The organism is uncultured Kordia sp. (assembly GCF_947489565.1).
In the GTDB taxonomy this organism is placed as follows: domain Bacteria; phylum Bacteroidota; class Bacteroidia; order Flavobacteriales; family Flavobacteriaceae; genus Kordia.
In genome coordinates this window covers 1-57,671 of record NZ_CANLEA010000029.1, presented here as the reverse complement: position 1 = coordinate 57,671, position 57,671 = coordinate 1, and the positions used below count along the sequence as shown (strand labels likewise).

At 35.7% G+C, this 57,671-nt stretch carries 42 protein-coding genes and 1 pseudogene (1 of these 43 running past the window's edge); 28 read left to right on the top strand and 15 right to left on the bottom strand.

Annotated features, from left to right (window positions below):
- From Q0845_RS25565 to Q0845_RS25550, 4 genes are all read left to right on the top strand, one after another.
- Positions 1 to 326: the final stretch of a leucine--tRNA ligase gene (locus Q0845_RS25565; RefSeq protein ID WP_298520180.1), read on the top strand. The gene continues 2,773 nt to the left of window position 1, outside the view; only the last 326 of its 3,099 coding nucleotides appear in the window; the start codon falls outside the window, past its left edge; the stop codon is at positions 324 to 326.
- A 75-nt stretch (positions 327 to 401) separates the two neighbouring features.
- Entirely contained in the window at positions 402 to 986 is a 585-nt protein-coding gene (locus Q0845_RS25560; protein WP_298520178.1) for a hypothetical protein, read from the top strand.
- Positions 987 to 1,167: 181 nt separating this feature from the next.
- Positions 1,168 to 1,875, top strand: coding sequence for a zinc metallopeptidase (locus Q0845_RS25555; RefSeq protein ID WP_298520175.1), 708 nt, complete (start codon positions 1,168 to 1,170; stop codon positions 1,873 to 1,875).
- Between the two features lie 18 nt (positions 1,876 to 1,893).
- Positions 1,894 to 2,277, top strand: a complete 384-nt coding sequence (locus Q0845_RS25550; protein WP_298520172.1) for a hypothetical protein — start codon at positions 1,894 to 1,896, stop codon at positions 2,275 to 2,277.
- 9 nt (positions 2,278 to 2,286) lie between these two features.
- On the opposite strand, the gene Q0845_RS25545 is transcribed toward Q0845_RS25550, so the two are convergent.
- Both Q0845_RS25545 and Q0845_RS25540 read right to left on the bottom strand, forming a co-directional pair.
- Complete coding sequence (locus tag Q0845_RS25545; RefSeq protein WP_298520169.1) at positions 2,287 to 2,757, bottom strand: Lrp/AsnC ligand binding domain-containing protein; 471 nt, start codon at positions 2,755 to 2,757, stop codon at positions 2,287 to 2,289.
- A 310-nt stretch (positions 2,758 to 3,067) separates the two neighbouring features.
- Positions 3,068 to 4,432, bottom strand: coding sequence for a saccharopine dehydrogenase C-terminal domain-containing protein (locus tag Q0845_RS25540; protein WP_298520167.1), 1,365 nt, complete (start codon positions 4,430 to 4,432; stop codon positions 3,068 to 3,070).
- A 90-nt stretch (positions 4,433 to 4,522) separates the two neighbouring features.
- On the opposite strand from Q0845_RS25540, the gene Q0845_RS25535 reads away from it, so the two are divergent.
- Both Q0845_RS25535 and pckA read left to right on the top strand, forming a co-directional pair.
- Positions 4,523 to 4,921, top strand: a complete 399-nt coding sequence (locus tag Q0845_RS25535) for a DUF423 domain-containing protein (protein ID WP_298520164.1) — start codon at positions 4,523 to 4,525, stop codon at positions 4,919 to 4,921.
- 69 nt (positions 4,922 to 4,990) lie between these two features.
- Positions 4,991 to 6,607, top strand: coding sequence for a phosphoenolpyruvate carboxykinase (ATP) (pckA, locus tag Q0845_RS25530; protein WP_298520162.1), 1,617 nt, complete (start codon positions 4,991 to 4,993; stop codon positions 6,605 to 6,607).
- Between the two features lie 126 nt (positions 6,608 to 6,733).
- Here the strand turns inward: pckA and Q0845_RS25525 are convergent, their stop codons facing one another.
- Complete coding sequence (locus Q0845_RS25525) at positions 6,734 to 7,480, bottom strand: uroporphyrinogen-III synthase (protein ID WP_298520159.1); 747 nt, start codon at positions 7,478 to 7,480, stop codon at positions 6,734 to 6,736.
- 21 nt (positions 7,481 to 7,501) lie between these two features.
- On the bottom strand, positions 7,502 to 8,161 hold the full coding sequence (locus Q0845_RS27910; RefSeq protein ID WP_367180691.1) for a DUF4271 domain-containing protein: 660 nt from the start codon (positions 8,159 to 8,161) through the stop codon (positions 7,502 to 7,504).
- A gap of 273 nt (positions 8,162 to 8,434) precedes the next feature.
- Here Q0845_RS27910 and Q0845_RS25520 point away from each other — a divergent pair, with 273 nt between their 5' ends.
- Genes Q0845_RS25520 through Q0845_RS25510 form a run of 3 tightly spaced genes read left to right on the top strand, consistent with a single transcriptional unit; the run spans position 8,435 to position 10,966 of the window.
- Positions 8,435 to 9,172 carry a polyprenol monophosphomannose synthase gene (locus tag Q0845_RS25520; protein ID WP_298520156.1) on the top strand — a complete coding sequence of 246 codons (738 nt, stop codon included), beginning with the start codon at positions 8,435 to 8,437 and terminating at the stop codon, positions 9,170 to 9,172.
- Complete coding sequence (locus tag Q0845_RS25515; protein ID WP_298520153.1) at positions 9,165 to 10,499, top strand: dihydroorotase; 1,335 nt, start codon at positions 9,165 to 9,167, stop codon at positions 10,497 to 10,499. The genes Q0845_RS25520 and Q0845_RS25515 overlap by 8 nt, the downstream gene beginning before the upstream one ends.
- Entirely contained in the window at positions 10,496 to 10,966 is a 471-nt protein-coding gene (locus Q0845_RS25510; RefSeq protein WP_298520150.1) for a DUF4296 domain-containing protein, read from the top strand. The genes Q0845_RS25515 and Q0845_RS25510 overlap by 4 nt, the downstream gene beginning before the upstream one ends.
- Before the next feature lie 8 nt (positions 10,967 to 10,974).
- Here Q0845_RS25510 and Q0845_RS25505 read toward each other — a convergent pair whose 3' ends face one another.
- Together Q0845_RS25505 and Q0845_RS25500 are read right to left on the bottom strand one after the other, a co-directional pair.
- Entirely contained in the window at positions 10,975 to 11,445 is a 471-nt protein-coding gene (locus tag Q0845_RS25505; RefSeq protein ID WP_298520147.1) for a hypothetical protein, read from the bottom strand.
- A gap of 88 nt (positions 11,446 to 11,533) precedes the next feature.
- Positions 11,534 to 12,547 carry an NAD-dependent epimerase/dehydratase family protein gene (locus Q0845_RS25500; protein WP_298520145.1) on the bottom strand — a complete coding sequence of 338 codons (1,014 nt, stop codon included), beginning with the start codon at positions 12,545 to 12,547 and terminating at the stop codon, positions 11,534 to 11,536.
- Between the two features lie 64 nt (positions 12,548 to 12,611).
- On the opposite strand from Q0845_RS25500, the gene tyrS reads away from it, so the two are divergent.
- Positions 12,612 to 13,910, top strand: a complete 1,299-nt coding sequence (gene tyrS, locus Q0845_RS25495; protein WP_298520142.1) for a tyrosine--tRNA ligase — start codon at positions 12,612 to 12,614, stop codon at positions 13,908 to 13,910.
- A 515-nt stretch (positions 13,911 to 14,425) separates the two neighbouring features.
- Here the strand turns inward: tyrS and Q0845_RS25490 are convergent.
- The 5 genes from Q0845_RS25490 to Q0845_RS25470 all read right to left on the bottom strand — a co-directional run bounded on the left by Q0845_RS25490 (position 14,426) and on the right by Q0845_RS25470 (position 23,255).
- The gene (locus Q0845_RS25490) at positions 14,426 to 16,042 is read right to left on the bottom strand and encodes a glutamate synthase-related protein (protein WP_298520139.1); all 1,617 of its coding nucleotides are present in this window, start codon (positions 16,040 to 16,042) and stop codon (positions 14,426 to 14,428) included.
- A gap of 85 nt (positions 16,043 to 16,127) precedes the next feature.
- Positions 16,128 to 17,105 (bottom strand): acyl transferase, encoded by a 978-nt coding sequence (locus tag Q0845_RS25485; RefSeq protein WP_298520136.1) that lies wholly within the window; start codon positions 17,103 to 17,105, stop codon positions 16,128 to 16,130.
- A 93-nt stretch (positions 17,106 to 17,198) separates the two neighbouring features.
- Positions 17,199 to 19,016: a T9SS type A sorting domain-containing protein gene (locus Q0845_RS25480; RefSeq protein ID WP_298520133.1), complete on the bottom strand. Its 1,818-nt coding sequence runs from the start codon at positions 19,014 to 19,016 to the stop codon at positions 17,199 to 17,201.
- A gap of 184 nt (positions 19,017 to 19,200) precedes the next feature.
- Positions 19,201 to 20,382: a multidrug transporter gene (locus tag Q0845_RS25475; protein WP_298520130.1), complete on the bottom strand. Its 1,182-nt coding sequence runs from the start codon at positions 20,380 to 20,382 to the stop codon at positions 19,201 to 19,203.
- A 35-nt stretch (positions 20,383 to 20,417) separates the two neighbouring features.
- A complete protein-coding gene (locus Q0845_RS25470; RefSeq protein ID WP_298520128.1) occupies positions 20,418 to 23,255 on the bottom strand; it encodes a TonB-dependent receptor in 2,838 nt (945 codons plus the stop codon).
- A gap of 222 nt (positions 23,256 to 23,477) precedes the next feature.
- Here Q0845_RS25470 and Q0845_RS25465 point away from each other — a divergent pair, with 222 nt between their 5' ends.
- Positions 23,478 to 24,161, top strand: coding sequence for a response regulator transcription factor (locus Q0845_RS25465; RefSeq protein WP_298520125.1), 684 nt, complete (start codon positions 23,478 to 23,480; stop codon positions 24,159 to 24,161).
- A 101-nt stretch (positions 24,162 to 24,262) separates the two neighbouring features.
- On the top strand, positions 24,263 to 25,309 hold the full coding sequence (locus Q0845_RS25460) for an ATP-binding protein (RefSeq protein ID WP_298520121.1): 1,047 nt from the start codon (positions 24,263 to 24,265) through the stop codon (positions 25,307 to 25,309).
- On the opposite strand, the gene Q0845_RS25455 is transcribed toward Q0845_RS25460, so the two are convergent.
- Positions 25,283 to 26,344, bottom strand: a complete 1,062-nt coding sequence (locus Q0845_RS25455; RefSeq protein WP_298520118.1) for a glycosyltransferase — start codon at positions 26,342 to 26,344, stop codon at positions 25,283 to 25,285. The two genes, Q0845_RS25460 and Q0845_RS25455, sit on opposite strands and share 27 nt — an antisense overlap.
- 71 nt (positions 26,345 to 26,415) lie before the next feature.
- Between Q0845_RS25455 and trmB the strand changes: the two genes are divergently transcribed.
- From trmB to Q0845_RS25440, 3 genes are read left to right on the top strand one after another with little or no spacing between them, the layout of a single operon-like run.
- Complete coding sequence (trmB, locus tag Q0845_RS25450) at positions 26,416 to 27,090, top strand: tRNA (guanosine(46)-N7)-methyltransferase TrmB (protein WP_298520115.1); 675 nt, start codon at positions 26,416 to 26,418, stop codon at positions 27,088 to 27,090.
- The gene (locus Q0845_RS25445) at positions 27,090 to 27,740 is read left to right on the top strand and encodes a LysE family transporter (protein WP_298520112.1); all 651 of its coding nucleotides are present in this window, start codon (positions 27,090 to 27,092) and stop codon (positions 27,738 to 27,740) included. The genes trmB and Q0845_RS25445 overlap by 1 nt, the downstream gene beginning before the upstream one ends.
- Positions 27,737 to 28,072: an MGMT family protein gene (locus tag Q0845_RS25440; RefSeq protein ID WP_298520110.1), complete on the top strand. Its 336-nt coding sequence runs from the start codon at positions 27,737 to 27,739 to the stop codon at positions 28,070 to 28,072. Before Q0845_RS25445 ends, Q0845_RS25440 begins: the two co-directional genes overlap by 4 nt.
- 474 nt (positions 28,073 to 28,546) lie before the next feature.
- Here Q0845_RS25440 and Q0845_RS25435 read toward each other — a convergent pair whose 3' ends face one another.
- On the bottom strand, positions 28,547 to 32,329 hold the full coding sequence (locus Q0845_RS25435; protein WP_298520107.1) for a leucine-rich repeat domain-containing protein: 3,783 nt from the start codon (positions 32,327 to 32,329) through the stop codon (positions 28,547 to 28,549).
- A 230-nt stretch (positions 32,330 to 32,559) separates the two neighbouring features.
- Between Q0845_RS25435 and Q0845_RS25430 the strand changes: the two genes are divergently transcribed.
- The 6 genes from Q0845_RS25430 to Q0845_RS25405 all read left to right on the top strand — a co-directional run bounded on the left by Q0845_RS25430 (position 32,560) and on the right by Q0845_RS25405 (position 36,012).
- Entirely contained in the window at positions 32,560 to 33,687 is a 1,128-nt protein-coding gene (locus Q0845_RS25430; protein ID WP_298520104.1) for an Mrp/NBP35 family ATP-binding protein, read from the top strand.
- 19 nt (positions 33,688 to 33,706) lie between these two features.
- Positions 33,707 to 33,946 carry a NifU family protein gene (locus Q0845_RS25425; protein ID WP_298520102.1) on the top strand — a complete coding sequence of 80 codons (240 nt, stop codon included), beginning with the start codon at positions 33,707 to 33,709 and terminating at the stop codon, positions 33,944 to 33,946.
- Positions 33,947 to 34,013: 67 nt separating this feature from the next.
- On the top strand, positions 34,014 to 35,069 hold the full coding sequence (locus Q0845_RS25420; RefSeq protein WP_298520099.1) for an NAD(P)/FAD-dependent oxidoreductase: 1,056 nt from the start codon (positions 34,014 to 34,016) through the stop codon (positions 35,067 to 35,069).
- An 8-nt stretch (positions 35,070 to 35,077) separates the two neighbouring features.
- The gene (locus tag Q0845_RS25415) at positions 35,078 to 35,323 is read left to right on the top strand and encodes a hypothetical protein (RefSeq protein ID WP_298520097.1); all 246 of its coding nucleotides are present in this window, start codon (positions 35,078 to 35,080) and stop codon (positions 35,321 to 35,323) included.
- A 60-nt stretch (positions 35,324 to 35,383) separates the two neighbouring features.
- The gene (locus Q0845_RS25410) at positions 35,384 to 35,719 is read left to right on the top strand and encodes a 2Fe-2S iron-sulfur cluster-binding protein (RefSeq protein WP_298520094.1); all 336 of its coding nucleotides are present in this window, start codon (positions 35,384 to 35,386) and stop codon (positions 35,717 to 35,719) included.
- Between the two features lie 122 nt (positions 35,720 to 35,841).
- The gene (locus Q0845_RS25405; protein WP_298520091.1) at positions 35,842 to 36,012 is read left to right on the top strand and encodes a hypothetical protein; all 171 of its coding nucleotides are present in this window, start codon (positions 35,842 to 35,844) and stop codon (positions 36,010 to 36,012) included.
- Between the two features lie 299 nt (positions 36,013 to 36,311).
- Here the strand turns inward: Q0845_RS25405 and Q0845_RS25400 are convergent, their stop codons facing one another.
- Positions 36,312 to 36,719, bottom strand: coding sequence for a hypothetical protein (locus Q0845_RS25400; RefSeq protein ID WP_298520088.1), 408 nt, complete (start codon positions 36,717 to 36,719; stop codon positions 36,312 to 36,314).
- Between the two features lie 276 nt (positions 36,720 to 36,995).
- Between Q0845_RS25400 and Q0845_RS25395 the strand changes: the two genes are divergently transcribed.
- A complete protein-coding gene (locus Q0845_RS25395; RefSeq protein ID WP_298520085.1) occupies positions 36,996 to 39,371 on the top strand; it encodes a GAF domain-containing protein in 2,376 nt (791 codons plus the stop codon).
- Positions 39,372 to 39,384: 13 nt separating this feature from the next.
- Here Q0845_RS25395 and Q0845_RS25390 read toward each other — a convergent pair whose 3' ends face one another.
- The gene (locus Q0845_RS25390; protein ID WP_298520082.1) at positions 39,385 to 40,629 is read right to left on the bottom strand and encodes a Pycsar system effector family protein; all 1,245 of its coding nucleotides are present in this window, start codon (positions 40,627 to 40,629) and stop codon (positions 39,385 to 39,387) included.
- 189 nt (positions 40,630 to 40,818) lie between these two features.
- Between Q0845_RS25390 and Q0845_RS25385 the strand changes: the two genes are divergently transcribed.
- The 6 genes and pseudogenes from Q0845_RS25385 to Q0845_RS25360 all read left to right on the top strand — a co-directional run.
- Entirely contained in the window at positions 40,819 to 41,313 is a 495-nt protein-coding gene (locus tag Q0845_RS25385) for a peroxiredoxin (protein ID WP_298520078.1), read from the top strand.
- Positions 41,310 to 41,567 (top strand): glutaredoxin family protein, encoded by a 258-nt coding sequence (locus Q0845_RS25380; RefSeq protein WP_298520074.1) that lies wholly within the window; start codon positions 41,310 to 41,312, stop codon positions 41,565 to 41,567. The genes Q0845_RS25385 and Q0845_RS25380 overlap by 4 nt, the downstream gene beginning before the upstream one ends.
- Positions 41,564 to 41,818: a peptide methionine sulfoxide reductase gene (locus Q0845_RS25375; RefSeq protein ID WP_298520069.1), complete on the top strand. Its 255-nt coding sequence runs from the start codon at positions 41,564 to 41,566 to the stop codon at positions 41,816 to 41,818. Before Q0845_RS25380 ends, Q0845_RS25375 begins: the two co-directional genes overlap by 4 nt.
- A 47-nt stretch (positions 41,819 to 41,865) precedes the next feature.
- Entirely contained in the window at positions 41,866 to 45,552 is a 3,687-nt protein-coding gene (locus Q0845_RS25370; protein WP_298520065.1) for a metallophosphoesterase, read from the top strand.
- A gap of 50 nt (positions 45,553 to 45,602) precedes the next feature.
- Complete coding sequence (locus tag Q0845_RS25365) at positions 45,603 to 46,292, top strand: DUF6090 family protein (RefSeq protein WP_298520063.1); 690 nt, start codon at positions 45,603 to 45,605, stop codon at positions 46,290 to 46,292.
- A gap of 1,113 nt (positions 46,293 to 47,405) precedes the next feature.
- Positions 47,406 to 57,671, top strand: a pseudogene (locus Q0845_RS25360) (hypothetical protein); the annotation flags it as partial.

Below are 57,671 nucleotides of genomic sequence, written 5' to 3'. Positions count from 1 at the left end.
AAATCTTAGAACCGTTAACGATTTTAGTTTCTCCGTATGCACCGCATATTGCAGAAGAATTATGGGAACGTTTAGGTAATGAAGGTTCTATATCAACAGCCAAATTCCCAATTTTTGAACCAAAGCATTTGGTAGAAAGTTCAAAGGAATATCCAGTGTCGTTCAATGGAAAAATGCGCTTTAAAAAAGAATTATCACTAGATTTATCTAAAGAAGAAATCGAGAAAATTATTCTGGAAGACGAACGTACGCAAGCACAATTAAACGGAAGAACTCCTAAAAAAGTAATTGTAGTTCCAGGAAAAATTATTAATATAGTAGGATAAAAATGCTAAAGTTTGGTATGATAATAGTTAATACGAAATCGTGTAACTTCATACCGCAACAAAAAACGTATAAAAATGAAAAAATTTCTCTTTATAATAGCGCTTGTTTGCATGACTACAACGGTTATGGCGCAAAAAAAAGAAGTAAAAGAACGTGATGGGAAAAGCTCTGAAGACAAAGAGTTTCCAACAGAATATGCGTTTCCAAAAGAATATGTAGGAACGTATGCTGGAAATTTATCCATTGCTGATGCTTCTGGTGTCATACAAAATGTTCCAATGGAATTGGTTATCAAACCAACAGAAGATCCAAAAAAGTATTCTTATACAATGGCATACATTGTTTCCAACAAAAAAGACGAAAGAAAGTATACCTTAGTTGTGGTGGATCCTGAAAAAGGATTATACGATTTAGATGAAAACAACGGAATAGTGTTGAGAGCCAATTATATGCGACAAACTTTATTTAGTACGTTTGAGTTGAATAACAGAATATTGCACAGTCGTGTGGAGTTTAACAATGACGGACGTGTATTTTTCTCTATCTCAGTAACGGAAAAAGCAGGTGCACGAAATACAGGCGATGAAAAATTAGCAGTGACTAGTTATCATACAACCATCATTCAAAAAGCTGCATTGCGTAAGGTAGTTCGCGATTAAATAAGAAATTGACATAAATTCATACAAAAAGAAACCTCGCTATTTGGCGAGGTTTTTGTATTTTTAATCGTAAAGTTTAATAAATGAGCATTGAAATGTATAGTTCTAAAATAGAATAATTACTTTCAGAACAAGAACACATAGCAATGGTGTTTGAGTTAAATAATTTAAATTAAAAAATATGTTTTCAAGTGGATATATGCTTCTGGCAGGAGCAATAATGTTGGCAAGTATGTTTGTGAGTAATAAACTCAAAAGCAAATTTGCGCACTATTCAAAACTACATTTACGCAATGGAATGAGCGGTGTCGAAATTGCAGAAAAAATGTTAGCCGATCACGGAATTAGAGATGTAAAAGTGGTTGCAGGACGCGGAATGTTGACCGATCATTACAATCCAACAACTAAAACCGTAAGTCTTAGTGAAGGAGTATATCACCAACGAAACGCAGCGGCAGCGGCAGTAGCAGCACACGAAGTAGGTCATGCTATTCAACATGCTAAAGCCTACAAATGGCTGCAAATGCGCTCTAAAATGGTGCCTTTGGTAAGTATAGCGTCTAAGTTTTCGCAATGGGTTATTTATGGAGGAATTGCCATGATGGCAAGTCAGCAAGCAGCCGGAGATTCACCCATAGGAAGAAATATTCTAATTGTTGGATTGATCATGTTTGCCGCAGGAACAGCGTTTAGTTTTGTAACATTGCCTGTAGAATATGATGCAAGTAACAGAGCATTGCGTTGGCTAAAAGATAAAAATATGGTAACGCAGGAAGAATATGCAGGTTCGCAAGATGCGCTCAAATGGGCAGCAAGAACCTATGTTGTTGCAGCTTTAGGTTCGTTGGCAACTTTGCTATACTTTGCGAAATATCTAAACAGAAGATAGTTTCAAATGTACTTTAAAATGAAAAGTAAGGCCTTAGATCACATTGTTTTGGGAATTATTGCCTTGATGATGGTGAGTTGTGGGAATAAGCTTCAGTCAGATTTAAGTTTTGAAAAACAAGGTAAGAAAATAACAATGGTGTTAGAAAATGATGCTACTTCTTTAGTTGTTGGAAAACCAACCAAAGCACGTTTTGATACAGAAAATATCAACAATAAGAAACTTTCGATTGTTGGAGCAGGAATAAGATCGAATCAAATAGATAAAGACGAATTTCGTTTTACAATAACGCCCATTGAAAAAATGCTTGTTGATGGAAAAATGAAAATTCACATAGCTGAGTTGCTGGATAATGGTGAAAAGTTTTCACACACATTTTTAGTTTCTGTAAAATTAAAGTGAACGCTATGATTACACTTTAATCTGTCGATCAATTTGTTGATTTAAAGAAATAAAAGTTTCTGTTCGTGAAACACCTTTAATGGCTTGAATTTTATGATTCAAAATGTGCATCAAGTGTTCGTTATCTTTGCATAAAATCTTGATTAATAACGACCAGTCGCCAGTGGTGTAGTGACTTTCCATTACTTCAGGAATTTGATCTAAAGCTTTTACTGCGTCCGGATTTCGCATGGCTTTGTCTAAATACACGCCAATAAACGCCATGGTTTTGTAGCCTAATACTTTTGGATTAATGACAAATTTAGAACCCACAATTAATTTTGCATCTTCCAGTTTTCGAAGCCGTTGATGTACAGCTGCGCCAGAAATACCGATGCTTCGCGCAATGCTCAAAATAGGTGTTCGTGCATCTTTCATTAAAGCACGAAGAATCTTTTTGTCAATTCCGTCAATTTCTATTTGTTCATTAATCACTTTCATATATGAGCTATTTATCAAATGAAAGTCTAAAATACAGGTTTTTGTTTTAAATCTAAACTAGAAAATGATCTTTCAAGAAAAATTGATATTTTTCAAACAAATTTGCTTTACAATTGAAGTTTTATAAAAATATCATGTTCGTCAACATAAGTAGCTCTCAATCAAATCTCGCTTCATCTAACGAATGTGTTTCGATAGCAGCAAAAATCCACAAAAGTGAACCAACAAAACTTAAGCTTTGAAAAAAAAACAGTCAGTAAATACTTGACCAGCAACTAACAATTAGCAGCTGGTAACCAAGATTCAACAACTAAACTACATGATGGTCATACCCAAAATAAGGTACTTCTTCTTCCTTAAATCGCACACCGTAATCTTCCAATTCCTTTAAAATTGGTCCGTATACTTCTTTGGTAATTGGCAATTGTACACCAGGTGTCGTGATTTCTTCGTTTAAAATTTTCAAAGCAGCAATAGCAACAGGCAATCCAACGGTTTTTGCCATGGCTGTATAGGTTTGATCTTCTCCTAAAATCACCATTTTAGAGTCAATTTGATGTTTTTCGCCACCTAACTCATATCCAAACTTATGATACATTACAATCATGTCTTTGTCTTCTGGAGCCAATGTCCAACTGTCCATCAATATCTTTTGAAGAATTTGTGCAGGCGTGGCATTGTCTAAACCTACTTTTTTATGCGGATTAAAAATATCTAATTCCAACAATTTTTCCCAAAGTGTATCATCTTGATCGATCTTTAAATTGTGGCGCATTTTCAACTCTACAGAATCTGTTGGACTGTAAGGTAAAAATGAATTTACAAAATCGCGATAGCTCATTTCGGCAGAATTTTCAATGGTATAACTATCGTCCGTCATTCCTAAAATGATAAACATTTGCCATGCTCTAGAAAATCCAACTCTTCTGATAGTTCCACGATACAAGGTCAAAATATCGTCCAAACCGTACACGCTTCTATACTTTAAAGAATCGCGATTGGCATAGGCTTCAAACTTTCCATAACCTTCTACGCTTAAAAATTCCGTTCTGCGGAAGAGTCTATTATAAGGTATATACTTATAAGTTCCTTCTTGAATAAACTTTGCAGTTCCGCCTTGTCCGGCCAATACTACATTTCTTGGATTCCATGTAAACTTATAGTTCCACAGGTTTGTGTCACTTTCAGGAGCAACCAATCCGCCTGTAAAAGATTCAAACAAAATCATTTTTCCGCCATTATCGCGAATACGATCAATGACTTCCATGGCACTCATGTGATCAATTCCTGGATCAACACCAATTTCATTCATAAACACTAAGCCTTTTTCTTTCACGGCTTCATCAAGTGCTTGCATTTCTTTACTGATATAGGAAGCTGTCACCATGTTTTTTCCATAGTGAACACAGTCTTTTGCTACTTCAATATGAAAACGCGCAGGAAGCATCGAAATCACAATAGCAGCTTCTTGAATGGCAGCTTTGCGACTTTCGGCATTAAAAACGTCTAACAAAATGGCAGAGGCATTCTCATGGTCTCCAACCAATTTTTGAGCATTTTTAATGTTGATGTCTCCAACAGTAATATGTAAATTTTCAGTATGACTTTTATCTAAAAAATATTTAATAAGGTACGAAGCAGATTTTCCTGCACCAATAATTAAAATGTTTCGCATAGTTGGGTTTTGTTGCGTAATTTTGTAAAATGACAAATATAACACGAATGTAGCAAAATGTTACATTTATAAAAATAACTTCGCGATTTTATGAGAAAAAAAATATTAATTACGGGAGCAGTTCTTGGATGTTTGGCTGTTATTTTAGGTGCTTTTGCGGCACATGGACTCAAAAAAGTGCTCAATGCCGATCAAATTCATTCTTTTGAAACAGGTGTGCGATACCAAATGTATCATGCTTTTTTATTATTATTTGTTGGAATCTCTACATTTATCTCACCTAAAATGCAACGTTTGATCTATGTGTTTGTATTGTGGGGAATTATACTTTTTTCAGGTTCTATTTATCTTTTGGCTACTAAAGACGTGACTTCCGTGGATATTTCATCGGTTGGATTCATTACACCAATTGGTGGAGCTTTGTTAATTGCAGGCTGGATTGTTCTTATCATTAATTTTTTCAAACTTAAAACAGAGAAAATCAGTTAAAAAAGGATAATCTATAAAAATATTTATACTTTTGCCCTTTACAAAAAAACACAACAAGAGTTATAAGTTATGACGAATAACACCTCCTCAACGAAAACGATTTCGTTAAATCAATACGGAATCAAGGATGCGAAAGCACACTACCAACTTTCCTCAGACCAATTGCATGATGAAACAATCCTTAAAGGACAAGGTACTGAAACTTCTTTTGGAGCTATCTCAGTAAATACAGGAGAGTTTACAGGAAGATCCCCTAAAGACAGATTTATAGTGAAAGACAGCATCACAGAAGATAAAGTTTGGTGGGGAGACATCAATATTCCTTTTGAGCCAGCTGCTTTTGATAAATTGTACGATAAAGTGGTTGCATATTTATCTGAAAAGGAAGTATACGTACGTGATGCATATGCTTGTGCAGATGAAAATTACAAGCTAAATATTCGTGTCGTAAATGAGTATCCTTGGAGCAATATGTTTGCACACAATATGTTTTTGCGTCCAACAGAAGAAGAATTAAACGGATTTGAAGAAGAATGGCTTATTGTAAATGCGCCAGGCTTTATGGCTAATCCTGAAGTCGACGGAACGCGCCAACACAATTTTGCAATCTTAAACTTTGAAAAGAAAATTGCACTTATTGGTGGGACAGGATATACAGGAGAAATCAAAAAAGGAATTTTTTCTGCATTAAACTTTATTCTTCCAGTATTTAAAAACACTTTGCCAATGCACTGTAGTGCCAATGTTGGGAAAGATGGTGATACTGCTATTTTCTTCGGATTGTCAGGAACAGGAAAAACAACTTTATCAGCAGATCCTGAACGTCAGTTAATTGGTGATGATGAACACGGTTGGACAAACGAAAACACAGTCTTCAATTTTGAAGGCGGTTGTTATGCGAAAGTGATCGATTTAAGCGCAGAAAAAGAACCAGATATTTATCGCGCAATCAAAAAAGGAGCAATTCTTGAAAACGTTATTATTGATGACAACGGAAATGTAGATTTTAATGATACTTCCATCACGCAAAATACACGTGTGAGTTATCCTATTCACCACATAAACAATATAAAAGTACCATCTATTGGGAAAAATCCTAAAAATATATTTTTCTTAACGGCAGATGCTTTTGGAGTATTGCCTCCTATCTCAAAGCTTACACCTAGTCAGGCAGCATATCACTTTATTTCTGGATATACGGCTAAAGTTGCTGGAACTGAAGCTGGAGTTACGGAGCCTGTACCAAGTTTTTCTGCATGTTTTGGAGCGCCATTTATGCCATTGCACCCAACAGCGTATGCTGAAATGTTAAGTGAAAAAATGAAAGAAGCAGGTGTAAATGTATGGCTTGTGAATACAGGATGGTCTGGTGGTCAATATGGTGTAGGAAAAAGAATGGCTTTAAAATATACCAGAGCAATGATTGCCGCTGTTTTAGATGGCGCTTTAGGAAACTATACGTATGAAGATTATCATATACATTCTGTTTTTGGAGTAGCACAACCAAGAAGATGTCCTGGTGTGCCAGATTCTATATTGAGCCCGAGAACAACCTGGAATGATGATCAAAAGTATTATGAAACAGCATTTAAACTCTCAAATGCATTTAGAGAAAACTTTAAAAAGTTTGAATCGTATGCTAGTGAAGAAATAAGAAGAGGTGGACCACAACGATATGGATTCTAAAGAAAAAATTAAGAATCTCTTCTCTTGAGGAGATTCTCAGTTTACAATACTATAACCAACCCAAAAACAAAAAAGCGTATATCTGTAATGGATATACGCTTTTTTAATTGTTATAATATAAAGTAATTATTTCTTATTCACTTCGTCAATGTATTTTGCTAATGCCATAGTCATTGATGGCGTTTCTGGTGTTGGCGCTTTAATATCTACTCGCAAACCTGCTTCTGTAGTTGCTTTGATAGTTGAATTACCAAATACAGCAATACGTGTGTCATTTTGTTCAAAATCTGGGAAATTTGCCAATAAAGACTTAATTCCTGATGGACTAAAGAACACTAAAATGTCATAATACACATCACGTAAGTCAGATAAGTCGCTTACTACAGTTTTATAAAAAATTCCACGCTCCCAAGTAATGTTTAATGAATTTAAAGTTTCTGGTACTGCGCGTTTCAAAGCATCTGAAGATGGTAACAAAAATGATTCATCCTTGTACTTTTTAATTAGCGGAGACAACTCTTGGAACGTACGTTTACCTACATAAATTTTACGCTTTCTGTATACCACATACTTCTGTAAATAGTAAGCTACGGCTTCTGACTGACAAAAATATTTCATAGTGTCAGGTACTTTGAAGCGCATTTCTTCTGCTACTCTAAAAAAGTGATCAACAGCATTTCTACTGGTTAAAATGATAGCTGTGAACTTTGTCAAATCTATCTTTTGGTGACGTACATCTCTTGCACTAACACCTTCAACGTGTATGAACGGTCTAAAATCAATTTTCACCTTTTGCTTATCAATAAGCCTCGAGTATGGTGAGTTCTCAATTTTTGGTTCCGGTTGAGAAACTAAAATGGTTTTTACTTTCATAAACCTGTGTTTTATGTCGCGTTATTCAATTAATAATTTATAGATAACTAAATAAGGGGCAATTTCAAGTGCGCAAAGATACAAAATAAAATAAAACAACTTGCTGATAATCAATTTTTGATAATTCTTTAGTAGAAGAAATAATACAATGAGGTTATAGGAAAAAAATATAAAAATTACTGAGAAAAATATAATCTTATTCTTATAATCGTAGTAAACAAGCACTAAGTTGATAGGAATTAAGAACAAGCCAAATAGGTTTCGAGCGTTAATTTTGTGAAAATTATAGGCATTAATATATCCTTCAATATCTAAAATAACAGCCATGATTTTTTCAAAAATGTATCTAATCATGATGAAAAACACCATAAATGAGATGATTTTGATAAATAAATAAGGCGCATCAATAAGATACGGACGAAAGAAGGTAACCGCAATATATCCGAAGATAGAAAACGAAATAACTTGTACACAAAAAAGCAACGAAGTAAACCCGTTAATGAGGTTTTCTTGCTTAGATTCTACCTGATTTTGATATTTGTTAGAGAACAGAAAAGCTAAAAAGAAAGCGAACTTTTTTCGAAATAAAAAGCGTGTCACTACCAGCAAGCACAATGTGGTTACAAACAACAATGTGAGCCAATCTTTAGAAATGATACTTCTTTCAACGGTAGATAACATTCGGTAAAATTAGTAAGTATGTTAAATAATACATAAAAATTTAGGACAAAATACTATAGACAGGCAAAGAACTTATAATTTGTGTACTTTTGTTATGCCAAATAAGCTTTAAAATGATTGATGTAAAATTTGAATTATAGTTTCTTTAGATGAAATAGAAAATATAAGCACAGCCTTAGTTACGGTTCTGTTTTATATTGAAAATATAAAGGAAATAGAAACAAATTTATCGGTTATTTTAAAGTTTATTTGGTATTACCCTAATTTTAGAAAATGTCAGACGCAATTGTAGTCATACCAACGTATAACGAAATTGATAATATAGAAGCTATTATTGAAGCAGTTTTTGCTCAAGATAAAGCCTTCCATGTTTTGATTGTTGATGACAATTCTCCTGATGGAACTCACAAAAAAGTTCTAGAACTTCAAGAAAAATACCCAACACAATTATTCTTAGAAGTACGAGAAGCCAAAACAGGTTTAGGAACTGCCTATATTCACGGTTTTCGATGGGCTTTGGAACGCGAATATGAATATGTCTTTGAAATGGATGCTGACTTTTCACACAATCCAGCAGATTTAGTTCGTTTGCTAGCAGCATGTCAAAACGAAGGTGCTGATGTGGCTATTGGTTCGCGCTATGTAAAAGGTGTAAATGTTGTCAATTGGCCAATGAATCGTGTGTTGATGTCCTATTTTGCATCAAAATATGTGCGCTTCATTACAGGAATTCGCATTCATGACACTACAGCAGGATTCATCTGTTATCGTAGAAAAGTACTTGAAACAATTGGTTTGGATAATATTCGTTTTGTAGGCTATGCATTTCAAATTGAATTAAAATTCAAAGCGTGGAAATTAGGTTTCAATATCAAAGAAGTTTCGGTTATTTTTACCGACCGAACCAAAGGTGAATCTAAAATGGACAGTTCTATATTTTCGGAAGCAGTTTTCGGAATTATAAAAATGAAAGTTAGAAGTATGTTTACTAAAACAAAACGCAATGCATAAAATACTACTAAAAAACGCACAAATAATAAGTGAAGTCGAAGTAAAAACGGCTGATATTTTAATTGAAGGAGAACGAATTGCAAAAATTGGAACGAATCTTTCCGAAGAAGCGGATGAAGTGATTGATATTGCAGGAAAGCATATTTTTCCGGGTGTGATCGACGATCAAGTGCATTTTAGAGAACCAGGATTAACACACAAAGCCAATATTGGAACGGAATCGAGAGCGGCCATTGCAGGAGGAATTACTTCGTTTGTGGAAATGCCAAACACAAAACCGCAAACCACTACGATTGAAAAGCTTCAAGAAAAGTTAGACATTGCCAAAGAAACATCTTTCGCTAACTATTCGTTTATGTTTGGTGGTACAAATGACAATTTAGACGAAATCTTAAAAGTTGATACGACACAAGTTGCGGGACTAAAATTATTTTTAGGTTCTTCTACAGGAAATATGTTGGTAGACGATGCAGCAGTTTTAGAAAAAATATTTTCAAGCACCGATATGGTAATTTCTGTGCATTGTGAAGATGAAGGAACTATTAGAAAGAATTTAGCTGAATACAAAGAGAAATACGGAGACAATATTCCAATTGAATATCACCCAATCATAAGAAGTGAAGAAGCATGTTATTTATCGTCTTCAAGAGCCATTGAATTGGCTAAGAAAACAGGAGCACGTTTGCATGTATTTCACTTATCAACAGGAAAGGAAACGAACTTATTCGACAATTCCATTCCGTTAGAAGAAAAGAAAATTACTGCCGAAGTATGTATTCATCATTTATGGTTTTCAGATGAAAATTATAAAGAAAAAGGAACGCATATCAAGTGGAATCCTGCGGTAAAAACGGCGAATGACAGAGATCAATTATGGGAAGCTTTATTGGACGATCGTATTGATGTGATTGCTACCGATCACGCACCACATACCTTAGAAGAAAAAGACAATCCATACACAAGTGCTCCATCTGGCGGACCGTTAGTGCAACACGCATTAAACGCCATGATTCAGGCGCATAAACAAGGGAAAATCTCGTTGGAGAAAATTGTACAAAAAATGTGTCACAATCCAGCGCGTCTGTTTCAAGTGAAAGACAGAGGATTTATCAAAGAAGGATATTATGCAGATTTGGTAGTAGTTGATTTAGAGAAATCTTACACGGTTTCTAGAGACAACGTATTGTATAAATGTGGTTGGTCGCCATTTGAAGGTGTCACGCTAGATAGCACCATTACACATACGTTTTTAAATGGTAGTTTGGCGTATCATGAAGGGAAATTTGCGGAGAAACGCTACGGAAAACAATTAGAATTTAACAGATGAAAAAATATATAGCTTGCTTATTAATTGTAGTATTAACAATTGTTTCTTGTAAAGAAGAGACGATTCCAAAACCAGATAATTTGTTGTCAAAAGATAAAATGGCAGCAATTTTATATGATGTGACTTTGGTGAATTCTATCAAAGGAGTTAACAAAAAAAAGCTGGAAGAAGGCTATATGCATTTGGATACGTACTTATACAAAAAGCATGATACCGATAGCTTGCAGTTTTTAACGAGTAACAATTATTATGCGGCCAATCCAGATAAATATAGCGAGATTTATGGAATGGTTCAAGCAAGGTTAACGAAAGAACGAAAAAAGATTGGAGAAGAATTAGAAGCCGAACAAAAACGAAGAGATTCCGTTCAAAAATCTAAAAAATTGGCACGAACCAATAAAAAGAAAGATTCTATAGCAAAGTCAAAACCGAAGCCAAAATTTAATGAAGTAGAAAGTGACGGATAAAAGTCAAACTATTTTAAATATTTGATGTCTAAATAGCCTTTGGCAAAATCTACGCGGATGGTGTCTCCATCTTTTAAGTCGTATATAGAAGGAAGATTTTTTTCTTTTCGGATCGTTTCAATTGAAGACAATTCTTTTTGTCTAATAATAATAAATCCATCATTACTTAGTAAGTGGAGTCTTTTGTCTCTTTTGACTTTATAATCTTGTTGTATATTTTCAGATAAATAGAAGGTATTGGTATATAGCACAGTTCTTTCAATAAAACCATCTAATAAAAAAGCAAGAAATAATGCAGGGAAGATTGAAAAAATAACTTCTACGCGAACATTCTTTTTTGTGCATTTCTCAATAATCAATGCTCTAATTAGTATTAAAACATATATAATTCCTGCACCTATAAAAAAGAACGTCCAATAATTATATTCAAAATTCACAGTGTCTTTAATTAAATATTGATTTCTTATATGAGGAGTCATGATGTAGAAATCGAAATAAATAATGACTGCAAATATTATAATCGAAGGAATTGCAGGTTTAATATATGTGAATATTTCTCGAAGCACTTTATTTATTTTCTTTATAACGCTTACTCACACGCGCAATAGTTTCTTCCATCGGTGTAAAGGTAAAATTCAATGTTTCTTTAATTTTACTATTATCATAAGTAGTTTTCGATTGAATCGATTTTGCCGTCAGTCGCGTCAACCTACGATATTTTCCTGTAAAAAACTGTCGCCACCAATCCATACGCCAAGCAATTCCCAATAAAAAGGAACTCGCTTCTTTTTTGGGAGCTTGTACTTGCAATGCTTTGGCTGTTGTTTTGGAAAACTTTTCCACAGTCCAATTTTCTGCAACCAGAATAAAACGTTGGTTTTTAATATCGCTCTTCATCAGTTGAATCATCACAGAAACGACATCAAGCACATCCACATAGCTTAAAATTCCTTTGGTGTAATATTTTAGTCCTTTGTCAATTTTTCTAAACAACGAACCGCTTCCGCCACCGCGCCAAAATCCAGCACCTAAAATAATCGCAGGATTTACAATCACCATATCCAAACCTTCTTGCGAACCGCGCCAAACTTCCATTTCAGAACCGTATTTGGAAATAGCATACACGCTATTATCGGCTTCTGCATTCCAATGAGTTTCTTCGGTGATAGGAATTGTAGGATCTGTATTTTCGCCAATAGCTGCAATAGAACTTACAAAACAGAATTTTTTCACGCCATATGCAATGGACAAATTCACCATATTGGCAGTTCCTTCAATATTGACTTTACGGAGATTTTCAAACAATTTCGGATCAAAGGTAATCAGTGCCGCAACATGATAGACATGCGTGACCTCTGGAAATACTTTTTCCAAAGAAGGAACATCAATAACATCGGCTTTATGCCATTCAATCTTATCATAAAAATAAGAAACATCTTCAAAATAATATCCAAATACCGTTTTGACAGTTTCCAGTTTTTCAGACGTTCTATAAATGGCTCGAATACGTGATTCTGTTTGGGTCAAATGTGCCAATAAATGTGCACCAACCAATCCAGTTCCTCCAGTGACTAATATCATGCTACTAAAATAAACTTTTTTCTTTTCACTTTTATATCTTTGCGGAGCTTTAAAAGAATATACAATGAATAGCAATTTAGTAGAAGAATTACGTTGGAGAGGAATGATACACGATATCATGCCAGGAACAGAAGAACAATTGAATAAGGAAATGACGACTGCGTATATTGGATTTGACCCAACATCAGATTCATTACACATTGGAAGTTTAGTGCCTATTATTTTGTTAATGCATTTGTATAAGTCTGGACACAAGCCAATTGCTTTGGTTGGTGGCGCTACTGGAATGATTGGGGATCCATCAGGAAAGTCGGATGAGCGTAATTTATTGACAGAAGATATTTTGAATCATAATGTGGCTGGAATCAAACGTGTATTGTCTCGTTTTTTAGATTTTAATTCTGAAGAAAATAATGCACCAATTTTAGTGAATAATTACGATTGGATGAAAGATTTCTCTTTTATCGATTTTGCGCGTGATGTTGGAAAGCGAATTACTGTAAACTACATGATGGCAAAAGATTCTGTGAAAAAACGTGTATCGAGTGAAGGTGCAGGTATGTCGTTTACAGAGTTTACATACCAATTGATTCAAGGATACGATTTTTACCATTTGCACAAAGAACACAATTGCTTATTACAAATGGGTGGATCGGATCAATGGGGAAATATTACCACAGGGACAGAATTAGTGCGTAGAATGAACGACGAAGCTTCTAAAGCTTATGCGATGACCTGTCCGCTAATCACCAAAGCAGATGGTTCTAAGTTTGGAAAAACGGCTGGTGGAAATATTTGGCTAGATGCTGATAAAACTTCTGTGTACCGTTTTTACCAATTCTGGCTGAATGCTTCGGATGCAGATGCAGAAAAATACATTAAAATCTTTACGTTTTTAGATAAAGAAACGGTTGATGCATTGATTGCAGAACATACAGAAACACCACATTTACGAGTTTTACAAAAGCGTTTAGCTGAAGAAGTAACAACGTTGGTACATAGTAAAGAAGATTTAGAAAACGTAAAAAAGGCTACAAATATTCTGTTTGGAAAATCGACAGCAGAAGATTTTAAGCAATTGGATGAGCAAACTTTATTGGATGTTTTTGAAGGTGTACCACAAGCGGAAATTGAGCGTGCTGATATTGAAGCTGGTATGGATATGATTGCAGCTTTGTCTGCTAAAACTAAGTTTTTAGCTTCTAACGGAGATGCACGAAGAGCCTTAAAAGAAAATTCTGTGGCAGTCAATAAAACGAAAGTAAAAGAAGATTATAAAATCACTACGGCAGATTTAATCAATGATAAGTTCGTAACCATTCAACGTGGAAAGAAAAAGAATTTCTTGCTAATTGTAAAGTAGATTTTTAGACACGCACTGCTTTTAGAAGGTTAGATGCGCTTTCGCTGTTAGATATTAGATCGCTTCGCTACTAGATTTTAGACCTATTGATACGTCATTGCGAGAAGTATAGCGACGTGGCAATCTGTTTCTTTGGTAATAGCTCATCTTTGTTTTTACTTTAAAGGTATCTTATACAAGTTAGAATGTTCTCTAACAAACAAATTCATCTGTTTCAAATCTTCAATCAAAAAGTTCGACTTCGTCTTTTAGATTATTGATTCGTCTTGTGTTGTCTTTAATTTTAGATATTGCAGATGTCACTTCGAGTGATTTTTTGTAATGAAATGAAGAAAAATTGTATCGAGAAGTGCTTTATCAAAGATTTTTAAAATAAATAGCCCTAAATATGTGTAGTAGGATCATATTTAGGGCTTTGATTTTATTAAATAATAAACTAATAAGACGTTAAACTTACTAGTTTGTTCGTTTTACTATCATAAGCCTTACAGTTCAATCGTATAAAAACCATGATATTATGGATTCACGCCAGCATATGGTATTCCTGTAAGTCTGTGCATTTCTAAATTTAGTGTGCTTAAATCTGAAAAATTGAACTTCTTAATATCGTCATGTCCACAAGATCTTGCTACCACTTTTAAAAGATCGTTAGAAGCTGTAAAAAAGTTATGTAATTGTTTCGCAGATTGATCTATCATAAGACGCGCACGTAAGTTTTCTTTCTGTGTCGCAATTCCAACAGGACAATTATTGCTTCCGCAAGCGCGCATACCTAAACATCCAATAGCTTGCAAAGCGGCATTTGACACTGCAATAGCATCTGCACCAAGCATCATCGCTTTGGCAAAATCTTCAGCAACTCGCAGACCGCCTGTAATCACTAAAGTGACATCTTTTGCACTAATAGTATCTAAATGTTTTCTAGCTCTGGCCAATGCAGGAATAGTTGGAACATTGATATTGTTTCGTAAAATATTTGGCGCTGAACCTGTTCCGCCACCGCGACCATCTAAAATGATATAATCTACACCAACGGCCAGTGCAAAGTCTATGTCTTCTTCAATTCTACTTGCGGCAATTTTAAAACCTATCGGAATGCCGTCTGTTTGTTTGCGTACTTCTTCGGCAAAAGCTTTAAAATCATTTACCGTAAATAAATCTGGAAATGCAGCCGGTGAAATGGCAGCTTCTCCTTCTTTTAATCCACGGACTTCTGCAATTTCTTTGGTGACTTTACTTCCGGGCAAATGTCCACCTGTTCCTGTTTTGGCTCCTTGTCCGCCTTTAAAGTGAAATGCTTGTGCTTTTTTTACTTTCTCCCAAGAGAATCCAAATTTTCCAGAAGCTAGTTCATAAAAATAGCGTGAATTGTTCGCTTGTTCTTCTGGAAGCATTCCGCCTTCACCAGAACAAATTCCTGTTCCGCTCAATTCGGCACCTTTCGATAATGCTACTTTTGCTTCTCTTGATAAGGCTCCAAAACTCATATCAGATACAAAAACTGGCATTTCTAAATGCAATGGTTTTTTCGCTCTTGCGCCAATAATAACTTGTGTTTGTACGTCTTCATGGTCTAATAGAGGACGTTTGGAAAGTTGCGCAGGTAAAAATTGAATGTCTTCCCATTTAGGCAAGGTATTTCTATCAACACCCATAGAGGAAGATGGTCCGTGATGACCGTAGTTTTTAAGTCCGTTTTTAGCCAATTCTTTAATAAAACCTGTATATGGTTCTGTAGCTTCAGGATGCGTATCTGCGTAGGTTCCAAGGTATTCGTCTCGTTGAAACGGTTGCGGATGTTCGATTTGAAATGCTTCTATTTCAGCTTTGTCAACCGAAACAGTATCACCATCAATATGTGTGGTAAACTTGTGTAGTTTTTCTTCGTCGTTGTACTCGCTTACGCCAGTATCATATCGATAATCCCAACCATGCAATCCGCAGATGAGGTTGTTTCCTTGTATAAAACCATCAGCCATTAGGGCGCCACGATGCAAACATCTTCCGTAAAGGATAGAGATGTTTTCTTCGTATTTTATAATGACTAAATCAGTATTTAAGGCTAATGCGTGCGCAGGTTCTTTTTCTTTCAGTGCTGAAACCTTGGCAATTTCAATAAGAGTTTTTGACATACTTTTTAGTGGTTGATAGTTAGGTTGTTGGATACTATCAAGATAGGGATATTTTGCTAAATATAGGTATGACTATTTTTTGAGATTAAAATACCATCAAATTGCAACCTCTGATGTCTGAATGATCAAAACGACCGAGAATTTCAAAAGTTCCATCAGGATGTATTTTTCCTAAATCTTGCGTAGCAATAAAGGCACATGAGTTGATATTTGCCAAATCAATCACGTTGATTCCGCCAGATTTTCCATTAGGTTGAATGGTTAAAGCATCTTCAGGATCGCGTGTGTAGAGTTTCATCCATGGCGGCATTTCAAAAATACCATTTCCTTTAGAGTAGCCTTGCGAGAGCAATTCGGTCATGCCATATTCGGAGTGAATTTTTTCAACACCAAAACCTTCACAAAGTTGTTGATGCAATTCTGCACGAATCATTTCTTTTCTACGACCTTTCATGCCGCCAGTTTCCATAATGATGGTGTTTTTGAGTTGAAACTGAGTGGTTTCAATCAAATCTAATAAAGCAAAAGAAACACCAATTAACAATACTTTTTTTCCTTGCTGATCAAGTTGGATGAGTTGTTCAGTCAATGCTTTTAAATCATGTAAATAAAATCCGCTTTCAGGCTGTTTACTGCGTTTTATAAGATCGTTTGCCATGTAGATTAACGAGGAGCCTTTTCGTTCTAAATAATTCGGCAATAAGGCTAAAATGACATAATCTTCAATATTTCCATAGAAGTATTCAAATCCTTTGCGGTAACTTTCTTCGTAAATAGACAAGTCTGTTACAAGATGTTTGCTAGGTGTGCTTCCTGTTGTGCCCGAACTTGTAAATGTTTCTTGAATTGGATGTGTATTGGAAACAATTTCGTGTGATTTAAAAAATTGTATAGGAAGAAACGGAATGTCTTCAATTTTTGTAATATCACTTGGATGCACGTATAGCAAATCGCAAAACGATCGGTAGGTACGATTATTTTCAAATTGATGCTGAAATGTTTGAAACGTCAACGCTTCAAAAGTAGCTTCGTCTTTTATATTGAAAATAGGATTGGAATTCATTTTTTGTGCAAACTAGGCTGCAAAAGTATAAAATTAAAAAAAAGCATCTTGAAAACTCAAGATGCTTTTTTGTATGTTATGTGTTTGGTAAAATTACTTGATCACTAATTTCTTAGTTGTCGATTTACCGTTATTTGTAATTTTAACTACATATACTCCTGATTGTAAATCAGCAATATTTAATGTATTTGTAATTGTAGTATTGATTACTTGCTTTCCAAGGATGCTATATACTTGTACATCTTTTGTATTATTTGATGCAGAAGCAATTGTAATCGTGTTTCCAGTAGCAGGATTTGGATACATGCTGAATTCAGTAGTTCCAAATTCTTCAGTACTTAACGTAGTGTCAATATCACTAGCATATCTTGGTAATACTTGGTATGTTCCGTTGAACTCACCACCTAAACCAATAATATCAGCTGGTACTGCTGGAATTGTAGTTCCAATTAAATCTTCATCACCAAAAGAAACTCTACATACAGTTGTATCTGTACCACCAGAAGTAGTTACTGTGTAGTTTGTATTGTCTGCAAACATTCCCACATCAGAAAACTCAACATTTAATACTCTGATCAATCTACTTTCGTATGACTCTCCGTTTGTAGCTAATTCGTTAGCAGTTACAAATAGAGGATTGATTGTATTTCCAGTAGAAGATGCTCCAGGTACGTTAGCACTTGGTACAAATTGAAGTACACCACCAAATTGAGATAATTGACCTTGCAATCCGATAATTCCGTCTCCAATATTTAATGGAGCACTTAATGTTCCTGCAGTATCATCAATTAAGATTCCTGCATCAGCATCTTGAATATACTTTTGATTTCTAGTGTTTTCAGTAACAATGTAAGAGATTAAAGCTTCACCATTTAATTCGTAAAATCCTCCTAAAGTTCCAGCACGTAACTCAGTGATGTTATTTACTTGTGTAATGTTTGATACAGAAAATGCTACTGTTTTTGTGTCAATTACGATATTGTTTTCCAACAATTCAACAGTTACACCGTATATTCCACCATCCATCGTAGTAATACTGTAAGGACTAGAAACATCTGCATCAGTAGGATTCGCATCAACTGTTATATTTACTTGGTTTCCAGCAACCATTAAATCAATATTTTGTGTTGTAAAAGTAATATCAACATTAGATGTTCCTGGATCGAAAAGTGCATTATTAGCTGGTGTTACAATACTTAAAGAAGGTACTGTAGAGTTGTTCATGATTTCGTTCCAGCTTTCAGCAACACGAACTCCATCTATAAGGAACGTAGGAATGTTACTTGATTGACGGATAGCAATTGCGCTAATAGTTCTACCAGTAGCTCCAGTATTTGTAGTTTCTGGCATTGCTGGTTCTGTAGCAGTTACTGCTGATAAAACGTGTAAGTTAGATACTCCCGTAGAAACCTCATAAGAGAACACTAAAAGGTATGTAGTGTTCAAAGCGTATGAAGTTGTTCCGTATACTAAGGTAGAGCTATCTGTTTCAATACCGAATTGTACACCACCACTTCCATCATCTCTTGCTCCAACTCTTGTAGTAAAACCACCAGCAATATTAAAGTGTAGAAAATAGTTTCCACTACCTACAGCACTTAAGTTTACGAGCGCACTTCCATATACTGTTCCAGATGAAATACCTGTAAAAGATCTGTTCACATCTTGAGAAGTTCCAGAAACTGATGCATGTCCACCGATTCCTGATGAAGGATATCCTGTCATTGTCAAACTTGGCGTTGCCACATATTGTACTGGGTCTGCAGAACCTGAGTGCTGAGCCCATGCACCTCCACTAGCTGCAGTCAAGTCTCCATTTGTCATTCCATAATCGAAATTCTCTTCTAAAACTTGTCCAAAAGACAAAGAAGAGATTAGTAATGCAACTAATAAAAAGTAATTTTTCATCATACGTTATATTTTAACTATTTATAATAATATATGGTGCAAATATACAAAAGAACATGAATTACAGAAGCTAACTTACGTATTTGTACCTTGTTTTAACCATTTGATAACAAAACTATTAATGTATGTATATAAAAAAAGCGCCTTTGTTTGAAGGCGCTTTTTTACGTGTATGTTTTTTTTGAAATTAGTTTCCTACAGTCCAACCAGCTCCCCAAGTAGCATAGTCAGTTCCAGTTCCGTTTCCGTCACCTGCGATTAAATCAGCTTCTGTAAACATAACTCCCGTATCATTTTTAACTTTTGTAGTAATGTCAGTAAAAGTGATATCTGTTACTTGAGTATCTCCACTAGTTACTCCAGCTCCCGTTGGGCTATCAGTATCATTTCCGTCTAAGTCAAATCCTTCTCCGTATCCTTCTAATACTACGTTGTTGAACATCGCTCTTGTTCCAGCTCTTAAGCGTACTGCTTCACTACTGTTTGCAGAACCTAAACCGATAATTGTAAGGTTGTTTACAGTTGGAGCAGAGAAAAAGATTGGGCTAGAGTTGTTTCCGATATCTGTGTTGAAACCATCAGCTTCGATTCCTTTATCATGATCAGCTCCGTGCTTTACATATGCATTTGTGATTGTTCCAGTATATCCTTCTGTCCAGTCGATAGAATCATCTTGTGCGCCTACTACAGAAATGTAATCAGCATTTACAGTTCCACCAAAGAACTCAAATCCGTCGTCTTTTCCTTCAAATACTTGAACGTATTCAACTGTTGTTCCGTTTCCAACTCCGTAGAAAGAGATTCCGTTGTTTTCTGATTGTCCATCTGCTGATCCACCAGAATATTGTACACGTACATAACGTAATACTCCAGAGTTGTCAGCAGTGTCCGTTCCACCGTAAGGTAAACTAGCAATTTCAGAAGTTGCTGTAGCATTTCCAGCAACAGAATTGATAGGAGCACTTCCTAAGATAATTAATCCTCCCCAATCTCCAGCGCCAGGTGCAGAAGCATCAGAAGTAAAAACAATTGGATCACTTGAAGTACCAATAGCTTCAATTGCTGCTCCTTGAGAAATAGCAACATATACATCAGATCCTGCAGCCAAAGCTTCAATTGTCATACCAGCTGGTACACGTAATGTAGTACCTGTAGCCATGATTAATGATCCGTTTATTTTGTAAGTGTTATTAGCATCTAAATCTAAGTCTTCTGTGTAAGTTCCAGATAATAATATGGTTCCTGGTGTGGTAGGATTTGTAGTTCCTCCGTTGTTTGTAATGTTGATGTCAGCTGTGTCATCTGAAGCACAAGAAGTAGTGCTTAAAAGACCTACAAGTGCTAATCCAAGTACTAAGTAATTTTTCATTTTTTGTTAATTTTTTTTAGTTGTGTTGTTATTGTTTAGAATTTATATTTTAATTGTAATCCTATGTTTCTTCCTCTGTCAAACCCTGAAACACCTTTTCCATTTGTTGAAGTTACTAGAACGTCTCCACCAGTTGTTTCACGAACGAATTTGATATCTGGATTTAATATGTTTTTGATGCTGAAGTTTACTTCAAACTTGTCAGTGATTTTATTTTTTAAGATGAAATCTAATGTTGGAACACCTTTTTCAATAATGTTTCCTAATTGTCCAGAACCTAAAGCGTCAATTCTGTCTGAGAAATAAGAGAATACTAAGTTTCCTGTTGGCTTGTACTTTCCAAAAGTAGGAGAGTAGCTTACATCTGCATTGATAATGAATGGAGAAGCACCTTGTAATTGTTCTTCATTTTCTCTGAAACTTACACTATATGTACCCGCAATTTCGTTATATAAGTCTTGCTTTGTGTGCATGATTGTTGTGTTTAACCCTGCAGAAAGTAATGTTTCTTCCTCTTCGTTTTGTAGCAAGTTCTTTCTAATTTCAAGTTCAACTCCATATACATTTGCTTTTTCACCTGTTCTAAAGTAACGTTGTGTTCCTGTAGCATCAAAAGCAACTACACGGTTTACAGGATCAGAAATTTGTTTTCCGAAAGCAGATACAGAAAAGATTTCTCCTTTTCCAAAGAACCACTCGTATTTTAAATCGAAGTTGATTACGTTTGAGTATGATTTATCACTTACATTGATAAATGAAGCATCTGTTGCACCTAATAAATCAGGGTTACCACCAATTCTGTTAGTTACATCAATGTATACAAAAGGAGCAGTTTCTTTAAATTCTGGTAATGAAACTGTTCTACTTGCAGAGAAACGAATGTTTTGCTCTTCTGTTAATGCATATTTTACATTTAAACTAGGTAAGATGAAGTTTTCATAAGCACTTCTGCTAGAGTTTCCATTGTTTCCTAAGTTAATAACGTCGTATGCGATACTTTGATCGAAAGATTCAACACGAATCCCAGGAACAATTAACCATTTTTCTGATTTAATTTCAGCATCCGCATATCCAGCAAATAAATCTAAATTACCAGTATATGTGTTTTCAGCCAATCCAGGTCTGTTTGTATTTCCTAAATCAGCAATTGACTTGATAACTTTAATATCATAGATTGCTCCGCCATCTGAATTGAAGTTTCCAATATTGAAAATGCTATTCAAATTGTTTACATCTGTGATTTCGAAATCTGAATCAACAATATCATATCCGTAACGGATGTTTTCAAAATTACGTTCTTTACTTCTTCCGTTGTAACCAAAGTTTAATTTGAAGTTTTCGTTTACGGTATATGCTAAATTAATACGTCCGTTAAATTCAGTATCATCAATATCTTGGAAATAACGCTGATTGTCAAAAGCTACATTGCTAAAAAACGTTGGATTTGTAGTAGGATCGTTATCTAAAGCAAATTGATAGTTTTCAATACTAATACGCTTTCTGTCTGGTTGCTTTGCATATACTAAATTGTATCCTGCTGCCCAATCAACTTCAACTTTATCGTTTTTATGATTACCGATTATTTGGTTTACAAATACTTGATTTTGATCAAACTGTGCGTTCATTTGATAAAAACCTTCATCCGTATTTAAAATCGCATCTCGGTTTCTACCTTTTCCATCAATACCAAAATATCCAACTTCGTTTGTAGAACTGTTGATAAATAATGAGTTGAATTTTAATTTATTCTTATCGTTTATTTTGTAGTTTACAGTTCCCATAGCAGTCGTTGTAGTACTGTATTCAAACTCTTCTGCATCTTGGAAAGCTTTCTTTTCAACCGTTGTAAAATCAGTAGCTTCTCCTCTTCGGTATTCGTATCCGTTTTCAAAAGAAACTGTTCCGAAAACACTTAAACGTGATTCGTCTTCAAAATCCCATGATTTTCCTCCAGAAATTCCAAAGTTTACATTGATCGGAGCACTTACATCTTCCGGGTCAACACCGTGAGATAAGATTACAGCAAACGGATTTTGTTGGTGTCGTGCATAATCTCCGAAGAAACCAGAACCTTCACTCACTACAAAATTTTCTCCGATTGCATTTGTGTTTACACTTGTTCCCGCAAACGCTTCCAAATATCCTTTTCCTTTATAATCTTTAGAATTGATATTTACATTACCCGCAGCAAAATCACCATATTGTTGTCCAGAATACGCTTTGCTAATAGATACATTTTCAATTACATCAGAAGCAAATAAACTTAACTCAATATTCTTTTTGTTAATGTCGTTTGATGGTAATGGCAATCCATTAAAAGTTGTATTTAAGTAACGATCACCCAACCCACGTACATATACATTGCTTGATCCTTCTTGTTTAGAAACACCAGAAATTTTAGTTACGGCACCAGCAGCATCACTCACACCTTTACGCGCCAATTCTTCTGCACCAATAATTTGTTTGATATCTTTAGATTTCTTTTGCTCTAATAAGGTAGCAGCTTCCGAAACCTTTCTAGTTGTTGCTGTAATTACAATGGCATCTAAGCTAGCAGCATTCACCGCTAAAATCACATCTACGTTTGTTATTTTTCCAGCATTCACAACTACATTAGGAATTTCTTGTGTTTTGTATCCCACAAAACTAACAACCAATGTATACGTTCCTGGAGCAACTTCTGTAATTTGGTACAGTCCATCTAAATCTGAAGTAGTACCTTTAGTTGTTCCTTTTATGGAAATATTAGAAAAAGGTAATGGTTCGTTATTAACTTCTTTGTCAAGAACTTTTCCAACAATAGAACCGTTTTGAGCATATCCTAAAAAGCAAACAAGCAATAGGAGAATCGTAAGTGTAATTTTTTGTCTCATCTAAGTTTTTATTTCACAGCGCAAAGAAATGCTGAGCATGTAAAGATGGTGTTACTTGCAGGTTAAAACTTTGTAATATGTATGTTAGCTTAATGTTATGATATTAAAAGAGTGTTAACAGCTTTCAATAATTAATTTTATATTTACTTTTGTGGAGTTGTATTTAATTGAAAGAAGATATAATAAAAACAAAATCAACTACTTAAACTAAAACAGTACACAATGAAAAAAAAGGATATTAAAATATTACTTGTCGATGATGAGCCAGATATTTTAGAAATTGTAGGATATAATTTATCTTCTGAAGGATACCAACTATCAACTGCTGCAAATGGTGTAGAAGCGATTGCAAAAGCAAAAAAAGTAAAGCCACATTTAATCATTATGGATGTCATGATGCCAGAAATGGACGGAATAGAAGCCTGTGAAAATATTAGAAAAGATAGCAGCTTGGCCAATACCATTATTACATTTTTGACGGCTAGAGGAGAAGATTATTCGCAAGTAGCTGGTTTTGATGCTGGAGCCGATGATTATATCACAAAACCGATCAAACCAAAAGTATTGGTAAGTAAGGTAAAAGCATTGCTTCGCAGATTGAAAAATGACGATGAAAACCCACAAATTGTTACTGTTGGAAACATCGTAATTAATAGAGAAGAGTACAAAATTGAAAAAGAAGGTACAGAAATTATCTTACCAAGAAAAGAGTTTGAATTGTTGTCTTTATTAGCATCACGTCCAGGAAAAGTATTTAAAAGAGAAGAGATTTTAGATAAAGTTTGGGGAAATGAAGTAATTGTTGGTGGAAGAACTATTGATGTGCATATTCGTAAATTAAGAGAGAAAATTGGCGAAAATCACTTTAAAACGGTAAAAGGAGTAGGATACAAGTACGTACAATAAACCAAATTACCTTTTAGTAAATTTACGAGATGTCTTAAAAAAATCAACAAAGTGTTGAGGTGAATCTCGTAGCTTTTAAAGCTCGATTGTCGGGTAAAAGAATGACTAGAAAACTTAAAAAATCATATCGTTTTGCATTGCGCTCATCGTTGTATATTACCTTATTTACAACATCGATCTTAGTAGCTTTGCTATTCTTTTTTGAGATAAAAAACTATGTAGTAGTTCCTATATTATTTTTTGTGACAAGCTTTGCATTTTGCTTTTTTATTATTCAGTTTCGTGTGGAGCGATTCATCTATAAAAGAGTGAAAAAAATATATGACGATGTGACTTTATTGGATGTTAGTGACTTTCACAATTATCCAATTACGACAGATATGGCAACTTTGACCAAAGAAATTGAAAAGTTTGCCACCAATAAAAAACTGGAAATTGAAACCTTAAAAGTTCGAGAAAACTACCGAAAAGAATTTATTGGAAATGTTTCACACGAATTAAAAACACCACTTTTTACGGTGCAAGGCTATATTTTAACCTTGCTAGATGGCGCGATGGAAGACAAAGCCATTCGTAAAAAATACTTGAATCGCGCCGGGAAAGGAGTAGAACGACTCATTTATATTGTAAAAGATTTGGATATGATTACGCGATTGGAAGCGGGCGATTTAAATCTGGATACAGAAGAATTTGATATCATCGAATTGGTGCAAAGTGTATTTGAATTGTTGGAAATGAAAGCTGCTAAAAAGGAAATTTCACTGTCGTTTGATATGAATTATGCCAATCCAATTATGGTTTCTGCAGACAAAGAACGCATTCAGCAAGTGCTTACAAATTTGATTGTAAACTCTATCAAATATGGTCGCGAAAAAGGAACGACAGAAATCAGTATAGAAAACCTTATTCGAAACAAAGTAATCGTTCGTGTGACGGATAATGGAGAAGGAATTGAAAAGGAAAATATTCCGCGATTGTTTGAGCGTTTTTATCGTATAGACAAAAGCCGTGCACGTCGTGAAGGTGGTTCTGGTTTAGGGCTTTCTATTGTAAAACACATCATTGAAGCTCATAATGAAAAAATTTACGTAGAAAGCGAATATGATGTTGGTTCTGAGTTTTCATTCACCTTGGAAAAGGTGGAATAAAGCCTTGTAATCTTCTTCGTAATTAAACTGACTCAAACCTTCAAATTCTTCAACGCGCGCCAATTGATCAATTGAAAAATCGTCCTGCGTAGCAGTGGGCACTAATTTTTGTTTTTGTAAACGTTTTGCCAAATATTCTTGTTCAAATTGTCCTGGTGTTGGAATAAAAAAGGCTTTCTTATTCAGCTTTGCTAAATCCATCACAGTTGTATATCCTGAACGCGATAACACAAAAGCACTTTCATTAAATGCTTTTTCGAGTTCATCGCTTTGCATAAAATTAAAGACTTCACAGTTTAAAAACTGAAAATGTTCTTGCTTCGCTTCAATTTTTCCACGAACAAACAATACTTTTCCTTCAAAATGTTTTACTTCTTCAAACAGCTTTTCTTCTAGCATGGTTCGTTGTGGTTCGGGACCAGATAAAATCACCATTAAATCATATACAATGGGCATTTCTTTGGCTTGTAATCGACTCAACGGACCAATATATTTTAGCGGAAGTGAACTCTTTTTTAAATGTCCTAATTTTCCCGAAAGATTGGGTTTTCCAGCAACATCAGGAACCCAACATTCATCAAACTTCTTAATAATAATTTGATGCAATTTACTGCTAAACCAAGTTGTAGCGCCACTCAACACATTCAATTGATGCGTAATAAACACAGAAGGCACTTTTTTGCTGTACACACCTAAACGATTGTCAGAAATAATTCCGCAAAAATCGCGCTTTTTCACCAACTTCTTCACAATCTTCTTTTCTTCAGCGATCGCTTTCAGCATTTTGGGAGAATCTTTCAGCATTTTCAACTTAAAATTCTTTCCTTTTTTAGCGTATTCAATTTGGTAATCGGGCAAGGTAATGGTTTCTAAATCTGGAAATTCTTTTTGTAACAATTGAAGTGCAACTCCATCAGAACCAATGATGGGCGTGAAGTTTTCAGCAATCAAACCTCTAATAAGTGGGATGCATCTAGTTGCATGACCTAAGCCCCAATTTAGCGGAGCTACCAGCACAGTTTTAGAATTCTTCATAAAATCAAAGATAAGAATATTAAAAGGTCTGTAAGATTTCCTTAGTTTTGTCAAAATATTAAGAAACTATTGTGGGAAGTAAAAACAAACTGAAACGCTTTAGAGAAAACGACACGTTTTCAAATGTAATACAGCCAACACGAGAAGAAATTGTGGAGGGAAATTTTCCGTATAAAGGAAAATGGAATAGTGATTTCTTTAAAAATGATGCGCCTATTGTATTGGAATTGGGTTGTGGAAAAGGTGAATATAGTGTGGCTTTGGCTAGAAAGTTTCCAAATAAAAACTTTATTGGAATCGATATTAAAGGTGCACGATTTTGGCGCGGAGCTAAAACAGCTACCGAAGAAGAATTGCCTAATGTTGCCTTTATCAGAACGCAAATAGAATTGATTGAAGGATTGTTTGCAGAAAATGAAGTAGCTGAAATTTGGATTACATTCCCAGATCCGCAAATTAAATACAAGCGTACAAAACACAGAATGACGAATGAAGTATTTTTAGCGCGTTACAAAAAAGTACTCAATGCTGAAGGGACTGTACATTTAAAAACGGATAGCGAATTTATGCACGGGTATACTTTGGGACTCTTGCATGGCGCGGGACACGAAGTATTATATGCAAATCATGATGTGTACACAAATGAAGGAAGTCCAACAGAAGTTACTGAGATACAGACATTTTACGAGTCACAATATTTGGAAGTAAACAAAGCAATTACTTATATTCACTTCAAAATTAAGTAATGACGGATCTCATTATTCTCTTTTTTATCACCTTTTCGGCAGCACTCTTAGGTGTAGTGCCTCCTGGGTTGATTAATATAACTGCGGCTAAAATTAGTACGCAAAAAGGGAAAATGAATGGTGTTATTTTTGCTATTGGCGCTTCTATTGTTGTCTTAATTCAGGCAGTTATTGCGGTAATGATTTCCAAATACTTGTACAATAATCAACAAATTATTGAAGTGTTGGAAAAAGCTGCTTTGGTGATTTTTGGATTGTTGGGGATCTACTTTTTCATCATCGCACGAAAGAAAAAAGAAAAGGAAAAAAGAATCCGAATGGTGAAGGTGAGTAAAAAAGGAAGTTTCTTTAAAGGAATTTTCTTAGCCATGCTCAATGTATTGCCAATTCCTTATTTTGTGGGTTTAAACGCTTTGTGGAGAACTTCGGGCTTGATGGAATTTACCATTCCTGATGTCATTGTGTTTGTATTAGGAACAGGTATGGGAACTTTTGCAATGTTATACATGTATGTGTTTTACTTTAACAAATCGCAATCCAAATCGGGACATTTCTCCAAGTATTCCGATCATATTTTAAGTGCGTTAATGCTGATTTTAGTCATTGTAACGCTAGTTCGTATTTTTTATAATAAAGAAGCTGCTGTATGAAACCTGAAAACCAAAACTTCTTTGAACGCGTATACGAAGTCGCTCGTTTAATTCCGTATGGAAGAGTCACAAGTTACGGAGCAATTGCCAAATATTTAGGTGCAGCAAGAAGCGCACGTATGGTAGGTTGGGCAATGAATAGCTCTGGAAAACACGAAGATGTTCATGCACATCGTGTCGTAAACAGAAAAGGCTTGCTTACAGGAAAACACCATTTTCAAGGGACAAACTTAATGCAACAACTCTTGGAAAGTGAAGGTGTAGAAGTGATCGATAATCAAATTCAAAACCTAGACAAATACTTTTGGGATCCTTCAGTTGAACTTTTATGATACATCAATGTATTAATTCGTCTATGCTTCGTTATTGCGAGGAAGTATGACGAAGCAATTTGTTTACTTCAAACGCAAAACTGTATTTTAAACCACAGATTGCCACAAATTTTTATAAAATTTTCGCAATGACATATCAAACTCAAACCGTCACTTCGAGTGAAATTTTAGAATAAAATTTAGTATCGAGAAGTACTTTGATTTCTGAGCTGTTCTCGATATATTTTTTCTTCATTTCATTGCGAAAAAACCACTCGAACTGACGCTTGAAATAAAGACATTGTATACAAGCTAACACTATTAATGTAAATATTTATAAAGTTAATTATTGACTAAACACTATTCGTGAATTCGTGACAAAAAAAGGATATGCAAAAAAGCTTTTTGAAAATAAAAACTTTCACCACGAATACACGAATATTTTATAGTTTACTGTTCAGAATAGTATATTTTCATTTTTTATTAAAATCGAACTTATGCTTTCACCATTTTCTTAACTAAAATTGTACCAGATGTTGTTTCTATTTTTACGAAATAGGTTCCTTGTGCGAGTTTTGACGTTGAGATTTCAATCGTATTTTGAGTTGTTGTCAATGCTTCTTCTTGAATGAATTTCCCCGAAATATCAAAAATCTTGATGCTTTCAATCGCTTCTTTCGTTTTAATAATCACAAGATCTTTCACAGGATTCGGATACATTTCAAAATTATCCAACGTAATATCACGTTCGCTCAATACATCTTTAATCAACGTAATGCTATTGTTTGTTTGAATTGGGAAATTGTAGTCAAAATAAATTTCCGCATCATTTTCAAAAGTATCGTCAATGTCTAAAGTTGCCAGCGTTTTTATTTTAAAAGTTACATATCCGTCATTATTGGCATCATCAAACAGAAGATTTATGTTTTCAAAGATAAACTCTACCGTATTTGCATTGGTAAATCGAGTCGCAACGGAATGACTCGCATTGGTCACAATCAACGTACTTGGATCAAACATCGAAATGTCAATTTCATCTTTTACCACGACGTTAATCGCATTGGCAGTTCCTGTGTTTTCAAAACGAATCATATAATCGACATACTTTCCAACAAGTTCGGTGGTAACTTCCGTTCCTTGCAAACAATTTTTATCATTCGGATCAAAAGAGTTCACTACAGTCTGCGAAAGCGTGAAGGTATTATCGTCCATGGTTTCATCTACAACTACAGGCGTAATTGTTGCTTCAAAATCTAGGATATCGTCTGCGTTTAGTGGAAAAGAAACATCTGTTGGCGCGTTTAAATTCATGGTACATAGAATCTCGCGCGATTCAAACGGCAATAGATTGGTATAATTCCATTGTAATGAATTAGTCGTTTGCGTATCTACCATTGGACTTGCTGAAACCAAATCCATAAAATCATCTTCAAAAGTTAAATTCACAGTTCCTGATAAAGTGGTATTTCCTTTGTTTTTATAGACTAATTTATAATTGCTGTCAAATCCTGGTCTGGCTTGATTTAAAGGAATCAACGTCACATCCACATCATTATGTGTTCCATTTGGTGTAATGCAGAAATCTTGTGTAAACGGAGTTGCATCTGTTGGGAAATCAACCGTAATACTTGCTGGAGTCACTGTAAAATACGCTGAGTTTTCCAATACTGGAGTTACTGTATATACATCATCAGCAGCAGCATAAAAAGTATACGAACCATCATTGAGTGTATTTACAGTTTCTGTTTCATTGCTGCCATTCGTAATGGTTAAATTTAAATATTGATACGGATCATCATTCATATCACAACCATTTCCATTGGCATCAAAACGAACTGTTCCTTGAATGGTGTTGTAACTTCCGCCTGGTGTAAAAGAACAATAGGTATTTACATTGATACTTGGACTAGACGGCATTTGGTCAATTTCAAATTCGTCTGCACAAATATATTCGATAGGATTTCCGTAGTATTTGAATTCATTAAAAGTTTCACCATATATAACGGTAGAGAAAAAGGTGTTTCCATTTTTCACAAATAACTGCGTAATTTGATTGTTACGACAATCCAAATAAGTCAAGTTAGGATTTTGAGAAATGTCAAGAGTTGTTAGTGCATTGTCAGCGCAAGCCAATCGTTTTAAATGAGGAACTAGACTTGCATCAAATGTGTCAATTCCAGTATTGTTACATCTTAAAAATTGCAAATGTGTATTTTGAGATACATCAATGGTGTTTAATGGGTTGTCATCACAATATATAGTATATAAGTTTGTTCCTGAAGCACTAGTGTCAAGTGATGTCAAAAGATTTCCATTACAATTCAAATACTTAAGATTTGGATTTTGAGAAAGGTCTAAACTGGTAATTTGATTTGGTGATTGATTAGATACGTATATTGGGTAAAAAGAATAACGAAAGTATATTCCGCAATCTAATTTTTCTAAATTGGGAAGTTGTGTTACATCAAGCGCTGTTAAATCGCTATTTGCACAGTATAATTCTGTTAAATTTGAATTGTTTCCTAGAACGAGTGTTTCTATGGAAGCATACGAACAATACACATATTCCAGTAAAGTATTGTTGCTCAAATCCAACGTTTTAAAAGCATTGTAATGTAAGTTTGGACTTATTGGATTGTTTGAAACTCCTAAATTACCACAAGATAAATATGTTAAGTTAGGATTGTTGGTAAGTACAAGAGAATTCAATAGGTTTCCTCCACAAGATAATTTTTCCAAAAGAATATTCTGACTCAGATCTAATGTGCCTAAGCGATTTCCTGCAACAGCCAATTCCTTTAAATTTACAAGTGGACTTACATCCAAATAAAGAGTATACGTCGAATTGTATGGAGTTCCATTATTTATAGGATTGCAAACTAGCTTTTCTATATTCACAAAGTTGTCTAAGCCTTTGATAATAGGACTTGTAATTGTTAGGTTTATCACGCTTTCAGCCTCAGTAATTTGAATTTCTCCATCACCATTGGTATCTACATTGGTTTGTGCCAAAATATCGCTTTTTAATTGAGCAGGAAGTGAAGTTACTACAGGTGCTCCATTTGGAGTAAGGCAAAAATCTTGAATTACTGTAGTTCCATCTGTAGGAAGGTTTATAGTAGCATTGGCAGGAGAAAAACTATAATAATTTGAGTTAGGTACATTTGGAGTAATAGTGTAAGTTCCTGCTTTTCCAACAAACTCATAATTTCCAAGCTTGTCTGTATAAATCTTTACGTCATTGGTTCCATCTGAAATAGTATATTCTACTTGTTGAAAAAATCCATCACTTATATCGCAGCCATTCAAATCTGAATCTAAGGTGTTTTTTCCTTGAATTGTATAATACGGAGTTCCAGGAGTTGGTGCACAATCGGTTTCAAAAGTAACACCAGTATATCCTGCATTGGTAACTAGTGTTTGAACATTACTAAGTTCACTCGCATCACAACAAATAGATTGGATATTTGTATTGTCAAAAGTATAAGATTGATTTAAATTATTAACAATTCCATCTTTTATGTTTATTGTTGTTAACGGATTGTCAAAGAAGCTCAAATTTCCAGTAATATTCGTATTACTAATATCTAATGAAGTTAGTTGGTTTTGAAAGCAATTAAATTGAGTCAAATTAACCATGTTAGATAAATCCAATGACGTAATTTCGTTCCCAGCACAAAACAACGCTTCTAAGTTTGATAAATTTCCAATTTCTAAAGCGGTTAACCTGTGTTGGTAAACTTCGAGTCTTTTTAAACTTGTTAAATTGTTGAAATATACTTGTACAGGAGGTTCATTAGGTTCTCCTGAATTTACGGGACCATAGATATACTCTTCTAAGCTCGTCAATCCAGTTAAATTAAATTTAGAAATATTACTAAATGTAGCAACACCAGCATTTAAGACTCTTAAGTTACTTAAATCAGAAACGTTGATGTCTCCGTTGATACCAAAACCACAATTCAGCACTTCTAAGTTCGTTAAATTTCTAAGGTCAAGATTTGTATATTCATCAAAAGGATAAGATGCTGAACCAATAGTTAAATTTGTAAGATTTGTAAATTGATCAATACCTTCAAAGGTTCTCGTTTGACCGCCGCTTATGTTTAAGCTAGTCACAGCAAGTGCTTCACTAAGTTGAATTTCCCCATCATTATTGGTGTCAACACCATCGGCAATGAGTTCGGTTTTTAAACTTGGGTCACCAATATTTACAATTTGAGCTTGAATTGCTTGTACAGAAAATAGCAGAAGCAACGAAAAATAGAGTTGTTTCATTCGTAGGTTAATTTAGTTTTTGGGGGAAAGATTCATAACAAATAAAAGGAAAAATAAAGTCAGGATATAAAGAAAATACTGTTTTTCGATAAAATGTAAACCGAAAAGTATCATAATAAGAACGTATTGCACAATCAATCATTTCAATACAACAACTTCTCTTTCTAAACATTTCGCTGTATCTTTGCAATTTAGAATCAATTTACATTATTGATAAAAATTACATTCAAGTGAAAATAGAAAAGAAAGATATACAAGCAGCCTTAAGTACCATCACCGTTCCTGGAGAAGGTGCCAACATGATTGCTAGCGGAGCCATACGAAACATTATGACATTTGCAGATGAGATTGTCGTTGACATTGTCATTACAAATCCTGCATTACAAGCCAAGAAAAAAGTAGAAGCAGATATTACGTCTGTATTGCGCGAAAAAGTATATGCAGATGCAAAAGTGAAAGTAAATATCAAAGTAGAGCGACCAGAAAAGCCAGAAATTAAAGGAAAGCAATTGCCAAATATCAAAAATATTATTGCAGTAGCTTCTGGAAAAGGTGGCGTAGGGAAATCTACCGTAACCGCAAATTTAGCCGTAACCTTAGCGGGAATGGGCTTTAAAGTAGGTGTGTTAGATGCCGATATTTACGGACCATCTATGCCAATTATGTTTGATGTAGAAGGAGAAAAACCTTTGGCAGTTCGTGTAGATGGCGCTTCTAAAATGAAACCTGTAGAAAGCTATGGAGTTAAAATTCTTTCTATCGGATTCTTTACAAAACCAAATCAAGCAGTAGTTTGGCGTGGACCTATGGCGAGTAAAGCCTTAAACCAAATGATCTTTGATGCCGCTTGGGGCGAATTGGACTTTTTACTATTAGACTTGCCTCCGGGAACAGGAGACATTCATTTAAGTATCATGCAATCCTTACCAATCACAGGAGCCGTTGTCGTAAGTACACCGCAAAACGTGGCTTTGGCAGATGCTAAAAAAGGAGTTGCTATGTTTCAGCAAGACAGCATAAACGTTCCAGTATTGGGAATTATAGAAAATATGGCGTACTTTACTCCTGAAGAATTGCCAAACAATAAATATTACATCTTCGGAAAAGAAGGTGCCAAAAACCTAGCAGCAGATATTGAAGTACCATTTTTAGGAGAAATTCCATTGATACAAAGTATTCGTGAAGCTGGCGATGTTGGAAGACCTGCAGCAATGCAAACCGCTACATTAATTGAAGCAGCTTTTGAGTCGCTGACAAGAAATGTAGTACAAGAAGTGGTAAACAGAAACGAAAGTTTACCTGCTACAGAAGTTATTAAAATTACAACAATGGCTGGATGTTCAGCTGTAAAAAAATAATCACTTAAACATGGTACAAATGACTAGTGAAGAAATAAAAGACAACGTAGAAAAGGCCTTAGACGAAATTCGTCCTTTTTTACAAAGTGATGGCGGCGATATTAGACTCGTAGATATTGAAAATGATACGTTGGTAAAAGTACAGCTAGAAGGTGCGTGCGCAGGTTGTAGTGTAAACCAAATGACGCTTAAATCAGGTGTTGAAATGACTATCAAAAAACATGTGCCACAAATTGAAAAAGTAATTAGTGTGGACTAACTGATAAATGTCATAAAACGACAATATCAGACATGTTATTTTTGTAATAGAACTATTAGAAAAGAAAATGATTAAGACCGATATACTTATTATTGGAGCAGGTCCTACAGGACTTTTTACTGTATTTGAAGCAGGATTATTAAAATTAAAATGTCACCTTATAGATGCCTTGCCACAACCAGGTGGACAATGTGCCGAAATTTATCCCAAAAAACCTATCTATGATATTCCAGGATACCCTGAAGTATTAGCGGGCGATTTGGTAGACAATTTAATGAAGCAAATTGAACCGTTTGAACCTACATTTACACTAGGAGAACGCGCGCAAACAATTGAAAAACTAGACGATGGAACCTTCATCGTAACTACAAATAAAGGAACAAAACATCATGCGCCAATTGTTGCCATTGCTGGCGGATTGGGAAGTTTTGAACCGCGAAAACCACCTATTCAAAACTTAGCAAACTACGAAGACAAAGGTGTCGAATATATTATTCGTGATCCGGAAATCTATCGCAATAAAAAAGTAGTCATTGCTGGTGGAGGAGATTCTGCGTTAGATTGGAGTATCTTTTTAACCGATGTTGCTTCAGAAGTAACGTTAGTGCACAGACGTACAGAATTTCGTGGTGCTTTGGATTCTGTTGAAAAAGTACAAGAACTCAAAAATCTTGGAAAAATCAACCTAATTACGCCTGCGGAAATTACAGGAATTCATGGAGAAAATCATGTAACAGGTGTTGAGGTGACTAAAAAAGGAGAAGCATCTTTTACGTTAGAAACCGATCATTTCATTCCACTTTTCGGATTGGCACCAAAACTGGGGCCTATTGCCGATTGGGGATTAGAAATTGAGAAAAACGCTATAAAGGTTGATAATACTTTAGACTATCAAACCAACATTCCAGGAATTTACGCCATTGGTGATGTAAATACGTATCCAGGGAAGTTAAAATTGATTCTTTGCGGATTTCATGAAGCTACATTAATGTGTCAAAGTGCGTATCAGCGTATCTTTCCAGACAAAAAATATGTCATGAAATACACCACAGTAAGCGGAATTGATGGTTTTGATGGAACACGTAAAGAAGCACCAAAAGCTGTTGTAAAAGCCATTAATTAAAAACTTAGGTGAAACAAGTAGAAGGTCTTGTAAGTTGTATTCTTTCCATAGGAATCTTATTTGGAGCAGTATTGTTAGATACAAAATATCAAGTAATCTTTACTACGGTTATTGTTTTTGTCTTATTATTGATTGCCATGATAGTTGCATATCGTGCTAAGAAAAAACAGATAGTACTAGGAATAGGAGCCGCTTTTTTATTTATAATCTTTTTATTCATGTTTATTATTTACGATTTAAGCAGGCTACATTAAAAAACCTGATTATTTTTGTTAAATCAATATCGTAAATCATAAAATCGTTAATCAAATATCATGTCAGCAGTAGACATCAACATAAAAATAAAGGACAGAGAAGGTGTTACACACGAAATTGTAGCACCAACCGATATGGCAATGAATTTAATGGAAGTGGTGCGTTCGTATGAACTTGCTCCCGAAGGAACTATTGGAATTTGTGGCGGAATGGCCATGTGTGCTTCTTGTCAATGTTATGTACACTCTGATCACGAATTGCCAGAAATGAGCGTTGATGAAGACATGATGCTTGCCGAAGCGTTCTACGTGGAAGACAACAGCCGCTTAGGTTGCCAAATTCAAATGACGCCAGAATTGGATGGTTTGGAAGTGGAATTGGCTCCAGAGAGTTGATATTGTTCAATCTACATTCTAGAAATTCCCCGCTATTTATAAATCACGATAATAGTCCATTTTTATTCTTATAGCATTTGAGTACTTTCCGTTCATTATTAATTTTTTAATGCATAATTATTATGAAGAAAAAGAATCTTAAATCCCTAAGACTGAACAAAAATGTGATTTCAAATGATTTAAACAATGTGCTTGGTGGAACAGTGCCAAAATGGAAAATTAAAATTCCATCAAACACCTGTCAAACAAATTGTGATCCTTGTACAAGTTGGTGTCCAAGTGGTAATGCATAAACAATAAAGCGGACTTCGGTTCGCTTTTTTAATACAGAATGGTTTTATAAAGAAACCTAAACTTTCAAGCATTTCTCGATACAACGAATCTGCAATTCGTCACTCGAAAAGACGTTAGTGTTTCAAAGTATATTCTAGAGTTTTCCAAACGTCTCTTCGAGTGATTTTTCGAAATGCGATGAAGAGAAATAGTATTTCGACTGTACTCAATAGAACTATTGAGAAGTACTTGGGAACTAAGAAGCTAAAAGCAAAGCGTTTCTAAGCAAGTCTAAAAATCTAAGTCAGTCTAAGCAAATCTAATACACATAGATCTTAGCATATTCAGAAATGAAGCAATCGTTACAATCGCCAGTAAGGAATAAATTGCCATCATGAAACTGAATAATGTTTCTAAATTCATTGTCTTCAATAAGCAATTCGTGTTCGCCACTCAGAATAATAGATTCTCCAGTTTCAATCGTATAATTAGTTTCAGAAACCAATTCGTTATTTATATAGCGCTTAATGGTTGTTGCAGAAATTTGAAGTTGTTGTATAGTTCCTGTAGATTCTGGTGTATGCGTCCAACCGCCAATTCCTCCAGAAGATTGAATCCAGCTCCAATTTCCAATAATACTTGAATTTGTAACGGCTGTTTGATCGTCATCATTGGAGCAACTTAAAAGTGTGAATCCAATAAAAAAGCAAAAAATAAATTGTTTCATGGTATTGTTTGTTATGTCTGTAAGATGAACTACAGATATAATAGTTGCGTTTAAAAATGTTAAAAATTTGAACATTCTTAAACAAACGACCAAGTAAACAGACGAATCAGCAAAAAGGCAAATCAACAGTAAAAAACCTGTAACATTTCGCACATAAATACGTCTAAACTATACTGTTTCAAACAGAAAAAACAATAGCAGTATAAAGCTTTCAAATAGCTTTAACGCTTGCACAACCAAGGATTTCGTATCTTTGTAAATCAAATAGTCTCGATTATGGACAAGAAACATATAAACCACGATATAAATTTACCACTTCAACTACTAGTCAGTTTCGACCAAGTCATGTCTTTTTATGATCAATATGTAGAAGATGAAAATCACCCTTACCACAAATCAGCGGTAGAAATTGTAAAATATTTAGATAACTATCCTGAGTTGCGAGAAGGAATTAAAGACTTCTCGAAAATTGAACAGTATAGTGATCAAATTGATTTGATTTTGGATGGTTTGTTTCCGCAAATCCTTACGGACAATGAAATTAAAGTGGCAACCATTCCTTTTTCGTTTCAATCGTTTTACTACACAAACAGACTCAAAACAATTCTGAAAAATGCAGGAGAAGACTATGATTTCACAGCTAGAAATTTAGCTGAAAAAGAAATGTATTTGCATGCTTGTGTAATGATTTTAAATGTATGTTATGGTTATAAAATTGATTTAAAACGTCCATTTTACTTTGACATTCCCGATGTGAATTTAGGAATCACAAAGCATTATAGAGTTGCGTTTAATGGTGATTTTTGCCAAGTAATTCCAACGGAAAATGCACCAAAAATCACGCAAGAAGATGTGCATTTATTGCTCGATAATTTTGACAATATTGAAGTGTGGAAAGAAAAATTTCCACAAGATAGTTACATTTTTAAAGGGTTCGGAATCATGAATCTATTTGATGTTACCTTTGATGAAACGCTTTCTTCAATTCGATCAAATTTATTACGTAGCGACGATAATTTATTGACAGATGTTCGTCAAAACCTACGTGAATTTTTCAATATAAAAGATTTAGAATTAGGCTATTCTGTATACGTAAGCGGAAAAAAAGAAGGAAAAAGCATCACGCGTATAAAAAAATCTGAAAGCTTAATTTTTAGTCAAGAAAGAGAAATTTCTTGCAGCGGATTTTTCTGTGATGGAATTGCCCAAAAAGTATTTCACAAAAAAGAAACATTGGCAATTTCAAACGTAGATGAATACGGAGAACGAACAGAACAAAATTCGTTCTACCAACGTTTAAAGAACAAAGGAATACAAAGTATCATTTTAATTCCGATCAATGCGAAAGATAACGGCGATTTAGCGATACTCGAAATTGCTTCGCCAAGACCGTATGAACTCAACTCGGTAAATCAGCAAAAGTTGCGTGATATCATTCCAGTATTTGAAGCTGCGGTAACACGTGAAGCAGAATCTTTTCAAAACATTCTAGAAGCAACCATACAAGAACATTATACATCCATTCATCCATCAGTGAAATGGCGTTTTTATGAAGCTGCCGAAAAATATCAAGCGGCATTGACTGAAAATGTTGAAAATCCTTTGGTAGAAGATATTGTTTTTGATGAAGTGCATCCTTTGTTTGGACAAAGTGACATTAAAGGTTCATCGCTTGCTAGAAATACAGCGATTCGTGAAGATTTAACAATCCAATTACAATTAGCAATTGATGTATTGAAAGGCGCGCTGGAAAAAGCAAACTTGCCTATTTATGAAGAGTTGGCTTTTAGAATTAGCGAATATCTAGACCATACGCAAGAAGGATTGAATGCCGGTGATGAATTAGGAATTTTAGAATTTTTAAAGAAAGATATTTATCCAGTTTTCAGACATTTAAAAGATACTGATGAAGATATTGCGAAACTCGTAAACACGTATATGAATCGTTTGGATGACAATCTGAAAGTGGTATACGAAAAGCGAAAAGCCTATGAAAATAGTGTGACAATTTTAAATAATAAATTGGCAAACTATATCGATAAAAAGCAGGAAGAAGCGCAAAAGATGTTTCCACACTATTTTGAACGTTACAAAACAGATGGTGTTGAGTATAACATGTATATCGGTCAATCATTAGTGAAAGACAAAACGTTCCATTCACTATACTTATACAATTTACGTTTGTGGCAATTGCAAAATACCTATGAAATGGAGCAAGTTGCACACAATGCACGAAAAGAAATGGATCATGACTTGCAAGTGGCTTCTTTAATTTTAGTACACAGCAATCCGCTTGCGATTAAATTCCGCATGGACGAAAAGCAATTTGATGTTGATGGCGCGTATAACATTCGTTACGAGATCATTAAAAAACGTATTGACAAAGCAAATATTAAGAACACGACCGATCGTTTAACGGTTCCAGGAAAGATTGCCATTGTATACTCGCAAGACAAAGATGCGCGCGAATACATTAAGTATATCAAATACATGCAATCTAAAAACTACTTTGGAAAACTGGAACAACTTGAATTGGAAGATTTACAAGGTGTTTCAGGTTTACGAGCGTTGCGTGTAGAAGTGATATATCAAGAAGATTTTTGTGAAAAATCATCCATAACAATCGACGAACTAATGGAAGAACTCAAATAGAGTTCTTCTTTTTTTATGGTGTTAACATCGCCATAGCTGTGTCATGTACTTTTCTGCCAGCTTCAGGATCTCTCATATAAAAAGCTACCACAAAAGAAAGAACACTAATCACAATACCAATCATAAAAACGGTATAGGTAGTTCGTAACAAACCGTATTTTCTGTTCAAAACCAGTCCTAAAAAGTATAAATCTTTGGTGAGTGAACCATACAAATAATCGCGATCTTTCATCATTTCGCCCATGGCCCATTCAAATTCATCAAGCTTCATTTTGTGGAAGTTTCCGAAGAACAATAAATTCACTTTTTTATTAGCAACATCTTCTTTGCTAAACTTTCCACGTGTGACATTTGGACGTGTTGCCAAAATAGAAAGTACCATGGATGCAACCGTAAATAATGTAAATATGATGGTTGGGTAAATTAAATAATCGTTTGAGGGATTATCAAGCTTAGATACTAAATTCGATAATACCATAGAAATAATAATGGCATTTACCGATAATAGTATATTTGCCTTTGTGTCTGCAATATCACTTAAGGTAATATGATTTCGTAAAGCCACACGAAACATGGTTTCAATTCCACGTTCGGGCAATTCTATTTTTTCTTTCTTAAACTTTAATTCAGCTTTTTTCTGTTTTAATTTAGAACCTTCTAACTCAATTTTCTTTTTATCTTTTAAAAGTTTCGCCAGATTTTTTCCTTTTTGTTTCTCCCAATTTTTAGAGGCAAAAGTGGTGTGAAACTTGTGCGAATGTGTCAAAAACTTAATATTCTCATCCAGCCATTCGCTTTCGGTTAAAACTCTATCTTTTGTCAATTCCCATTCTTTGCGAAGTAGCTCTGATAAATCACTAAAATTTTTACTTCCAATATGAGAACAATCAGCGTCACAAATCACTTTTTCAAGCTCTGTTTGCGGTGTATATCCCATTTTGGTTGCCATAATTAATTGGCTGACAGTCGTTATGATTTCTTCTGAAACGGAATGCTTTCTTAAAAAATCGGTAGCAATAACAACGCCATCATCTTCATGATCATCCATGCGTTTGGTGTAGCCTGTATCGTGAAACCAAGCAGCAAGAACTAGCAATTCTTTTTCTGCTTCAGAAAGCGATAAGCCTTCAATAATTTCTTCTGTTTTTGAAACTACACGTTTGGTATGCGACAAATTATGATAAACGAATTTGCTGTCTAAATTCGAATTAAAAAATTCAACAACAAACTTCTCAGCTTCAACAATAAGAGTATCCATAAAGATTTTTTAATTTGAGTAAAAATACTAAACTTTAATTAATGTTTACTAAAGATGGGTAAAACGTAAGATTTAGTCATATATTTTCCAGAACCTTTCATAAGGTTTTGTTAAACCTAACAACTGTAAGTTTTTACAGAATAAACGACTATATAAACTCAATAACTAAAAAAGAAAGGGACATTACAAATGTCAAATACAGTAGAAGACAACAATATCTTCAAAGCACCAGAATTCAATGTCAATCAATGGGTAGATGGAAATGGAAACTCCATAAAACCAGTACAACTCTCAGATTTTAAAGGAAATTTTAAAATAATCTATTGTTTTCAAAGTTGGTGTCCAGGTTGTCACAGTCAAGGATTTCCAAGTCTAAAAAAAATGGTCACTGCTTTACAGGATCATCCTAAAATTACATTTCTAGCCATTCAAACCGTTTTCGAAGGATTTGAAGCCAATACGTACGAGAAAATGTTAGAAACTCAACAAAAGTATGGCATACACATTCCATTCGGGCATGATGCAGGAAATGACGGAAAATCAACATCAAACATGATGAATAATTACAAAACTCGTGGCACACCTTGGTTTATATTTATAGACAAGCATGACAATGTCGTATTCGAAAATTTTCACTTAAATGCAGATGCTGCCATTGATTTTTTGAAAGGGCTTCCCAAATGAAAAATACTTTAGAAGTAAAATTATATGGTGCAGCACGTTGCCATAAAACGAACTACTACAAAGAATTATTGACAGCGAAAGCAATTTCATTTCAATTTTTAGATGTAGAAGAAAATGAAGCGCATGCTGAAGCTTTGCGAAACCTGTATGAGAATAAAAAACTCAACTTTCCGACAATCACTATAGGAACCAAAAAACTACGCAATCCTCGTGAAGCGGAACTAGATAAATGGCTGCAAAAATTAATCAAATGACATTACTAGAAAGAATTCAACAATTGCCATTAGGATATTCGGAAGTGTTTTATGAAAAAGTTAAATATGGTGTGACAAAAAGTGAGTTCAATGAAGGAAAAAGTTACAAAGTATATGCCTCAGCATTAGGCGGAAATAACTTCATAAGTCTCAACTATTACTGTACAAGTCAACGCGAAATCTTAAAACCATGCGAAATGCCCGAAGCAAAAGTCACTCACTTTTTAGAAAACTACATATCTATATGTTAACATTTAAAAAATGAATGATTATATTTAAACTGATAAAACAACAACCAATGATAAAATCTTTCCAATTAGTAGGAATAATAGTCTTTATATTGACTTTTAGTGCCTGTGCAACTTTCAAAGCACAATATGCGGAGAAAATGAGCGCAAATTCATACCCAGAAAATAAAGAAATTAAACACTCTTTTTATCTGATTGGCGATGCCGGTAAATCTCCTATAGGAGAAAAAACAAGCGCTTTGCAAATGATGGAAAAAGAACTAAAAGGAGCTTCAAAAAATAGTACAGCCATCTTTTTAGGAGATAATATTTATCCTGAAGGATTGCCAAAAAAAACAAGTGAAGGTAGAGCATATGCAGAACATCAATTGGATGCACAAACCAGCATCGCAAAAGATTTTAAAGGACAAACAATTTTTATTCCAGGAAATCATGATTGGTATAATGGTTTAGGCGGATTAAAACGTCAAGAGAAATACATTGAAAAAGTGCTTGGAAAAGATACGTTTCTTCCTGAAAATGGTTGCCCCATCGAGAAAATTCACATCAATAAAGATATTGAACTAATTCTGGTAGATAGTCAATGGTATCTTACAAATTGGGACAAGCATCCAACCATAAATGATGATTGTGAAATAAAAACGCGTGTAAAATTTCTAGATGAATTTAGTAGTTTAATCAAAAAAGCACGTGGAAAAACAACGATTGTAGCACTGCATCATCCAATGTACACGAATGGTTCACATGGCGGACAATACACATTTAAAAGTCATCTGTCGCCGATTCCAGTATTAGGATCATTAAAGAATTTAATTCGCACTACAAGCGGAATTGCCAATGTAGATATTTCCAACAAGCGTTACAATGAATTTAGAAAACGCATCATCACCATTGCACAAGAAAATGATAAAGTGATTTTCGTATCTGGACACGAACATAGTTTACAGTACATTATAGAAGATAATTTGCGTCAAATAGTAAGTGGTTCTGGAGCAAAAGTATCTGGAACACGCAATGTTGGAGGCGGACAATTTTCGTATGGAACACACGGTTATGCACGATTAGATGTATTTAAAGATGGATCGTCACATGTACGTTTCTATTCTTCCGATGATGATAAAATAGTGTTTGAAACAGAAGTATTACCAGCCAATGTAGCTCGAACAGATACAACATATCCGTCGCAATTTCCAGCAGAAAAATCTGCGTCTATTTACACAGAAGAAGAAACTGCAAAATCGGGATTTGGCACTTTTCTTTGGGGCGAACGTTATCGAAAACAATACAGTACCAAAGTTACGGCACCAACAGTAAACTTAGATACACTTTATGGCGGATTGAAACCTGTGCGAAAAGGTGGTGGAAACCAATCAAAATCATTGCGATTAGAAGATAAAAACGGAGCACAATATGTAATGCGAGCTTTGCGCAAACAAGCCTTGCAATATTTACAAGCAGTACTCTTTAGAGATCAATATATCAAAGGACAATTTGACGATACTTCTACGGAAGATTTAATCTTAGACGTATTTACGGGAGCACATCCGTATGCGCCTTTTGCTATTGGAACCTTGGCAGATGCCGTTGGCGTATATCACACAAATCCGATATTATATTATGTGCCAAAACAAAATGCATTAGGACAATATAATGATGAGTTTGGTGGCGAATTGTATATGATTGAAGAACATACTTCAGAAGGTCATAGCGATAAAGCAAGTTTCGGTTTTCAAGACGAATTGATCAGCACAGATGATTTAATGGACGAATTGCACAAAGATGAAGACATTGTCATTGATGAAGCAGCCTACATTCGCGCACGTTTATTTGATATGATGATTGGCGATTGGGACAGACACCAAGACCAATGGCGTTGGATAAGATTTAAAGAAAACGGCAAAAAAGTATACCGTCCGATGCCGCGTGACCGTGATCAAGCATTTTCAATTATGTCTGATGGATTTTTGTTAGGAGCAGCCGTAAAACTAATTCCGACCGCAAGATTACTTCGTAAATATGACGATGATTTAGTAGATGTAAAAGGTGTCAATGTAGAACCGTATCCGTTAGATATGGAGCTCATTCAACAATCAGAAAAAGGAGTTTGGGACGCAGAAGTAAAACGAATTCAAGAAGGATTAACAGATGCTGTTATTGAAAAAGCATTTTTAGAATTCCCGAAAGAAGTGCGAGATGAACGTGTTGAGGAAATCAAACAAAAGCTAAAAGCAAGACGCGCCAATCTTCAAAAAATAGCAGACAGATATTATGTGCTTGTCAACAAGTTTGCCGTTGTCAAAGGAACCAACAAAGATGATTGGTTTGACATTGAACGTTTGCCAAATGGAAAAACGAAAGTAACAGCATATCGTATCAAAAAAGGAGAAAAGAGCGATAAATTTCACGAACGTACGTATACAAATGATGAAACCAAAGAAATTTGGATTTACGGTTTAGATGATGATGATAAGTTTCATGTATTTGGCGATGGAAAATGCATCACAAGAATTCGCTTGATTGGTGGACAGAATAAAGATGTATACGACATTCAAAATGGTAAAAAAGTAAAAATATACGATTACAAATCGAAGGAAAGTGAGTTTGTAACCAATAAAGGAAGTAAGAAACTTACGGACGATTATGAAACCAATGTATACGATTATAAAAAGCTAAAAAACAATACCAATCAATTAATTCCAACCATCGGATTCAATCCAGATGACGGAATGCTCATTGGAGCTTCCAATACCTATACAAACTATGGTTTTGAACGAAATCCGTTTACCTCAAGACATGGGATTACGGCAGCGTATTATTTTGCTACCAATGGATTTGATTTGGGATATGTGGGAGAATTTGCCAATGTCATTGGAAACTTGAACTTACAAGTAAAAGCACAATTCAACAGTCCAAACTACGCTGTAAACTTCTTCGGATTTGGAAATGAAACACCAAATTTTGAAGCAGATGATGAAGATGGAATTGAAGTTGATTTAGACTTTAACAGAGTAAAAATAAGAACCATTGAAATTGCGCCTTCTGTGGTTTGGCGAGGCGAACTTGGAGCTAGTTTTCAAGCAGGATTGTCCTATGAAAGTAACGAAATAGAACGAACTTCCGGGCGTTTCTTAGAACAAACTTTTCCAGCAAACTCAAGCATATTTGATAAGCAGGATTTTTATGGAGTCAACGCAAAATATCATTTTCAAAATACAGACAATGCCGCTTTTCCAACCATGGGAATGGAAGTGAGTTTTGAAACAGGTTATAAAAACAATGTAAGTACTTCTAAAGGGTTTGGGTATGTCATTCCGGAATTCTCCATTGATCACCGATTAATTACGAGCGGGCAATTAGTGGTTGCTACAAAACTACGTGGACATATCAACTTTGGAGACGAATTTGAATTCTATCAAGGAGCTACTCTTGGTGCTAGAAACGGATTGCGAGGATACAGAAACGAACGTTTTACAGGAAAGCGCGCTTTTGTACAAAGTACAGATCTTCGTTTAAATCTTCGCAAAATAAAAACAGGTTTATTGCCATTAAACATTGGTGTTTTTGGCGGATTTGATTATGGTAGAGTATGGATAAGTGGTGACAATTCTAGAAAATGGAATACATCGCTTGGTGGCGGAATTTGGTTTAATGGTGCAGATATAATGTCAGCAAACATATCATTATTCAATTCTGATGACGGAATGCGTTTTGCATTTGGTTTCGGTTTTGGATTTTAAGGAATATAAAATGATCTATGAAACTATTTAGGAACCAAAGAAGTAAGCTTTTGAAAAACAGAAAACTCGGAAACTACCTACTATATGCCATTGGTGAAATTATCTTGGTTGTAATTGGAATCTTGATAGCAGTTTCGCTAAATAACTGGAACGCAAGTAGGAAAGAACAAAACAAATTGTATAATATTTACAATATTGTTGCGGCGGATTTAAAAAACGACATCAAAGAAATTGACAAAATGCAGTTCTTTTATGATCAGGTAAAACCGTTGTTTAATAAAATACTCAAAGATTCTGTAAAAGCTGTAGATTATGCCTTTAATCCGCAATATACCTATATAATGATTGGATTTCCTGAAATTACATTCAACAAGCGAGGATACAGTCAACTAACAGCATTTAATACAGACAAGTTTCAAGACAGTTTGCCAACGCAAATCATAGAATTCTATACAGAACGCTTGCGTGAAATCAAAATAGATGATGATATGCGAGCCGAAGATATCAAAGAAAACTACTCACATTTTAAAAACAATTATGCATGGTGGTCAGATGTTATTTCATTAAAACCTAATAAAGACTTTATTGAATACGCACTCAATGATCCTGACTATAAAAATAGAATAGCGACTACACATTTTATGGCATACCAAGTATTCTTACCAGAATTAAAAACCTTTAAAAAACAAGCTGAAACAATTTTATCCCAAATAGAAGAGCGTGTACCAAATGAGAATTAATTCATTAGTAGGCTTAAATAAATTGTAAGAAAAAACAAAATACGACGTAAGTGGTTAATATTTGTTTAGTGTAGAAAAAAGAATATTAAACGTAATTATGTATATACAATAAATGTTAGTTTTCTAAATTTCTTTAAAGTGCTGTAAATACACTATTTAATCGATAAACTGCGATATAATACAGTTTAGTTTCATAAAACTATTTGGTTTTAAGAAAATATTAACTATATTTATAAAAGTAAAAGCGATCATTTTATACTTATATATATAATGAATATTATGATCAAAAGGGGCAAAAGAAAATAATGATGTGATTCTTACTTTTTTGGAGTAAAATTTCTAAAACCATAATTAAAGTAAGGTTAAGCCATTCTCAATTATCATTATTTATCTTAATTTTATGACAGTTATTTCTTTCCTTTTTAAGGGTGAGATGTAATATTGATAAGTATTCTAAATAACTATAAATAACATAAAAAACCCGAATCAAGTCTATGAAATCAATTCAAATTTTCTCTAAAACTCAAACGTATTGATTAATTCCCTAAATAGTTTTCTAAGAACTATTTAATCAATTTTCAATAAGCAATCAAAATATATTTACTCTATAGAGTAAATACCTAATTATCTATAATGATTTATGAAAATAAGTCGATATGTGATAGTTACATATAAATAAAAAAACCCCGCAATTGTAAAACTTTGGCGAGCCAACAAAAGCAGGGCAGGATAACAGTTAATTTAATAAAAAACTAACCGTATTATGTTACATCTTTATTTTATCAGAAGTCAGATTAAAGATCCTCTAATCGACTCAATTCCAATACATAAAAGTGCGAAAAATATTGATTTGCTTATTAATGGTAGGTAAGTCGCTTTCAACTTCAATTCGTACTTAAATATAAAGCCAATATTCTAACTAACCAAATATACTTCTATCAAAATAGAAGTGTACTAATATACTTTTCACTTATGTTAAGATATCTTTCAATTATTTACTCGATAGTTAGGCTGTTTTTTGAGGAAGTGAGTAATCGTCATTCCACAATAAAAAAGAGAATTACTACATACAAAATACACCTATTTCAGTTTATTGCAGCGCTAACTGTTTTGATGCTCGTTTTTTCTAATGAAGCTAAAGCACAGGTGGTTACAACTTGGGGAGGTCTGTCAGGAACAGTTCCTGAAAACAATTTTCAAACAAGTAGCTTGTCAGCCGTTGGCGATGGCGTCACTTTTGTAACTGTCGACATTACACGCGGACCTTCAGCCACAACTGGAGGCGCAGAAAACGCAGTGGCTCCTTCACTAGTATTAACCAATAGTTTCAACAATACACGATCTAGTACAGGCATTTCTGGTAATACCTATACCTATACATTTAGCGAGCCAGTACATGTTATCCTTAGTTCTCAGGAACACAGCGAATTAATTCGTACTGAAAATATAAAAATATCAAGTCCAGATGTTGGAGCATTATTTACAGGAAATTTAACTGGAGGACAAACAGGTCATTTTGTAAATAATAACAATACTTCAGAAATTCATATTGGTTCTTCAAGTGCTATTACTACCGCAGGAACATATTGGACAGTACAAAGTAATATTGCTATTACAACCCTTACGGTAGAATATTATGTGACAGATGGAACTGAAGCAGCTTCAGGAGAACCTTTTACATTAGATTTAGCTCCTGTTCCTTACGTTAGACTCGATGATACAAATTTAACTGCCGCAGGAGGAATAAATATCAATGTCCCAGGATGCTCAAAAAGCTCAGAGTTTCTAGATGCAGCAAGTACAGGTGCTACTTCAATCTTCAATGCACCTCATGGTCTCGACTTCATGACCATTACATTGACAAATCCACAAGATGCTGGAGACGAAACATTAAGTATAAAAGGTATATTTCCCGGTATTTCAGTAACAGGAAATAGCACAACAACATTAACGGTCACCAACGAAAGCGCCGATGTAAACACATTAAGAAACACACTTGATGATTTAGTATACGTAAACAGTGCCGCAGTTCCAGAAATTGTGACACCAAGAATCGTAGAAATTACAGTGACCGATCCTTTCGGAAATACATCCGCTACAGTTACAGCAACACTAACACTGACAAATCCCCCTAACTCAGGTGCAACTTCTGGACCGTTTTATGTCTTTACGACAGATACCACAGCAGATTTATTCAATGCTTTGGATGGTTCAGAGGATGCCGGAGGAACATGGGTGGACAATGATTCAACGGGAGCATTATCAGGAAGTACATTAACAGTAGCAAGTTTACCACTTGGTCCTTCAACGTTTAACTATGTCGTTCTGGGAACGGGACCATGTAGTGACGAAACAACTACCGTATTAGTTATAAAACTAGATGGTTCAGAAATAGCATTAACAGCTCCAACAGCTTCATCCAATTGCGGAACTCTAACAACAAGCTATGCAAATCCATTATTTTCAGCAAATTCAGATGATCCAATTTTTGTTTTTGACGGAGGCGCCAATGTTGGACAACTAGAGTGCCCAGCAGGAGCTGGTATAACAACTTATGATTGGTATGTATTCAACCCAACAACAAATTCTTACGTTGACTATGCCATAAATTCAACCAGAATTCAAACTGGATTAGCCGATGGTGGATATTTAGTGGTTAGAAATGATGGAGGAACAATTGAAGAAGGAAGGGCTTGGGTTTGGAATACATCCATTCAAACACAAGCAGGTTCAGATTTTACAGCCTGTCAAGGAGATACGGTAATGCTCAATGGTGTTGCAGCAAATAATACAGATTTCACCTATTACGATCCTGTAGAAAGACCCTTTAGAATAGCAAATACTACAATAGTATCTGTAACCTTTAATGTAACACATACATACATTTCAGATGTTGGATATTATTTAGTGTCACCAGATGGTTTAGTAACCATACCACTAGGACTCAATGAAACAGGAAGTCCATGCTACGCTGCAGATAATGCGGTGAATCTTACATTTACAAACGATCAAACCATAACACCAACTTTACCTGTTTTTGATATTTGTGAATTTGCAAGAAATAATGCCTGTAGTGGCGCAGGACCTGCATTAACAGGAACATACAACGCATACTATTCCGATCCATCCAACAATTCAACAGTCTGTACAGTATTTTCACCAGCAGCAGGAATCAATTTAATTGACATGACGCCACTCAATGGTTATGATGCGAGACAAGGTGGATGGAAAGTACAAATATACGATTGCGAATTCCAAGATTTTGGAGAAATAGACTCAGTAATCATCAGTTTTGTAGATGGCTCAAATACATCAACGTTTACCAGTGGAACCATTCCAAATGGAACGCCCTCAGCACAAATTAATGATGATTCATGTACGGCTGCAACAGCTTCTATTTATGAAGTGCCTTTTACAGCAGCAGTAGCAGCAAGTGAAGCACTAAATATTCAAGATAATATAGGTGTAAATGGATCAGGAGGATATGCTTGGTCTTACAGTACAGACGGACCAACAGGACCTTGGAGTGCTCCTTTTGAAATAGCAACCTTAACACCTTCAGTAACAGTAAACGAAACCACTTGGTTTCGATTAAATGCAGACAACGGAACCATGTGTGCCGGAGAAGATGTAGTGATGGTAACTGTTACAGACAAGCCAGTTTCTGGAACAGGAACAGACAATTATGCCTGCGCCGGAGATGCATTAATAGATTTAAACACATTACTCTTAGGAGCAGATTCAGGAGGAAGTTGGAGTGTAAATGGAAGTTCTCCAGATGCTCCAGGTGGCGATTTCAGCGCAGGAGCAGGAACCTATGATCCAACAACAGGTGGAGTGTATATTTTTGATTACACCGTAAATGCTATGGCACCTTGTGTGGGTAGTGAAGCCACTTCAGTAACAGTTTCGGTTCAAGCAGCGCCAGACTCAGGAACAAACAATACCATAAGTGCAACAACGGCTTCAGGAGTTATTGATCTATTTACAAATCTTGGCGGTTCTCCAGATACAGGAGGAACATGGAGTATCAATGGAAGTTCTGATGCACCTGGAGGAAATTTTGACCAAAGTGCAGGAACATTAAGTAGCTCAGGACTTGCGACTGGAACCTACATTTTTGATTATACAGTAACAAGTTGTTTAGCATCCATAAGTTCTGTCACAATCAACTTTACAGGTGCCATGAACGACATGGACAATGTAGATGAAGCAATCGAAGACGGCGCGCCAAATGGAGGAGATGGTAACAATGATGGAACACCAGACAGTCAACAACCCGATGTTGCTTCCATTCCAGATGCAAATGGGGACTACGTAACTATTGAAGTAAGCTCTCCAAATATAGGAGAAGATTGTAATCAAATTACCTCCATGGTATTGGTGACAGAAGCTTCTTTAGCAAGTCAAGATGCTATCTATGAATATCCGTATGGATTAATAGATTTCTCGTTAGCCTGTGCAGGAAACGGACAATCAGCCCAAGTAAAATATTATTGGTACGGAATCTCTTCTCTAGATGATTTTGATGCCTATCGCAAATTTGGACCATCCACTGCAGGAGGATCTGATCTCGATTATAGAAACAATATTATCGCAATTGCGAGACAAATAGAAAACATAAACGGTACAGATGTACTAACAGTAACCTATACAATTACCGATGACGCTGTCGGAGATGACAATACTGAAATAACGGGAGTCATCGAAGATCCAACAGGACCAGCAGTATTGCCTGCAGGAGATGCCGATGGTGATGGAGTCGTAAATGCTGATGATTTAGATGATGATAACGATGGTATTTTAGACAGTGTTGAATGTGCAGGAATCGCTTCTGGAGCATTAAACAGTCCAGGATTTCCTTCCAACGGAGCAAGTCCAGGAGGAGGAACTTTTCAATTACAATCAGCCGCCGCACCAACAGGAGATGGTACCACAGCGACTCTAAACGGAGTTTTTGGAGGTAGAGCAAATATTACAGCAACACTTATTGACAATGCAGCAACGGGAACACCAGTTTGGAGCAATGGAGTACAAATATTAGATGACGGAGCACCAGTTGATGATTATTTCTACTTCCAACCAACACAGTTAGAAGGATTTGATATCACGGATCCAGCAGCAGGAGATCACATGTTAATAACAATCGATCTACTTGCAGGAGCTACGAATTTTGAAATGACTGTAGCAGGTTTAAATGGAGGCGATATATTTGAATTTGAAGCCAGCTACGAAGGAGTGCCAGTTACCATAAACGCTAGTAATTTTGACAACTTAGATGACAACATACCTGTTGGCACAGGAACAGTTACGGTAACACCAAGTGGAACAGGTCTAGAAGGAAATACCTCTGTTGGAGGAACCAACGTAGATGCTAACAGGGGACGAATTACAATTCCAGGACCAGTGGATACAATTATCATCAGAGGTGGTAAAAATGCAGGACAAACAACTACGGTAACAACAGCAATAACATTAGTGTCTTTTACATCATTAAATGATGATGATGGAGACGGAATTGCCAATTGTTTTGATACAGATTCTGATAACGACGGTTGCCCAGATGCAGTAGAAGCCGCAGGAAGTTTTACAACGACAGATTTAGATGGAGATGATAGTCTGGGAGATACTGTAGGAACTACCGCAGGAGTCGATGAAGGTGTTCCAACTGTAGCAGGAACTGGACAAGCAACAACCGCAGATGTAACAACTTCAGGTCCAGATACAGATAATGATGGAATAGCAGATGCCTGTGATGATTTTAATGATTCAGACGGAGATGGTGTAGAAGATAGTGTAGATGTTTGTCCAGGAGGAGATGATACTGCAGATGTAGACACAGATGGAATACCAGATTTTTGTGACCAAGACGATGATAATGATGGAATTTTAGATGCGGATGAGAGTTGTGGAGTTTCTGCAGTAGATTTTGGAGCAGGAGGAACTACTACAAACGGTGTCACAGTTGGTGTAACAGGCTTTACCAATGCAGGAACATTCAATAATAGTCTAAATGTTTTTGATAACATACAGTCGTTTACATTTGCAGGAACACAACCTATTGCATCTAATAATTTCTTCTTCAATGTAGCAGCAGTAGGAATACAACAAAATGATATTACTTGGAGTTTTTCAGGAAATACTGTTACAGAAGTATACTTACATATAAATAGTATCGATCAAGTACAATTTGAATTTGATAGATCATTACCAGCAAACGCAAATATTGATGTGCAAATACTTTCAGGGAATGATTATTCTTCAACAGATGATGGTACAGTACTGACAATATTTGATACTGATATTTCTGTACCTATCACGAATTCTACAGATACAAGTATAGCAGATGAAGAGTTAAATGGTCCAAATGGTTTGTCGGCAGACTTTACACTACGTTTTACGCCGACCGCAGGAGCAACCGAGATAACATCTCTAGTAACAACGTTAATAGAAAGAACAACAATTACTACGAATGGAGACGGTGGGCAATATGCTATGGAAGTTGTCGCAGCCAATGATGACGATGGAGATGGAGTTCCAAATTGCTTAGATATAGATGCTGATAATGATGGAATATATGATGTTGTTGAAGCCAACGGAACAGATGTAGATAATGATGGACTCGCAGATGGTTTACCAAATGTAGGAACAGGAATACCTAGCAGTGCAGGAACAGGTTTAGCATTAGTAGAAACAACACTTGGAACATCCAATCACTTAAATACTGATAGTGATGGAGATGGTTGTAGTGATGCTAATGAATATTATAATGATAGTAATGCTGATGGCAACGATGGAGGACAAAATCAATATGGCACGGGAGAACCAGCAGCGGTCAATGCAAATGGTACCGTAATTTCAGCAAGTTATCCAACAACTTTTGGAGATACGGATGCAAATGGAACAGCAGATTATTTAGAATCTGGACCTGATCCAGATACAGATTTGCTAGCCAATGTCTGTGATTTAGATGATGATAACGATGGAAATCCAGATATTACTGATCCAAATTCACAAACACCAATAGCAGAAGACGATACGGCAAATGCAACGGCAGGAGTATCAGAAATCATTCAAATATTAGCTAACGATGACTTTACCGATAATACCGATGGAAATACCGATCCAGACAACAACGACCCTACAAGTATAACGACAATAGAAACGGTTCTCGGAGCTAATACTACGGCTACAGGAACAATAGCATATGATCCAGCTACTGGAGAATTAACCTATACACCAACAGCAGGAGAAGGCGGAACTACCGTAACCATAGAATATCAAGTATGTAATGATGTCAATGGCGATAGTCCAACAACAATTACCGATGATGTTTGTGATACAGCAATAGTTAGAATAACTGTCGCAGAAGGTGATCAAGATGGAGATGGAGTATTAGACAGTGCAGATATCTGTCCAAATGGAGATGATACAGCCGATATTGATAATGATGGTATTCCAGATTTCTGTGACTTGGATGATGATAATGACGGTATTCCAGATGCTACAGAAAATACCTGTGCAGCCACAGAACCATTAGCTGGCTCATCAAACAATATTGCTGTTTGGGAACACCAACGAAACAATATACCAGATTTCTTTGTCCCAATTTCATTAAATAATACATACGTAAGTTCAGCGGGAGAAGAAACTGCAGGACCTGGATTAACAATAGTGCCAGTTTCAGCAGCAGATATAGGATTTGGAAACTTAACAATTCAAGATGTAGATCAACCAGACTTAGCAACTGCGCAGGCAAATGGAGATTATCTAGAATATTCCTTCATTGCTGGAAGTCAGCCGTGGAGAGTAGGTCGCTTATTTGCATTCGATACACCACCAAGTGTATTTAATGGAGGTGGCACAATTTACAATGGATATGACATTACGATTGAAATGTCTAATGATAACTTTGCAACTTCAGTATTAGTATATCAAGATACAGACAATCCTCAAGATATCAATCCTGGTCACGCAGGACAGAACTACTTCACTACTTCTCCTACAGATGTATTTATTGATGCAGGAAGCGTATGGAAAATAAGAATCTATTTCTATGGCAATCCAGTAAGCAATTCAGGGAATGCAACATGGGATAATTTTGTGTTAGCTGGAAGATTATGTATTGACGACTTTGACGGCGATGGTATTCCTAACAATCTTGATCTTGATGCAGATAATGATGGAATATATGATATCGTAGAAGCAGGAGGTACAGATGCAAATAATGATGGTATAGCAGATGGAATCGATGGTGATGATAATGGTATTCCAGATTCAGCAGGAACAGGAATTGTACCAACGGATAGCGGACCAACTCCTGGAACTCCAGATTATTTAGACTACGATAGTGATGAAGATGGTTGTACGGATGCAAATGAAGCCTATGGATATATGAGCCCTGGAGCAGATGGAGATGATGGCGGACAATATGGAACAGATCCTGCGTCTATAAACTCCAATGGAACTGTAGTCGGAGCACCATATACAGATCCGCTAGACGGAGATAATGATGGGACAGATGACTATCAACAAGTCGGTGGACCAGATCAAGATAGTGACGGAATTATCGATGCTTGCGATCCTGTATTTGACGACAACGACGGCGATGGAATCCCAGATACAGTTGATGTCGATGATGACAATGACGGAATCGCAGATGTTGATGAAAACCCAACAGGAGTAGATCCAAGTGCGGACACAGACAATGATGGTGTACCAAACTACTTAGATGATGCACCAGGCGATCCACTAGTTGGAGATGTAAACGGCATGATTGAATCAGGCTTTGATGCAGATAATGATGGCATTCCAAATCACTTCGATCTAGACAGTGACAATGACGGCATCACGGATGTGGTAGAGACTGGCAATGGCGATCTAGACACAGACAATGATGGTGATGTAGACGCTGATGATGCAGTCTTCGCTGATGGTAACATGGATGGTCAGGCTGATAACACAGCAGGAACAATTCCAGCCAACACAGATAGTAATGCAGGAGACGGATCAGACTTTTTAGACATCGATGCAGATGATGATGGTATTCCAGACAATCTAGAAGCACAAACAACAGACAATTACACGCCACCAAGTGGAATAGACAATAACAACAATGGAATCGATGATGCGTATGAAAATGCAGGATTCATAGATAGCCCAGAAAACACAGATACAGATGCAACACCAGACTATCTAGACACAGATAGTGATGATGATGGAGTAAATGATCTAGAAGAAGCAGGTCAAGGTACCTTCACAGGAACGGACACCGATGGTGACGGACTAGATGATGGCTTTGATACCAGCGATGATACAGGAGTAGAACCAGATGTAAATGACAACCTAAACACAGGAGCAGCTGGTACAGATAATGATGACGATCCAAGCACACCAGAAGTTGACTTTAGAGAAGAAATGGACTTTGACGGCGATGGAATCCCAGATACAGTTGATGTCGATGATGATAATGACGGAATTGCTGATGTTGATGAAAACCCAACAGGCGTTGATCCAAGTGCAGATACAGACAATGATGGTGTACCAAACTATCTAGATGATGCACCAGGCGATCCATTAGTTGGAGATGCAAACGGCATGATCGAACCAGGTTTTGATGCAGACAACGATGGCATTCCAAATCATTTCGATTTAGATAGTGACAATGACGGAATCACCGATGTAGTAGAAACGGGCAATGGCGATCTAGACACAGACAATGATGGTGATGTAGACGGCGATGATACTGTATTTGCTGATAGCAATATGGATGGTCAGGCTGATAATACGGCAGGAACAACGCCAGCAAATACAGATAGCAATGCAGGAGACGGACCAGACTTTTTAGACATCGACGCCGATGATGATGGAATTCCAGACAATGTAGAAGCACAAACAACAGACAGTTACACACCACCAAGTGGAATAGACAGTAACAACAACGGAATCGATGATGCGTATGAAAATGCAGGCTTCATCGACAGCCCAGAAAATACAGATACAGATATCACTCCAGATTACTTAGATACCGACAGTGATGATGATGGTATTGACGATGTGGATGAAGCAGGTCAAGGAACTTTCACAGGAACGGACACCGATGGTGACGGACTAGATGACGGCTTCGATACCAGCGACGATACAGGAGTAGAACCAGATGTAAATGACAACCTAAACACAGGAGCATCAGGAACGGATAACAACGATGATCCAAGCACACCAGAAGTTGACTTTAGAGAAGAAATGGACTTTGACGGCGATGGAATCCCAGATGCAGATGATGTCGATGATGACAATGACGGAATTGCTGATGTAGATGAAAATCCAACAGGCGTCGATCCAAGCGCAGATACAGACAATGATGGTGTACCAAACTATCTAGATGATGCACCAGGCGATCCATTAGTTGGAGATGCAAACGGCATGATCGAACCAGGTTTTGATGCAGACAACGATGGCATTCCAAATCATTTCGATCTAGATAGTGACAATGACGGAATCACAGATGTAGTAGAAACAGGCAATGGTGATTTAGACACAGATAATGATGGTGATGTAGATGCAGATGATGCTGTATTTGCTGATGGTAACATGGATGGTCAGGCTGATAATACGGCAGGAACAATTCCAGCCAATACAGATAGTAATGCAGGAGACGGACCAGACTTTTTAGACATCGATGCAGATGATGATGGAATTCCAGACAATGTAGAAGCACAAACAACAGATAGTTACACGCCACCAAGTGGAATAGACAATAACAACAACGGAATCGATGATGCATACGAAAATGCAGGCTTCATCGACAGCCCAGAAAATACAGATACAGATATCACTCCAGATTACCTAGACACAGATAGTGATGATGATGGAGTAAATGATCTAGAAGAAGCAGGTCAAGGTACCTTCACAGGAACGGACACCGATGGTGACGGACTAGATGACGGATTCGATACTAGCGACGATACAGGAGTACAACCAGATGTAAATGACAACCTAAACACAGGAGCAGCTGGTACAGATAATGACGACGATCCAAGCACACCAGAAGTTGACTTTAGAGAAGAAATGGACTTTGACGGCGATGGTATTCCAGATACAGTTGATGTTGATGATGACAATGACGGAATCGCTGATGTTGATGAAAATCCAACAGGCGTCGATCCAAGTGCAGACACAGACAATGATGGTGTACCAAACTATCTAGATGATGCGCCAGGCGATCCACTAGTTGGAGATGCAAACGGCATGATCGAACCAGGTTTTGATGCAGACAATGATGGCATTCCAAATCACTTCGATCTAGACAGTGACAATGACGGCATTACGGATGTAGTAGAAACAGGTAATGGCGATCTAGACACAGACAATGATGGTGAT

Bases quoted from the DNA above. Each gene is read 5' to 3' on its own strand.
- Q0845_RS25560 (WP_298520178.1), top strand. From the start codon at position 402: ATGAAAAAATTTCTCTTTATAATAGCGCTTGTTTGCATGACTACAACG.
- Q0845_RS25555 (WP_298520175.1), top strand. From the start codon at position 1,168: ATGTTTTCAAGTGGATATATGCTTCTGGCAGGAGCAATAATGTTGGCA.
- Q0845_RS25550 (WP_298520172.1), top strand. From the start codon at position 1,894: ATGAAAAGTAAGGCCTTAGATCACATTGTTTTGGGAATTATTGCCTTG.
- Q0845_RS25545 (WP_298520169.1), bottom strand. From the start codon at position 2,757: ATGAAAGTGATTAATGAACAAATAGAAATTGACGGAATTGACAAAAAG.
- Q0845_RS25540 (WP_298520167.1), bottom strand. From the start codon at position 4,432: ATGCGAAACATTTTAATTATTGGTGCAGGAAAATCTGCTTCGTACCTT.
- Q0845_RS25535 (WP_298520164.1), top strand. From the start codon at position 4,523: ATGAGAAAAAAAATATTAATTACGGGAGCAGTTCTTGGATGTTTGGCT.
- pckA (WP_298520162.1), top strand. From the start codon at position 4,991: ATGACGAATAACACCTCCTCAACGAAAACGATTTCGTTAAATCAATAC.
- Q0845_RS25525 (WP_298520159.1), bottom strand. From the start codon at position 7,480: ATGAAAGTAAAAACCATTTTAGTTTCTCAACCGGAACCAAAAATTGAG.
- Q0845_RS27910 (WP_367180691.1), bottom strand. From the start codon at position 8,161: ATGTTATCTACCGTTGAAAGAAGTATCATTTCTAAAGATTGGCTCACA.
- Q0845_RS25520 (WP_298520156.1), top strand. From the start codon at position 8,435: ATGTCAGACGCAATTGTAGTCATACCAACGTATAACGAAATTGATAAT.
- Q0845_RS25515 (WP_298520153.1), top strand. From the start codon at position 9,165: ATGCATAAAATACTACTAAAAAACGCACAAATAATAAGTGAAGTCGAA.
- Q0845_RS25510 (WP_298520150.1), top strand. From the start codon at position 10,496: ATGAAAAAATATATAGCTTGCTTATTAATTGTAGTATTAACAATTGTT.
- Q0845_RS25505 (WP_298520147.1), bottom strand. From the start codon at position 11,445: ATGACTCCTCATATAAGAAATCAATATTTAATTAAAGACACTGTGAAT.
- Q0845_RS25500 (WP_298520145.1), bottom strand. From the start codon at position 12,547: ATGATATTAGTCACTGGAGGAACTGGATTGGTTGGTGCACATTTATTG.
- tyrS (WP_298520142.1), top strand. From the start codon at position 12,612: ATGAATAGCAATTTAGTAGAAGAATTACGTTGGAGAGGAATGATACAC.
- Q0845_RS25490 (WP_298520139.1), bottom strand. From the start codon at position 16,042: ATGTCAAAAACTCTTATTGAAATTGCCAAGGTTTCAGCACTGAAAGAA.
- Q0845_RS25485 (WP_298520136.1), bottom strand. From the start codon at position 17,105: ATGAATTCCAATCCTATTTTCAATATAAAAGACGAAGCTACTTTTGAA.
- Q0845_RS25480 (WP_298520133.1), bottom strand. From the start codon at position 19,016: ATGATGAAAAATTACTTTTTATTAGTTGCATTACTAATCTCTTCTTTG.
- Q0845_RS25475 (WP_298520130.1), bottom strand. From the start codon at position 20,382: ATGAAAAATTACTTAGTACTTGGATTAGCACTTGTAGGTCTTTTAAGC.
- Q0845_RS25470 (WP_298520128.1), bottom strand. From the start codon at position 23,255: ATGAGACAAAAAATTACACTTACGATTCTCCTATTGCTTGTTTGCTTT.
- Q0845_RS25465 (WP_298520125.1), top strand. From the start codon at position 23,478: ATGAAAAAAAAGGATATTAAAATATTACTTGTCGATGATGAGCCAGAT.
- Q0845_RS25460 (WP_298520121.1), top strand. From the start codon at position 24,263: ATGACTAGAAAACTTAAAAAATCATATCGTTTTGCATTGCGCTCATCG.
- Q0845_RS25455 (WP_298520118.1), bottom strand. From the start codon at position 26,344: ATGAAGAATTCTAAAACTGTGCTGGTAGCTCCGCTAAATTGGGGCTTA.
- Q0845_RS25445 (WP_298520112.1), top strand. From the start codon at position 27,090: ATGACGGATCTCATTATTCTCTTTTTTATCACCTTTTCGGCAGCACTC.
- Q0845_RS25440 (WP_298520110.1), top strand. From the start codon at position 27,737: ATGAAACCTGAAAACCAAAACTTCTTTGAACGCGTATACGAAGTCGCT.
- Q0845_RS25435 (WP_298520107.1), bottom strand. From the start codon at position 32,329: ATGAAACAACTCTATTTTTCGTTGCTTCTGCTATTTTCTGTACAAGCA.
- Q0845_RS25425 (WP_298520102.1), top strand. From the start codon at position 33,707: ATGACTAGTGAAGAAATAAAAGACAACGTAGAAAAGGCCTTAGACGAA.
- Q0845_RS25420 (WP_298520099.1), top strand. From the start codon at position 34,014: ATGATTAAGACCGATATACTTATTATTGGAGCAGGTCCTACAGGACTT.
- Q0845_RS25410 (WP_298520094.1), top strand. From the start codon at position 35,384: ATGTCAGCAGTAGACATCAACATAAAAATAAAGGACAGAGAAGGTGTT.
- Q0845_RS25405 (WP_298520091.1), top strand. From the start codon at position 35,842: ATGAAGAAAAAGAATCTTAAATCCCTAAGACTGAACAAAAATGTGATT.
- Q0845_RS25400 (WP_298520088.1), bottom strand. From the start codon at position 36,719: ATGAAACAATTTATTTTTTGCTTTTTTATTGGATTCACACTTTTAAGT.
- Q0845_RS25395 (WP_298520085.1), top strand. From the start codon at position 36,996: ATGGACAAGAAACATATAAACCACGATATAAATTTACCACTTCAACTA.
- Q0845_RS25390 (WP_298520082.1), bottom strand. From the start codon at position 40,629: ATGGATACTCTTATTGTTGAAGCTGAGAAGTTTGTTGTTGAATTTTTT.
- Q0845_RS25385 (WP_298520078.1), top strand. From the start codon at position 40,819: ATGTCAAATACAGTAGAAGACAACAATATCTTCAAAGCACCAGAATTC.
- Q0845_RS25380 (WP_298520074.1), top strand. From the start codon at position 41,310: ATGAAAAATACTTTAGAAGTAAAATTATATGGTGCAGCACGTTGCCAT.
- Q0845_RS25375 (WP_298520069.1), top strand. From the start codon at position 41,564: ATGACATTACTAGAAAGAATTCAACAATTGCCATTAGGATATTCGGAA.
- Q0845_RS25370 (WP_298520065.1), top strand. From the start codon at position 41,866: ATGATAAAATCTTTCCAATTAGTAGGAATAATAGTCTTTATATTGACT.